Source organism: Curtobacterium sp. NPDC086286 (genome assembly GCF_044746255.1).
Classification (GTDB): Bacteria; Actinomycetota; Actinomycetes; order Actinomycetales; family Microbacteriaceae; genus Curtobacterium.
In genome coordinates this window covers 53246-107951 of the sequence record NZ_JBIVBW010000005.1, presented here as the reverse complement: position 1 = coordinate 107951, position 54706 = coordinate 53246, and the positions used below count along the sequence as shown (strand labels likewise).

The 54706-nt window shown below is 71.2% G+C and carries 58 protein-coding genes, 4 tRNA genes and 2 pseudogenes (1 of these 64 only partly in view); 19 read left to right on the top strand and 45 right to left on the bottom strand.

Annotation, left to right across the window (positions count from 1 at the left end; all coding sequences use genetic code 11):
* Together ACIPKM_RS10730 and ACIPKM_RS10725 are read left to right on the top strand one after the other, a co-directional pair.
* Positions 1-830: the 3' portion of an ABC transporter permease gene (locus ACIPKM_RS10730; protein WP_070418383.1), read on the top strand. It extends 709 nt beyond the left edge of the window; 830 of the gene's 1539 nt are visible here — the last part of the coding sequence; its start codon lies beyond the left edge, outside the window; its stop codon occupies positions 828-830.
* Between the two features lie 83 nt (positions 831-913).
* Positions 914-1645, top strand: a complete 732-nt coding sequence (locus ACIPKM_RS10725) for an ABC transporter ATP-binding protein (protein WP_254790977.1) — start codon at positions 914-916, stop codon at positions 1643-1645.
* Positions 1646-1767: 122 nt separating this feature from the next.
* Here ACIPKM_RS10725 and ACIPKM_RS10720 read toward each other — a convergent pair whose 3' ends face one another.
* The 6 genes from ACIPKM_RS10720 to ACIPKM_RS10695 form a co-directional block, all read right to left on the bottom strand.
* Entirely contained in the window at positions 1768-2700 is a 933-nt protein-coding gene (locus ACIPKM_RS10720; RefSeq protein ID WP_071296719.1) for a hypothetical protein, read from the bottom strand.
* 190 nt (positions 2701-2890) lie between these two features.
* Positions 2891-3730, bottom strand: a complete 840-nt coding sequence (locus ACIPKM_RS10715) for a carbohydrate ABC transporter permease (protein WP_070418381.1) — start codon at positions 3728-3730, stop codon at positions 2891-2893.
* On the bottom strand, positions 3723-4718 hold the full coding sequence (locus tag ACIPKM_RS10710; RefSeq protein ID WP_092386365.1) for a carbohydrate ABC transporter permease: 996 nt from the start codon (positions 4716-4718) through the stop codon (positions 3723-3725). The genes ACIPKM_RS10715 and ACIPKM_RS10710 overlap by 8 nt, the downstream gene beginning before the upstream one ends.
* 215 nt (positions 4719-4933) lie before the next feature.
* The gene (locus tag ACIPKM_RS10705; RefSeq protein WP_070418380.1) at positions 4934-6235 is read right to left on the bottom strand and encodes an ABC transporter substrate-binding protein; all 1302 of its coding nucleotides are present in this window, start codon (positions 6233-6235) and stop codon (positions 4934-4936) included.
* Between the two features lie 92 nt (positions 6236-6327).
* On the bottom strand, positions 6328-7485 hold the full coding sequence (locus ACIPKM_RS10700) for a Gfo/Idh/MocA family protein (RefSeq protein WP_070418379.1): 1158 nt from the start codon (positions 7483-7485) through the stop codon (positions 6328-6330).
* A complete protein-coding gene (locus tag ACIPKM_RS10695) occupies positions 7482-8228 on the bottom strand; it encodes a sugar phosphate isomerase/epimerase (protein WP_071296718.1) in 747 nt (248 codons plus the stop codon). The genes ACIPKM_RS10700 and ACIPKM_RS10695 overlap by 4 nt, the downstream gene beginning before the upstream one ends.
* A gap of 145 nt (positions 8229-8373) precedes the next feature.
* On the opposite strand from ACIPKM_RS10695, the gene ACIPKM_RS10690 reads away from it, so the two are divergent.
* Positions 8374-9585 carry an ROK family transcriptional regulator gene (locus tag ACIPKM_RS10690; protein WP_071296717.1) on the top strand — a complete coding sequence of 404 codons (1212 nt, stop codon included), beginning with the start codon at positions 8374-8376 and terminating at the stop codon, positions 9583-9585.
* A gap of 135 nt (positions 9586-9720) precedes the next feature.
* The gene (locus tag ACIPKM_RS10685; protein ID WP_071296716.1) at positions 9721-10440 is read left to right on the top strand and encodes a YqaJ viral recombinase family protein; all 720 of its coding nucleotides are present in this window, start codon (positions 9721-9723) and stop codon (positions 10438-10440) included.
* Here the strand turns inward: ACIPKM_RS10685 and ACIPKM_RS10680 are convergent.
* The 6 genes from ACIPKM_RS10680 to ACIPKM_RS10655 all read right to left on the bottom strand — a co-directional run bounded on the left by ACIPKM_RS10680 (position 10437) and on the right by ACIPKM_RS10655 (position 14023).
* A complete protein-coding gene (locus ACIPKM_RS10680) occupies positions 10437-11045 on the bottom strand; it encodes a Pr6Pr family membrane protein (protein WP_139199277.1) in 609 nt (202 codons plus the stop codon). The two genes, ACIPKM_RS10685 and ACIPKM_RS10680, sit on opposite strands and share 4 nt — an antisense overlap.
* Positions 11046-11130: 85 nt before the next feature.
* Positions 11131-11820, bottom strand: a complete 690-nt coding sequence (rplA, locus tag ACIPKM_RS10675) for a 50S ribosomal protein L1 (protein WP_070418374.1) — start codon at positions 11818-11820, stop codon at positions 11131-11133.
* A gap of 88 nt (positions 11821-11908) precedes the next feature.
* Complete coding sequence (gene rplK / locus ACIPKM_RS10670) at positions 11909-12340, bottom strand: 50S ribosomal protein L11 (RefSeq protein WP_022906459.1); 432 nt, start codon at positions 12338-12340, stop codon at positions 11909-11911.
* Positions 12341-12482: 142 nt separating this feature from the next.
* Complete coding sequence (gene nusG / locus ACIPKM_RS10665) at positions 12483-13532, bottom strand: transcription termination/antitermination protein NusG (RefSeq protein WP_071296714.1); 1050 nt, start codon at positions 13530-13532, stop codon at positions 12483-12485.
* Between the two features lie 119 nt (positions 13533-13651).
* Positions 13652-13915, bottom strand: a complete 264-nt coding sequence (gene secE, locus ACIPKM_RS10660) for a preprotein translocase subunit SecE (RefSeq protein ID WP_370871658.1) — start codon at positions 13913-13915, stop codon at positions 13652-13654.
* A gap of 35 nt (positions 13916-13950) precedes the next feature.
* Positions 13951-14023: transfer RNA gene (locus tag ACIPKM_RS10655), tRNA-Trp, on the bottom strand.
* Positions 14024-14204: 181 nt separating this feature from the next.
* Here ACIPKM_RS10655 and ACIPKM_RS10650 point away from each other — a divergent pair.
* Positions 14205-15386, top strand: coding sequence for a pyridoxal phosphate-dependent aminotransferase (locus ACIPKM_RS10650; protein ID WP_071296736.1), 1182 nt, complete (start codon positions 14205-14207; stop codon positions 15384-15386).
* Positions 15387-15462: 76 nt separating this feature from the next.
* Here ACIPKM_RS10650 and ACIPKM_RS10645 read toward each other — a convergent pair whose 3' ends face one another.
* The 3 genes from ACIPKM_RS10645 to ACIPKM_RS10635 are packed head-to-tail and all read right to left on the bottom strand — an operon-like array spanning position 15463 to position 17365.
* The gene (locus ACIPKM_RS10645; protein WP_083403534.1) at positions 15463-16491 is read right to left on the bottom strand and encodes a UDP-N-acetylmuramate dehydrogenase; all 1029 of its coding nucleotides are present in this window, start codon (positions 16489-16491) and stop codon (positions 15463-15465) included.
* Positions 16492-16493: 2 nt separating this feature from the next.
* Complete coding sequence (locus tag ACIPKM_RS10640; protein WP_071296734.1) at positions 16494-16919, bottom strand: MaoC/PaaZ C-terminal domain-containing protein; 426 nt, start codon at positions 16917-16919, stop codon at positions 16494-16496.
* A complete protein-coding gene (locus ACIPKM_RS10635) occupies positions 16916-17365 on the bottom strand; it encodes a MaoC family dehydratase N-terminal domain-containing protein (RefSeq protein WP_083295268.1) in 450 nt (149 codons plus the stop codon). Before ACIPKM_RS10635 ends, ACIPKM_RS10640 begins: the two co-directional genes overlap by 4 nt.
* Positions 17366-17482: 117 nt before the next feature.
* Between ACIPKM_RS10635 and ACIPKM_RS10630 the strand changes: the two genes are divergently transcribed.
* Entirely contained in the window at positions 17483-17854 is a 372-nt protein-coding gene (locus tag ACIPKM_RS10630; protein WP_071296713.1) for a hypothetical protein, read from the top strand.
* A gap of 640 nt (positions 17855-18494) precedes the next feature.
* On the opposite strand, the gene ACIPKM_RS10625 is transcribed toward ACIPKM_RS10630, so the two are convergent.
* From ACIPKM_RS10625 to ACIPKM_RS10600, 6 genes and pseudogenes are all read right to left on the bottom strand, one after another.
* Positions 18495-18568, bottom strand: a tRNA-Met gene (locus ACIPKM_RS10625).
* A gap of 32 nt (positions 18569-18600) precedes the next feature.
* Positions 18601-18672 (bottom strand) — tRNA-Thr (locus ACIPKM_RS10620).
* 91 nt (positions 18673-18763) lie between these two features.
* Positions 18764-20017 (bottom strand): M23 family metallopeptidase, encoded by a 1254-nt coding sequence (locus ACIPKM_RS10615; protein WP_071296712.1) that lies wholly within the window; start codon positions 20015-20017, stop codon positions 18764-18766.
* Positions 20018-20130: 113 nt separating this feature from the next.
* The gene (locus ACIPKM_RS10610; protein ID WP_402736778.1) at positions 20131-20556 is read right to left on the bottom strand and encodes an inositol monophosphatase family protein; all 426 of its coding nucleotides are present in this window, start codon (positions 20554-20556) and stop codon (positions 20131-20133) included.
* A 28-nt stretch (positions 20557-20584) separates the two neighbouring features.
* Positions 20585-20983, bottom strand: a pseudogene (locus tag ACIPKM_RS10605) (inositol monophosphatase family protein); the annotation flags it as partial.
* Between the two features lie 57 nt (positions 20984-21040).
* Positions 21041-21125 (bottom strand) — tRNA-Tyr (locus ACIPKM_RS10600).
* Between the two features lie 139 nt (positions 21126-21264).
* On the opposite strand from ACIPKM_RS10600, the gene ACIPKM_RS10595 reads away from it, so the two are divergent.
* Together ACIPKM_RS10595 and cls are read left to right on the top strand one after the other, a co-directional pair.
* Positions 21265-21753, top strand: coding sequence for a YajQ family cyclic di-GMP-binding protein (locus ACIPKM_RS10595; RefSeq protein WP_069712130.1), 489 nt, complete (start codon positions 21265-21267; stop codon positions 21751-21753).
* Between the two features lie 16 nt (positions 21754-21769).
* On the top strand, positions 21770-23230 hold the full coding sequence (gene cls / locus ACIPKM_RS10590; protein WP_070418368.1) for a cardiolipin synthase: 1461 nt from the start codon (positions 21770-21772) through the stop codon (positions 23228-23230).
* Positions 23231-23366: 136 nt separating this feature from the next.
* Here the strand turns inward: cls and ACIPKM_RS10585 are convergent, their stop codons facing one another.
* The 4 genes from ACIPKM_RS10585 to ACIPKM_RS10570 form a co-directional block, all read right to left on the bottom strand.
* Positions 23367-24485, bottom strand: a complete 1119-nt coding sequence (locus ACIPKM_RS10585; protein WP_402736713.1) for a heparan-alpha-glucosaminide N-acetyltransferase domain-containing protein — start codon at positions 24483-24485, stop codon at positions 23367-23369.
* A 19-nt stretch (positions 24486-24504) separates the two neighbouring features.
* Positions 24505-25887: an FAD-dependent oxidoreductase gene (locus tag ACIPKM_RS10580; RefSeq protein ID WP_071296709.1), complete on the bottom strand. Its 1383-nt coding sequence runs from the start codon at positions 25885-25887 to the stop codon at positions 24505-24507.
* 82 nt (positions 25888-25969) lie between these two features.
* Positions 25970-27049, bottom strand: coding sequence for a polyprenyl synthetase family protein (locus tag ACIPKM_RS10575; RefSeq protein WP_070418365.1), 1080 nt, complete (start codon positions 27047-27049; stop codon positions 25970-25972).
* Positions 27050-27082: 33 nt separating this feature from the next.
* Positions 27083-27874: a demethylmenaquinone methyltransferase gene (locus tag ACIPKM_RS10570; RefSeq protein WP_070419487.1), complete on the bottom strand. Its 792-nt coding sequence runs from the start codon at positions 27872-27874 to the stop codon at positions 27083-27085.
* A 59-nt stretch (positions 27875-27933) separates the two neighbouring features.
* Between ACIPKM_RS10570 and ACIPKM_RS10565 the strand changes: the two genes are divergently transcribed.
* Positions 27934-29193 carry an isochorismate synthase MenF gene (locus ACIPKM_RS10565; protein WP_071296708.1) on the top strand — a complete coding sequence of 420 codons (1260 nt, stop codon included), beginning with the start codon at positions 27934-27936 and terminating at the stop codon, positions 29191-29193.
* A gap of 56 nt (positions 29194-29249) precedes the next feature.
* On the opposite strand, the gene menD is transcribed toward ACIPKM_RS10565, so the two are convergent.
* Both menD and ACIPKM_RS10555 read right to left on the bottom strand, forming a co-directional pair.
* Entirely contained in the window at positions 29250-30998 is a 1749-nt protein-coding gene (gene menD / locus ACIPKM_RS10560; RefSeq protein WP_071296733.1) for a 2-succinyl-5-enolpyruvyl-6-hydroxy-3-cyclohexene-1-carboxylic-acid synthase, read from the bottom strand.
* Positions 30991-31389, bottom strand: coding sequence for a PLDc N-terminal domain-containing protein (locus ACIPKM_RS10555; RefSeq protein ID WP_071296707.1), 399 nt, complete (start codon positions 31387-31389; stop codon positions 30991-30993). The genes menD and ACIPKM_RS10555 overlap by 8 nt, the downstream gene beginning before the upstream one ends.
* Positions 31390-31454: 65 nt before the next feature.
* On the opposite strand from ACIPKM_RS10555, the gene ACIPKM_RS10550 reads away from it, so the two are divergent.
* The gene (locus ACIPKM_RS10550) at positions 31455-31781 is read left to right on the top strand and encodes a DUF4229 domain-containing protein (protein WP_071296706.1); all 327 of its coding nucleotides are present in this window, start codon (positions 31455-31457) and stop codon (positions 31779-31781) included.
* A gap of 9 nt (positions 31782-31790) precedes the next feature.
* Here ACIPKM_RS10550 and ACIPKM_RS10545 read toward each other — a convergent pair whose 3' ends face one another.
* From ACIPKM_RS10545 to ACIPKM_RS10530, 4 genes are all read right to left on the bottom strand, one after another.
* The gene (locus ACIPKM_RS10545; protein WP_402736712.1) at positions 31791-32786 is read right to left on the bottom strand and encodes a 1,4-dihydroxy-2-naphthoate polyprenyltransferase; all 996 of its coding nucleotides are present in this window, start codon (positions 32784-32786) and stop codon (positions 31791-31793) included.
* An 86-nt stretch (positions 32787-32872) separates the two neighbouring features.
* Complete coding sequence (locus tag ACIPKM_RS10540; protein ID WP_071296705.1) at positions 32873-34009, bottom strand: AMP-binding protein; 1137 nt, start codon at positions 34007-34009, stop codon at positions 32873-32875.
* A complete protein-coding gene (locus ACIPKM_RS10535; protein WP_071296704.1) occupies positions 34009-34938 on the bottom strand; it encodes a 1,4-dihydroxy-2-naphthoyl-CoA synthase in 930 nt (309 codons plus the stop codon). The genes ACIPKM_RS10540 and ACIPKM_RS10535 overlap by 1 nt, the downstream gene beginning before the upstream one ends.
* A gap of 22 nt (positions 34939-34960) precedes the next feature.
* Complete coding sequence (locus ACIPKM_RS10530) at positions 34961-35461, bottom strand: hypothetical protein (RefSeq protein ID WP_071296703.1); 501 nt, start codon at positions 35459-35461, stop codon at positions 34961-34963.
* A gap of 132 nt (positions 35462-35593) precedes the next feature.
* Between ACIPKM_RS10530 and ACIPKM_RS10525 the strand changes: the two genes are divergently transcribed.
* Positions 35594-36571, top strand: coding sequence for an o-succinylbenzoate synthase (locus ACIPKM_RS10525; protein ID WP_402736711.1), 978 nt, complete (start codon positions 35594-35596; stop codon positions 36569-36571).
* 249 nt (positions 36572-36820) lie between these two features.
* Here ACIPKM_RS10525 and ccsB read toward each other — a convergent pair whose 3' ends face one another.
* The 6 genes from ccsB to ACIPKM_RS10495 all read right to left on the bottom strand — a co-directional run bounded on the left by ccsB (position 36821) and on the right by ACIPKM_RS10495 (position 43061).
* Positions 36821-37807 carry a c-type cytochrome biogenesis protein CcsB gene (ccsB, locus tag ACIPKM_RS10520; protein WP_071296730.1) on the bottom strand — a complete coding sequence of 329 codons (987 nt, stop codon included), beginning with the start codon at positions 37805-37807 and terminating at the stop codon, positions 36821-36823.
* 5 nt (positions 37808-37812) lie between these two features.
* Positions 37813-39504 (bottom strand): cytochrome c biogenesis protein ResB, encoded by a 1692-nt coding sequence (locus tag ACIPKM_RS10515; protein ID WP_083403532.1) that lies wholly within the window; start codon positions 39502-39504, stop codon positions 37813-37815.
* The gene (locus tag ACIPKM_RS10510; protein WP_071296728.1) at positions 39488-40186 is read right to left on the bottom strand and encodes a cytochrome c biogenesis CcdA family protein; all 699 of its coding nucleotides are present in this window, start codon (positions 40184-40186) and stop codon (positions 39488-39490) included. Before ACIPKM_RS10510 ends, ACIPKM_RS10515 begins: the two co-directional genes overlap by 17 nt.
* Positions 40187-40231: 45 nt before the next feature.
* Complete coding sequence (locus ACIPKM_RS10505) at positions 40232-40849, bottom strand: TlpA disulfide reductase family protein (RefSeq protein WP_083403531.1); 618 nt, start codon at positions 40847-40849, stop codon at positions 40232-40234.
* Positions 40846-41502, bottom strand: coding sequence for a histidine phosphatase family protein (locus ACIPKM_RS10500; RefSeq protein ID WP_071296702.1), 657 nt, complete (start codon positions 41500-41502; stop codon positions 40846-40848). The genes ACIPKM_RS10505 and ACIPKM_RS10500 overlap by 4 nt, the downstream gene beginning before the upstream one ends.
* Before the next feature lie 68 nt (positions 41503-41570).
* Positions 41571-43061: a SulP family inorganic anion transporter gene (locus tag ACIPKM_RS10495; RefSeq protein ID WP_071296701.1), complete on the bottom strand. Its 1491-nt coding sequence runs from the start codon at positions 43059-43061 to the stop codon at positions 41571-41573.
* A gap of 53 nt (positions 43062-43114) precedes the next feature.
* Here ACIPKM_RS10495 and ACIPKM_RS10490 point away from each other — a divergent pair, with 53 nt between their 5' ends.
* Together ACIPKM_RS10490 and aspS are read left to right on the top strand one after the other, a co-directional pair.
* Positions 43115-43489 carry a MerR family transcriptional regulator gene (locus ACIPKM_RS10490; protein ID WP_071296726.1) on the top strand — a complete coding sequence of 125 codons (375 nt, stop codon included), beginning with the start codon at positions 43115-43117 and terminating at the stop codon, positions 43487-43489.
* Between the two features lie 228 nt (positions 43490-43717).
* Positions 43718-45058 carry an aspartate--tRNA(Asn) ligase gene (gene aspS / locus ACIPKM_RS10485; protein ID WP_071296700.1) on the top strand — a complete coding sequence of 447 codons (1341 nt, stop codon included), beginning with the start codon at positions 43718-43720 and terminating at the stop codon, positions 45056-45058.
* Positions 45059-45183: 125 nt separating this feature from the next.
* On the opposite strand, the gene ACIPKM_RS10480 is transcribed toward aspS, so the two are convergent.
* The 5 genes from ACIPKM_RS10480 to ACIPKM_RS10460 form a co-directional block, all read right to left on the bottom strand.
* Complete coding sequence (locus ACIPKM_RS10480; protein ID WP_071296699.1) at positions 45184-45477, bottom strand: Dabb family protein; 294 nt, start codon at positions 45475-45477, stop codon at positions 45184-45186.
* Positions 45474-45728: a glutaredoxin family protein gene (locus tag ACIPKM_RS10475; RefSeq protein WP_071296698.1), complete on the bottom strand. Its 255-nt coding sequence runs from the start codon at positions 45726-45728 to the stop codon at positions 45474-45476. The genes ACIPKM_RS10480 and ACIPKM_RS10475 overlap by 4 nt, the downstream gene beginning before the upstream one ends.
* Before the next feature lie 72 nt (positions 45729-45800).
* Positions 45801-45899, bottom strand: a complete 99-nt coding sequence (locus ACIPKM_RS10470; RefSeq protein WP_003792170.1) for a 30S ribosomal protein bS22 — start codon at positions 45897-45899, stop codon at positions 45801-45803.
* A 118-nt stretch (positions 45900-46017) separates the two neighbouring features.
* The gene (locus ACIPKM_RS10465; RefSeq protein WP_022902482.1) at positions 46018-46212 is read right to left on the bottom strand and encodes a helix-turn-helix domain-containing protein; all 195 of its coding nucleotides are present in this window, start codon (positions 46210-46212) and stop codon (positions 46018-46020) included.
* Between the two features lie 82 nt (positions 46213-46294).
* Positions 46295-46810, bottom strand: a complete 516-nt coding sequence (locus tag ACIPKM_RS10460; RefSeq protein WP_070418353.1) for a helix-turn-helix transcriptional regulator — start codon at positions 46808-46810, stop codon at positions 46295-46297.
* Between the two features lie 72 nt (positions 46811-46882).
* Here ACIPKM_RS10460 and ACIPKM_RS10455 point away from each other — a divergent pair, with 72 nt between their 5' ends.
* Complete coding sequence (locus ACIPKM_RS10455; protein WP_071302595.1) at positions 46883-48316, top strand: TrkH family potassium uptake protein; 1434 nt, start codon at positions 46883-46885, stop codon at positions 48314-48316.
* The gene (locus ACIPKM_RS10450) at positions 48309-49001 is read left to right on the top strand and encodes a TrkA family potassium uptake protein (RefSeq protein ID WP_175473676.1); all 693 of its coding nucleotides are present in this window, start codon (positions 48309-48311) and stop codon (positions 48999-49001) included. The genes ACIPKM_RS10455 and ACIPKM_RS10450 overlap by 8 nt, the downstream gene beginning before the upstream one ends.
* Positions 49002-49061: 60 nt before the next feature.
* Here ACIPKM_RS10450 and ACIPKM_RS10445 read toward each other — a convergent pair whose 3' ends face one another.
* Complete coding sequence (locus tag ACIPKM_RS10445; protein WP_261647090.1) at positions 49062-49649, bottom strand: TetR/AcrR family transcriptional regulator; 588 nt, start codon at positions 49647-49649, stop codon at positions 49062-49064.
* Between the two features lie 51 nt (positions 49650-49700).
* Here ACIPKM_RS10445 and ACIPKM_RS10440 point away from each other — a divergent pair.
* Positions 49701-50936 (top strand): annotated as a pseudogene (locus ACIPKM_RS10440) (MFS transporter); the annotation flags it as partial.
* 196 nt (positions 50937-51132) lie between these two features.
* On the opposite strand, the gene proC reads toward ACIPKM_RS10440, so the two are convergent.
* Positions 51133-51963, bottom strand: coding sequence for a pyrroline-5-carboxylate reductase (proC, locus tag ACIPKM_RS10435; RefSeq protein ID WP_261647089.1), 831 nt, complete (start codon positions 51961-51963; stop codon positions 51133-51135).
* Positions 51964-52027: 64 nt separating this feature from the next.
* On the opposite strand from proC, the gene ACIPKM_RS10430 reads away from it, so the two are divergent.
* Both ACIPKM_RS10430 and ACIPKM_RS10425 read left to right on the top strand, forming a co-directional pair.
* Positions 52028-52984, top strand: a complete 957-nt coding sequence (locus ACIPKM_RS10430; RefSeq protein WP_261647088.1) for a cation diffusion facilitator family transporter — start codon at positions 52028-52030, stop codon at positions 52982-52984.
* A 48-nt stretch (positions 52985-53032) separates the two neighbouring features.
* Positions 53033-53410 (top strand): hypothetical protein, encoded by a 378-nt coding sequence (locus tag ACIPKM_RS10425; RefSeq protein WP_071296693.1) that lies wholly within the window; start codon positions 53033-53035, stop codon positions 53408-53410.
* Between the two features lie 10 nt (positions 53411-53420).
* On the opposite strand, the gene ACIPKM_RS10420 is transcribed toward ACIPKM_RS10425, so the two are convergent.
* On the bottom strand, positions 53421-53852 hold the full coding sequence (locus tag ACIPKM_RS10420) for a nucleoside deaminase (RefSeq protein WP_261647098.1): 432 nt from the start codon (positions 53850-53852) through the stop codon (positions 53421-53423).
* A 76-nt stretch (positions 53853-53928) separates the two neighbouring features.
* Here ACIPKM_RS10420 and upp point away from each other — a divergent pair, with 76 nt between their 5' ends.
* Complete coding sequence (gene upp / locus ACIPKM_RS10415; RefSeq protein WP_070418346.1) at positions 53929-54564, top strand: uracil phosphoribosyltransferase; 636 nt, start codon at positions 53929-53931, stop codon at positions 54562-54564.
* Positions 54565-54706: the final 142 nt, after the last annotated feature.

The following is a 54706-nucleotide window of genomic DNA, read 5'->3' as shown; positions in this document are numbered from 1 at the left end:
CCATCGGCGGGAAGGACTTCTCGGTCATCGGCATCGTGTCGTCCACCGGCTCGTCGTCGACCACCGGTTCGAACACGTACATCCCGCTGGACACCGCGCAGGCACTGGCGGACCTGGACGGCAAGGTCACCTCGATCTACGTCTCGGCGTCGTCCTCGTCGGACGTCGGCACGATCAAGTCCGCCCTGCAGAAGCAGCTGACCAGCGCCACCGTCTCGACCGAGGCCGACCTCGCGTCGAGCGTCTCGGGCTCGCTGAGCACCGCCTCGAGCCTCGTCTCGAACCTCGGCACCTGGCTGTCGATCGTCGTCCTCGCGGCGGCGTTCCTCATCGCCATCCTCTTCACGATCTCCGGCGTCACCCGACGCACGCGGGAGTTCGGCACCCTCAAGGCGATCGGCTGGTCGAACGGCCGCATCACGCGCCAGGTCGCCGGCGAGTCCCTCGTGCAGGGCATCATCGGCGGCGTGATCGGTGCGGCCGCTGGTCTCATCGGCATCCTCGTCGTGAACGTCATCTCCCCGACGATCTCGGCGAGCGCCTCGTCCACGACGAACCGCGGCGGCATGGGCGGCGGCGGGATGCCCGGCGGCGCGGCGACGGCGGCGGCCGGCAGCGGCACGACCGGTGGCGCCCCCGCCGGTGGGTTCGGCGGCGGCGGTGCGAGCACGGCCTCGACGACCGACGTCGTCCTGCACGCCCCCGTCACCGTCGAGGTGATCCTGCTCGCGATCGGCCTCGCCGTGCTCGGCGGCCTCATCGCCGGCGCACTCGGCGGCTGGCGAGCGAGCCGGCTCCGTCCGGCCGAGGCACTGCGGAGCGTGGCCTGATGCCCGGGCCGACCACCGGCACGACCCCCGTCGTCGCCGGCCCCGACAGCACCGCATCGACACCGGAACCGACAGGAGCCCCCGTGACCAGCATCGACACCGCGCCCTCCGCTGCGGAGGCGAGCCGCGCCTCCAGGCCGATCTACGCCCTGAAGAACGTGAGCAAGACGTACAAGCAGAAGAACCGGACCGTCACCGCGCTGACGAACGTCGACCTGACCATCCCGCAGGGACAGCTCGTCGCGATCCAGGGGCCGACCGGCGGCGGCAAGTCGACCCTGCTGCAGATGCTCGGTGCGCTCGACCGTCCGAGTGCCGGCAGCGTGCTCCTCGGTGACCAGGACGTGGCGAAGCTCGGGGACGGGGCGCTGACGAACCTGCGGGCGACCGAGATCGGGTTCGTCTTCCAGAGCTTCAACCTCATCCCGACGTTGACGGCGCTGGAGAACGTCGAGACCGCGTTCGCCGGATCCCTCGCGAACCGGTCGCGGTCGGAGATCCGCGGCCGTGCGACCGCGGCGCTCCGGGAGGTCGGCCTCGGCGAACGGCTCGACCACCTGCCCGCGGAGCTGTCCGGCGGGCAGCAGCAGCGCGTGGCCATCGCGCGGGCGCTGGTCAAGAACCCGAGCGTGCTGCTGGCGGACGAGCCGACCGGTGCGCTCGACGAGGCGACCCGTGACGAGATCATGGGGCTCATCGAGAAGCAGTGGAAGGAGCGCGGGCTCACCGTGGTCATCGTCACGCACGACTCGTGGGTGGCGAAGCGGGCCGAGCGCCGCCTGCACATCAAGCAGGGCCAGGTGCGCGAGGTGTAGGCGGGGCCGTCGGCCGCCCGTGCCGAGGGGGCCGCTGGCTCCGCCGGTGTTTCGCGCTGAGCGACAGTTCACGGGCAACCGAGCGCGTGAACTGTCGCTCAGCGCGTGAACTCGCGGCGCCCCTACGCCGCCGGGTAGTCGCAGTACGCGAACCAGCGCGAGTCCGGCGACCACGGCGGCACGTTCACGGTCCCCTGCCCGCCCTCGAGCGTGACGAGGGTCTCCGGCTGGACGGCGATCCGGGCACCGCGCACGAGCGAGCCGGGCAGGAGCCGGAGCTCCACGCGGTGGTCAGCGGGGTGGCCCTGCACGCCGGGCTCGTACGACAGGTAGAGCAGGTGGGCGCCGTCCGGCGAGACGTGCGGGAACCAGTTCACCCGGTCGTCGTTCGTGATCCGGACCGGGTCGGTCGCCCCGGGCCAGAGGGCGACGAGCTGCGCGGTGCCCGGCGTGAACCGCTCCGAGTTCCACACGAGCATGTCGCCCGCGAACGCGACGCCGTCGTCGGGGTGCTCGTCGCGGGTCAGGAACGTCGGGTCCCCGGTGGCCGGGTCGACGAGGGCGACGTCGGTGGTCCAGACGCCCTCCTCGGTGCGCTCCCCGACGATCGCCGCGAGGGTCTCGCCGTCGGGCGCGATGCCGTGCAGGTAGAACTTCCGGACGACCGGCAGCGCGGTGGTGACGTCGGTGAGGGTCGCGGCCGCTCCCCCGGCGGGCACCGGCACCCGGTACAGGTCCCCGTCGCGGGCGCTCACCACGACGGAGTTGCCCGAGGGGTCGAGCACGTGGTCGTTGTTGATCTCGGGGACGCCGGGCATCGGGACGCGCACGAGGGCGGTCTCGTCGAGCACGGCGTCGCCGTCGGCAGGGGGGCGCAGCAGCCAGAGGTCGCCGTTCCCGTTCAGCACGAGGGTGCCGTCGGCCAGCACGTTCGGCGCCTCGACGAGCACCGAGCTCGACTCGAACACGAGCCGGCTCGTCCGGCTCTCGACGTCGTACACGTGCACCCGGCTGGTCTGTCCCGGCAGCAGTTGCCGCCCGCGTGGCTCGCTCATGGTCCCATCCTGTCCGGATTCCGTCCGCCGAGTCTCGCCCCGGCGGGCACCTTCGTGGCCTCGCGGACGCGAAAGCGTCCGCCCGGCCGAGTCTCGGTGCCGGCGCGCACACCCGCGCACCAGCGCACGCACGGACGGGAGGCGCGGTGCGGGTCGGACCCGCACCGCGCCTCCCGTCAGGCGGTCCCGCCTACTTCACCGCACCGGCCGTCAGGCCGGCCACGAACTGCCGCTGCACGATGAGGAACGCGATCACGACCGGGATCGAGACGACGAGGGACGCCGCCATGATCTGGTTCCAGTACACGTTCGTCTGCGTGGAGTACTGCTGCAGACCGACGGCCAGCGTCTGCCCGTCGCCGTTCGTCATGACCGAGGCGAAGAGCACCTCGCCCCACGCCGTCATGAACGAGTAGATGCCGACCGCGACCAGACCCGGACGCGCCGAGGGCAGGATGACCCGGAACAGGGCACCCATCGGGCCGGAGCCGTCAACCATCGCGGCCTCGTCGAGTTCACGCGGGATGGTCTCGAAGTAGCCCGCGAGCATCCAGATCGAGAACGGGAGCGTGAACGTCAGGTAGGTGATGATCAGGCCGGTCCAGCTGCCGACGAGCTGGATGCCGAGCGCGTTCCCGAGGTTCGTGAAGATGAGGAACAGCGGGAGCAGGAACAGCACACCGGGGAACATCTGGGTGGAGAGCACCGCGGTGGTGAAGGTGCTCTTGCCCTTGAAGTTCCAGCGCGAGACACCGTAGGCGGCGAAGGTCGCGATGATCAGCGAGAACACCGTCGCGACCGTGCAGACCACGAGCGAGTTGATGAAGTACTTGCCGAGCGGGACCGTCGACCACATGTCGATGAACGGCTGGATGGTGATGTTCGTCGGGATCCACGTGAAGTCGTTCTGCACGTCACCGAGCGGCTTGATGGCCGTGGTGATCATCACGTAGAGCGGGACGACCGTGAACAGGGTCAGGACGACCAGGGTCACGACCTTGAAGGACTTAGCGCCGAATGTCTCACGCACGGACGGACCTCCGGTTGGTCACGGCGAGGTAGATGCCGGTGACGATGAGCAGGAAGATGAGGAGCAGGACGCTCATCGCGGCACCGGAGCCGAAGTTCCAGGTGATGAAGGACGCGTTGTAGATGTGGAAGCTCAGCAGGTCCGCCGCCGGGGGCTGGGCGGTCGAGCCGAACAGCACGAACGGTGTGTTGAAGTCGTTGAACGTCCAGAGGAACATCACGAGCACGAGCGTCACGTTGACCGGGCGCACCATCGGCAGCGTGATCGAGCGCCACTGCCGGAAGGGCTTCGCGCCGTCGACCGACGCGGCCTCGTACACGTCGTTCGGCACGGACTGCAGGCCGGCCATGAGCATGAGGAACGCGAACGGCCAGGTCTTCCAGATCGCCACGACGACGACCGAGACGAAGGCGTTCGAGCCGATCAACCAGAACGGCCCGGTGCCGTTGAACAGGTGCAGCTGGTCCACGAGGATGTGGTTGATCGCACCCGAGTCACGCTGGAACATGAACTTCCAGGTGATGATGCCGGCGTACATCGGCAGCGCGTACGGCACGAGGAAGAGCGTGCGGAACAGACCGCGCCCCTTGAACGGCTTCTGCAGCGCGACCGCGGCGGCCATGCCGAAGGTCCACGAGAGCCCGACCACGAGGACGGTGAAGCCGCACGTGATGAGGAACGAGTTCAGGACGCCCTTGCCGATCGCCTGGTCGAAGTCGATGACGACCGAGTAGTTGCGCAGCCCCGCGAACGGTGCGGCACCCCAGTTGGCGATGAAGTACTTGGTGAGCTGGATGAACGAGATCCAGATGCCGGTGAGCATCGGCACGATGTGGATCAGCAGCTCGAAGAGGATGGCGGGCGCGACGAGCGCGTAGGGCAGCCAGTGTCCCTTGCGCTTCCGACCGGGCGGACGGCCCGACGTGGTCGGGCCCTTCGTGTGGGTCAGGTCGATGCGCTCGGAGTCGGGCAGGACCGAGGTGGACATGAGCGGGGGCCTTTCGGCAGGAGGGGGATCGGGTGCTTCGCGCGGACCGTGGCAGCGGTCGGGAGGCGCGGCATGCGTGAGCCGATCGGCTCACCCCCGGCGTGTGGCCGGGTGCGGAACCGCAGGTCGTGGGCTCGACGTGGGTGGGGCCGTGGACCTGAGGGGTGGAGGCCCGGACGCGTCCTTGCGGACGCGACCCGGGCCTCCTGGGCGGATCAACCAGCGGCCTGGGACACCTGGTCCTGGGCGGTCTGGAGCGCCGACTTGATGTCGCTGTCCGAGACGGTGGAACCGGTCGCGATCTTGGCGAACATGTCGTTCATCGCCTTGCCGACCGTGGACTCGAACTGGTCCTCGGCGGGCACCAGCGGGAGCGGCTTCGCCTTGTTGTTGTAGATGTCGAGGAACGTCTTCGTCTGCTCGTCGGTGACCGAGTCAGCAGCCGCGGCGAGCACCGGCAGCGCCGAGTACGGCTTGTCGAGCGTCGTCTGCGTGTCCGCGCTCGTCATGTACTTGACGAACTTGAGCGCGCCGTCCTTGTTCTTCGTGTTCTTGAAGATCGACAGGTTGATGCCGGCCGGGAAGGACGCGATGTCCTGACCGTCAGCGGTGGTCGGGAACGGCACGACGCCGAACTCGTCCGTCTTCATGCCCTGCGACGTGATGGTCGCGTTCGCGTTGTTCTGCGTGAGCATCATCGCGGCCTTGCCGTTCGCGAAGTCCGAGACGGCCTGGGTGCCGTTGTCGTACTGCGCGTTCGACGGGTTGACGACCTTGTCGGACTGCATCAGGTCGAGGTAGCGCTTGATGCCGTCGACGTTCGCCTTCTGGGTGAAGGTCGGCTTGCCGTCCTTGTCGAACCACTCGCCGCCGTTCTGGGCGGAGGTGATGAACGCGAAGTGCGAGTTCTCGGTGTACGAGCCACCGGCGATGGTGAAGCCGTACTTGTCACCCGAGGTGAGCTTCTTCGCGTCGGCGGTGAGGTCCTCCCACGTGGTCGGCGCTTCGATGCCGGCGTCCGAGAACATCTTCTTGTTGTAGTACAGGCCGTAGGCGAGGCCGTAGAGCGGGACGCTCGTGACGGTCTTGCCGGGCGCGCCACCGGTCGAGAGCGCGACCTTGCCGAACTTGTCGGACCCGCCGATCGCCTTCATCTCCGAGTCACCGAACTCCTGGAAGGCGCCGGTGGCCTGGAGCGAGGTCGCCCAGGTGTTGCCGATGTTGACGACGTCCGGGCCCTGGCCCGAGGTGACGGCGGTCTGGATCTTGTTCTGCAGGTCGTTCCAGCCGATGACCTGGAGGTCGACCTTGATCCCGGTCTCCTTGGTGAACTTCTTGAGGACGGGGGTCAGCACCTCCTTGTCGTTCTGGAGCGACGTGCCCTGGTTGGACGCCCAGTAGGTGAGCGTCTTGGAGTCGCCGGACGAACCGGAGCCTCCGGAGGAACAGGCTGCGAGGCCGGTCACGGTGAGTGCCGCGGCCGCGGTGATGGCCAGTGCGCGGATGGCAGTGCGCATGACTCTCTACTTTCTCGTCGTTGAGATGGTGCAGGGGGTGGTACTGGTCGTGCTGTCGGGTGCTGCTGTGTGTGCGGTGCCGCTCCGGCCGGTCAGGCCAGGGTCGACGCCGCGGGGTCCCAGCCCTCGGGGAGGGTCGGGGAGGGTGCGACGGTGCTCTCCACGAGCACCGCCTCACCACGTTCGGCTGCCTCGGCGATGGAGACCATCACGTCGAGGACGTGGAAGGCGAGGGCACCGGGGACCCGGTTCTCCTCTCCTGCACGGAGCGAGCGGGCCAGGTCGACCACGCCGGTGCCGCGCGAGTAGGTGGACCCCACGGCGGGGATCGTCTCGGGTTCCTCGGAACCGAGTGCGTACAGCTCGGTGTCGCCGTCGAAGTTGTTCGGGTCGGGGAACACGACCGTGCCGGTCTCGCCCGCGATCTCGACGAAGCCGGTGCGGCCGCGGTCGGACTCGAACGAGAAGACGCTCTGCGCGCTGCCGCCGTTCTCGAACTCGATGAGGGCCGAGTGGTTCGTCGGGACCTCGACCGGGAACTCGGTGCCCGCCTTCGGGCCGGAGCCGATGGTGCGGGTCGCGCGGGACTTCGACGCGGTCGCGGTGACCTTCTTCACGGGGCCGAACGCCTGCACGAGGGTCGTGATGTAGTACGGGCCGATGTCGAACAGCGGGCCGGCGCCGTACGCGAAGAGGAACTCGGGGCTCGGGTGCCACGACTCCGGGCCGGGGCTCTGGAAGAGCGTCAGGCCGTTGAGCGGGGTGCCGATGCGACCGTCGCGGATGGTGCGCAGCGCAGTCTGGAGCCCGGCGCCGAGGAACGTGTCCGGGGCGACGCTGACGGTCTTGCCGGCGGCACGGGCGGCGTCGCGCAGCTCGGCGGCGCTCGCACGGTCGAGGGCGTAGGGCTTCTCGCCCCAGACGTGCTTGCCGGCGGCGAGGGCCTGCAGGGCGACCTCGACGTGGGCGGCCGGGATCGTCAGGTTGACGACGATCTCGATGTCGTCGTTCGCGAGGAGCTCCTCCACCGTGCCGGATCCGGCGACGCCCCACTTCTCCGCCTGGGCCGCTGCGCGGGGCAGGTCGATGTCGGCGATGAAGTGCACCGTCACGTCGGGGAAGACCGTGAGGTTCGAGAGGTACTGGTCCGAGATGACCCCGGCGCCGATGACGCCGACGCCGACCGGGCCGGTGCGGGTGGTCTCGGTGGCGTCGACCTGCGTGTCGGTCGCGGTGGTGGTGTCGGTCATGCGCGGGCCCCCTCGAGGAACGTGTAGGAGTCGGTGACGGCCTGGAAGACGTCGCCCTCGTGGTCGTCGAGCTCGACGACGTGCAGCGCGTCCGGCGCCGCGGCGATGATCTCGCGGATCGGCATGACACCGTTGCCCACCGCGACCTGCTTCTTGTCGTCGTGCGAACCGTCGCCGTCCTTGACGTGCAGGAACTGGACCTTGTCGCCGTACTTGCCGATGATCGCCACCGGGTCGTCGCCGCCGACCTTCACCCAGTAGGTGTCGAGTTCGAGCACGACGTCGTCGGACAGCGCGTCGGCGAAGACCTCGTAGGCGGAGACGCCGTCGATGCGGTTAGAGAACTCGAACGCGTGGTTGTGGTAGCCGAGAGTGAGACCGTGGTCCGCTGCGCGCGGCGCGAGGGCGCTCAGCTCGCGGGCGATGGCCTCGACGTCCTCGCGGGTGGTCCAGCGGGCCTCGTCGATGTGCGGGTCGATCAGGGTCGTGAGGCCGACGGTGACGCTCGCGTGGAAGATCTGCTCGAGGTCCTGCTCGCCGGCGTCGAGGAGCCGGGCGTGGCCGCTCGGGCTCTGCAGTCCGGCCGCGGCGAGGGCATCGCGCAGCGCCTCGGCGCGGTCGACGAATCCGAAGGCCTCGACGTTCGTGTAGCCGATTTCGGCGATGCGCTGCAGCGTGCCGGGCAGATCGGCAGCGAGGGCGTCGCGGACTGTGTAGAGCTGGACCGAGAGCGGTTGGGTCACCAGGGGTTCTCCTCGTCGAGATGGTGTGGTCGTCGTCGACCGAGCGTCACACTATGACCACTTTTGTCGGCGGTCAAGCAGAAGTTCGTGGTTCTTCGACGAACTTCGTTGCGTGGCGCGTTCGATGTGTGCTTCACTCCCCCACATGGTCGACTTGAACCGGACGGCAGCGTCGCCTCCGGTCGGGACGAGCGAGCTCTTCCAGATCCTCCGCGACGGCGTGCCGCGGACCCGGGCCGAGCTCGCCAGCCTGACGGGACTCGCGCGCTCCACGATCGGCGTGCGCCTCGATGCCCTCATCGAGGTCGGGCTCGTCGGACCCGTGGACACCGCGGCGTCCACGGGCGGACGCCCGCCTGCGCAGGTGGCGCTCATGCCCCGCGCACGCCTGGTCATCGCCGCCGACCTCGGGGCCTCCCACGGCCGCGTCGCCGTCACCGACCTCATCGCCGAGCCGCTCGCCACCCGCGAGGCACGCATCGACATCGCGGCCGGCCCGGTCCCCACCCTGACGTGGCTCGTCGAGACGATCGACGCGCTCCTCGACGAGGTCGGCCGCGCCCGGGACGACGTCATCGCGATCGGCATCGGCGTCCCGGGGCCGGTCGAGTTCTCCACCGGACGCCCCGCGAACCCGCCGATCATGCCGGGCTGGGACGGCTTCGACGTGCCCGGATGGCTGCGCGCGCACATCGCCGCCCACGTCCTGCTCGACAACGACGTGAACATCGCGGCACTCGGGGAGCGCGAGCACGGCTGGCCGGGCGTCGACCACCTGCTCTTCGTCAAGGTCGCCACCGGCATCGGCTCCGGGATCGTCTCGGACGGCGAGCTCCAGCGCGGCGCGCAGGGCACCGCGGGTGACATCGGTCACGTCCGGGTCTCGAGCGCCGGTGACGTGCCGTGCCACTGCGGGAACACCGGGTGCCTCGAGGCCGTCGCCTCCGGTCCGGCCATCGCCCGACGACTCCGCGCGAAGGGGCACGACGTGCACTCCAGCGCGGACGTCCTCGAACTCGTCAACCGCTCGGACCTCGACGCCATCCAGGCGGTGCGCCAGGCCGGACGTGACATCGGCGAGGTCCTCGCCACGTGTGTCTCGCTCATGAACCCGTCGGTCATCGCGCTCGGCGGATCGATCACGCAGGCCGGGGAGCACCTCCTCGCCGGGGTCCGAGAGGTCGTCTACTCCCGCTCCATGCCCCTCGCCACGGAACACCTGGTGATCGCGCAGTCGCGGGCCGGGTCGCTCGCGGCGCTCCAGGGAGCGGCGGCGCTCGCCATCGGGTACGCGCTCTCCCCCGCGGGGGTCGACGAGCTGGTGACGTTCGCCGAGGGGCGCCAGCTGGTCTCCTGACCGGTGCGTCGCGTCCGTGCGTCCGCCGGTGCGTCTGCCGGTGCGTCGCGTCCGTGCGTCTGCCGGTGCGTCGCGTCCGTGGGTCCGCCGGTGCGTCGGTTTCGTCTCGTCGGTGCGTGGGGAGAGAATCGACGGGTGACGATCGTGCAGCCCACCCTGTGGGGCGACCTGGACCCCGGCCTGGAGGCGCAACCCGCCCCCGGCACGCCGGCGTCGGTCGCACCCGTGGCCGGCTCCACGGCATCGGGCCCCGTCGTCCACGACGCGTTCACCGCGCTCCGCGGGCACACCGAGCGCATCGTCGCGCACTCGTCCGACCGCGTCGCGTGGCTCCGCGCCCGCGCCATGGGCATCACCGCCACCGACGTCGCCCGGCTCGCCTCCCTGCGCGCCGTCGACGCGGTCGTCACCGACAAGCGGTACGGCTCGCGGTTCTCCGGCAACTCGTACACGGAGCACGGCAAGGAACGCGAACCGGTCATCGCCGCCTGGGTCGCCGCGACGCACGGCATCCAGCCGTCCGCACACCTGTTCCACGCCGCCACCAACCGCGCCCACCTCGCGACCCCGGACGGCGTCGGCGTCGACGGTTCGTCGCGGGTCGTCCTCGCCGAGATCAAGACCACCGGCAAGGGCTGGCGGAGCATCCCCCGCCACTACCTCCGCCAGATCTGGTGGCAGCAGTACGTGCTCGGTGCCGACCGCACCCTGTTCGTCTGGGAACGCCACGACGGCTTCGTGCCGGTCGCCGACGAGCCCGAGTGCCGGTGGGTCGACCGCGACGACGACCAGATCCGCGGGCTGATCCAGCTCGCCGACCTCGTGCTCGACCGGCTGCGCGACTTCCGGAGCTAGACCTTCACGATCCGCAGGCGACTCATCCCGATGACGAGCACGCCGAGCAGGACGATCGACACCGCCACCCCGAGGCAGTACAGCGCCACGACGCCGTAGCCCAGGTCAGGGTTCAGGAACGGGTACGGCACCCATCCGTCCGTCGCACCGCGGACCAGCACCACGACCGTCCAGACGGCCGGGTAGACGAGGAACCACCACACGTGCCGGAGCAGGAGCTTCGACCGGTCGGAGAACAGCAGCCAGTCCAGCACCGCGTACGCGGGGAGGACCTTGTGCAGGATGTCGTTCGACCACTGCACGTTCGCCGACACGTCGACCCCGGTGAGCAGGGTGTTGTAGACGATCCCGGTCGTCGCGATGTACACCGTCGCCGCGCCGCGGAACAGACTCACGCGCAGGTCCCCGCGCTTCCGGCGGGCCGCCGCGACGAGGGTCACGGCGAATGCCAACGCGATGATGATGTTCGACTGGATCGTGAAGTAGCCGAAGAAGTTCCACGGGTTGTAGCTCGGGAGCTTCGAGCTGACCAGCCACTGCCCGACGATGGCGGCCACGACGGCGATGACCGCGAGCAGCCGGAGCGAGTTCACGAGGGTGCGCACCAGGCCACGCTACCGGCACACCGCGCCGGGTACGCGAAAGGACCCGCACCGGGAGCGGTGCGGGTCCTTCACTGGGTCAGATGACTCAGATGCTGTTGACGTCGAGCGGGATGCCCGGGCCGAAGGTCGTCGAGACGGCGCCCTTCATGATGTAGCGGCCCTTCGAGGCGCTCGGCTTGAGGCGGTTGATCTCCTCGAGCGCGGTCGAGATGTTCTCGTCGAGCTGCTCCGGCGTGAACGAGGCCTTGCCGACGACGAAGTGCACGTTGGCGTGCTTGTCGACGCGGAACTCGATCTTGCCGCCCTTGATGTCGTTGACGGCCTGCGCCACGTTCGGGGTCACGGTGCCGGTCTTCGGGTTCGGCATGAGGCCACGCGGGCCGAGCACCTTACCGAGACGACCGACCTTGCCCATGAGCTCCGGCGTCGCGACGGCGGAGTCGAAGGCGGTGTAGCCCTCGGCGACCTTCGCGATGAGCTCGTCGCCACCGACCTCGTCGGCGCCGGCGGCGATGGCGGCCTCAGCCGCTGCGCCGACCGCGAAGACGATGACGCGGGCGGTCTTGCCCGTGCCGTGCGGCAGGATGACCGTGCCACGGACCATCTGGTCCGCCTTGCGCGGGTCGACGCCGAGCTTCAGGGCGACCTCGACGGTGGAGTCGGTCTTGGTGGAACCGGTCTCCTTCGCGAGGGCGACTGCCTCGGTGGGGGTGTAGAACTTGTCGGCCTCGATCTTCGCGGCCGCGGCCTGGTAGGCCTTGGACTTCTTCGCCATGGTGTTCTCCTTGGGAGCTACGTGGTTGACGAGCCGGCGCGGCTCTCCCACGGAAGGGTGTTCGGTTGTGTGCCTGAGCAGGTGGGGCTTACGCCTCGACCGTGATGCCCATCGAGCGAGCGGTGCCGGCGATGATCTTCGCGGCCTGCTCGATGTCGTTGGCGTTCAGGTCGGCCTGCTTGGTCTCGGCGATCTGACGGACCTGGTCCATCGAGATCTTCGCGACCTTGACCGTGTGCGGGGTCGCGGAACCCTTCTGCACACCCGCGGCCTTCTTGATCAGCTCTGCCGCCGGCGGGGTCTTGAGGACGAACGTGAACGAACGGTCCTCGTAGACGGTGATCTCGACCGGCACGACGTTGCCACGCTGCGACTCGGTCGCCGCGTTGTACGCCTTGCAGAACTCCATGATGTTGACGCCGTGCTGACCGAGCGCCGGACCGATCGGCGGGGCCGGGTTGGCGGCGCCCGCGTTGATCTGCAGCTTGATCAGGCCCGTGACCTTCTTCTTCGGTGCCATGACTTGTCTTCCTCCTGGAATCGAACGCACGGGGATCCGTGCACTCTCCCGCTGGCCCGGCCGTTCCGGACCGCGGTGAAGCCCCGCACGCACGAAGCGTGCGGGGCCAAACTCGTTGAGTCTACCCGATGATCGGGTTGGACTACAGCTTGGTGACCTGGTCGAAGCTGAGCTCGACCGGGGTCTCGCGCTCGAACAGCGAGACGAGGACCGTGAGCTTGCCGCTCTCCGGCTTGATCTCGGAGATCGACCCCGGGAGACCCGCGAACGAGCCTTCCTTGATGGTGATCGTCTCGCCGATCTCGAAGTCGACCTCGGCCGCCGGCTGGGACTGTGCGCCGCCGGAGCCCTTCGCGCCGCCCTTGGTCGGAGCGGCCTCGGCCACCTGGACCAGGGACTTCAGCATGCCGAACGCCTCGTCGAAGCGGAGCGGCGTCGGGTTGTGGGCGTTGCCGACGAAGCCGGTGACACCCGGGGTGTGCCGGACGACGGACCACGAGTCCTCGTTGAGGTCCATGCGGACGAGCACGTACGAGGGGATCCGGACGCGGGTGACCAGCTTGCGCTGCCCGTTCTTGATCTCGACGACGTCCTCCATCGGGACCTCGACCTGGTAGATGTAGTCCTCCATCGACATCGAGACCATGCGGTTCTCGATGTTCGACTTCACGCGGCGCTCGAAGCCCGCGTAGGAGTGGATGACGTACCACTTGCCCGGCTTCATCCGCAGCTCGGCCTTGAAGGCCTCGTACGGGTCGACCTCGGCCTCTTCTTCGGCTTCTTCAGCGTCGAGGGCCTCGTCGGCGGCGAGGGTCGCGTTGGCCTCGGCCGCGGTCTCTGCTTCCAGCTCGACCTCTTCTTCGTCCTCGACTGCCTCGACGGCGGCCTCGGCCTCGTCGGCGGTGTCGATCTCGAGCGCGTCGTCCACGACGGCGTCGGCCTCGGGGTCGCGCGACTCGGCCAGCGCGGTGAGCGCCTCGTCGATGCCGGCGTCGACGGTGCCGTCGTCGGGCTCGTCGCTCAGGCCGAGGGACTCGTCGTTCTCGTCCTCGATCTCGATGGCTCGCTCTTCGGCGGACTCGGCCGAACGCTCCTCGCCGGTCTCGACGTCGCCTTCCTGGTTCTCCTCGACTTCGGAGGACTGCTCGGCAGCCGTGGCGAGGTCGATGTCGTCGCGGGAGTTGTCAGACACTGTCGAATCTTTCCGTTCGGTGATGCGGATCGGGTTGGCGGGCGGATCGGTTCACGACCGGCGCCGTCTCGGGCGACCGTACTCCTGTCCGCGAGCGGTCAGGACAGCCGGCGTCCGGCTCAGGCCGTCGGCCCGTTGCCGAACACGTACCCGACGCCGAGTCCGAACACGAAGTCGAGGACCGACACCAGGATCATCATCACGACGACGAAGACCAGGACGACGCCCGTGTAGCTGAAGAGCTCCTTGCGGGTCGGCGTGACCACCTTGCGGAGCTCGCCGAGGACCTGACGGATGAAGAGCACGATGGCAGCGAACGGACCACGGCGCTCGGCCCGGTCCTGCTTCGCCTTGGCGACGACGTCATCCGCCGTCGTCTCCATGTCTTTGCTCGCCAACTTCTACCCTTCCAGATGTGCAGGGCGGACAGGACTCGAACCTGCAACCTGCGGTTTTGGAGACCGCTGCTCTACCAATTGAGCCACCGCCCTTCGGACACGGTTCGTCACCGATCCGTGTTCCGGTGGTCGAGTGTACGGGAGTCCGTCACACGGTGTCCACTTGACGGATGCTCCGGCGTGCCGCGCCGGTAGGCTGGGCCCCGTGAGCACCGAAGCCCCAGGCCCCGAGTCCACCGCCCACCCCGCTGCCGCGACCACCGATCGGCCGCGCATCGCGTCCCGCATCGCCGCGATCGCCGAGTCCGCGACGCTCAAGGTCGATGCGAAGGCCAAGGCGCTCAAGGCCGCCGGTCGCCCGGTCATCTCGTTCGCCGCCGGCGAGCCGGACTTCGCCACGCCGCAGCACGTCGTCGACGCCGCCGTGCAGGCAGCGCAGGACCCGAAGAACCACCGGTACACGCCCGCGACCGGCCTGCCCGAGCTCAAGCAGGCGATCGCCGAGAAGACCGCCCGCGAGTCCGGCATCACCGTCGACCCCGCCCGGGTGATCGTCACGAACGGCGGCAAGCAGGCCGTCTACCAGGCGTTCCAGACGATCGTGGACGACGGCGACGAGGTCCTCCTGCCGGCGCCGTACTGGACCACCTACCCCGAGGCCATCCGGCTCGCCGGGGGCGTCCCCGTCGAGGTCTTCGCCGGCAGCGACCAGGACTACCTCGTCACGGTCGACCAGCTCGAGGCAGCCCGCACCCCGAAGACCAAGGCGCTGCTGTTCTGCTCGCCGTCGAACCCGACCGGCTCGGTGTACACCGCCGAGCAGACGAAGGCCATCGGCGAGTGGGCGCTCGAGCACGGCATCTGGGTCATCAGCGACGAGATCTACCAGGACCTCGTGTACGACGGTGTGCGGTTCACCGGCATCCTCGAAGCGGTCCCGGCCCTCGCCGACACGACGATCCTCGTCAACGGCGTCGCGAAGACGTACGCGATGACCGGGTGGCGTGTCGGGTGGTTCATCGGCCCGTCCGACGCGGTCAAGGCGGCGTCGAACCTGCAGTCGCACCTGTCGAGCAACGTGTCGAACGTGTCGCAGCGCGCCGCGATCGCCGCGCTGACCGGCCCGCAAGAGCCCGTCACGGCCATGCGCGAGGCCTTCGACCGCCGTCGTCAGGCGATCGTCGCGGGTCTGAACGCGATCCCGGGCTTCGTCACGCCGACCCCGCACGGCGCCTTCTACGTCTACCCCGACGTCACGGCGCTCCTCGGCCGCGAGTGGGCCGGCTCGACTCCGACCACGACGCTCGAACTCGCCGACCTCATCCTCGAGCACGCCGAGGTCGCGGTCGTCCCCGGTGAGGCGTTCGGCCCCTCCGGCTACCTCCGCCTGTCGTACGCGCTCGGTGACGACGACATCGCCGAGGGCGTCGCGCGGCTCGCGAAGTTCTTCGCGTAGTCACCCGTCGATGCAGAACGGCCCACCTCGTCGAGGTGGGCCGTTCCGCGTCGCGGGCCAGGAGGCGCGGCTCGGCTCAGGCGAGCAGGTCGCCCACCACGACGGGTTCCGGCACGAGCGAGACACCGAAGCGGTTCAGGACGGTCACCTGGACGTAGCGGGCGAGTTCGGCCACCTGGGCGGCGGTCGCTCCCCCGCGGTTCGTCAGCGCGAGCGTGTGCTTCGACGAGATCGCGGCGCGGGACCCGGGGACGGCGTACCCGCGGTGGACGCCGGCGTGCTCGATGAGCCATGCGGCGCTGAGCTTGACGTCGTCGCCCGCCGGCCAGCGCGGTGCCTCGGCCGGCAGGGTCTCGGCGAAGGCGGCGGACACGATCGGGTTCGTGAAGAACGACCCCGCGCTCCACGTGTCGTGGTCGTCCGCGTCGAGGACCATGCCCTTGGACCCCCGGAGCCGCAGGACCTCGGACCGCACCGTCGCCGGCTCGACGAACGCCCCGAGCTCGACACCGAGCGACCCGGCGAGCTGGGCGTAGCGGACCGGGACCCCGGCGGCACTGACGGTACCGAGCCGAAACTCGACCGTCAGCACGGCACCGCGCCGTCCGTGCTTGAGGGTCGAGGTGCGGTAGCCGAGCGCCAGCTCGGCCGCTGGGACCCACGCGCGCTCCCCCGTCGACGCGTCGAGGAACTCGATCCGGGTGAGCACGTCGGACAGCTCGACCCCGTAGGCGCCGATGTTCTGCACGGGGGCGGCGCCGACGGTGCCCGGGATGCCGCTCAGCGCCTCCAGGCCCGTCCACCCGTTCTCGACCGTCGTGGCGACGAACGCGTCCCACGGCTCACCGGCCGCGACGCGGACGGTGACGCCGTCGTCGTCCGCGTCGTGCTCGATGCCCGTCGTGCGCACGAGCACGACGGTGCCGTCGAAGCCGTCGTCGGCGACGAGCAGGTTGCTGCCGCCGCCGAGGACCAGCCACTCGTCGTCGTCCCACGCCGCCGTGACGTGCGCGACGAGCTCGTCGGTGGTCGACGCCGTGAGCAGCCGCGCCGCGGGACCACCGACGCGCAGCGTCGTGAGGTCGGCGAGCACCGACTCCGTCACGGTCAGCGGAACGCCACCGTGACCTGCGCCTTGCCGAGCACGGTTTGCCCGGCGGCGGTCACGGTGAGGTCGATGCGCTGCGGACGGCCGTCGTCGTCGACGGTGCCGACCTTGGCGACGACGCCGACGGTGGCGCCCTGCTCCGGGTCGACGACCACGGGGCGGGTGAACCGGACGCCGTAGCGGACCACCCAGCCGCGGTCGCCGAGCCACTCGGAGACCGGCTGCACGGCCAGTCCCATCGTGAGCATGCCGTGCGCCAGGACACCGGGCAGCCCGACGGAGGCGGCGACGTCGTCGCGGTAGTGGATCGGGTTGAAGTCGCCGGACGCGCCGGCGTAGCGGACGAGCGAGTCGCGGGTGATGTGGACCTCGCGCTCGGCGACGACGGTGCCGACCTCGAGCGCGGTCACGGGTGCGGTGGTCATGCGTCGTCTCCTCGGACCACGAGGGTGGAGGTCGCCGTGACGACGTGCTCCCCCGCGGCGTCGTTCATCGTGCTCTCGGCGGTGACCATGGCGTTGCCGCCGAGGGTCTTCACGCTCGTCACGGTCAGGGTCGCGGTGAGTTCGTCCCCGGCGACGATCGGTCGCTCGTAGGCGAAGGCCTGCTCGCCGTGGACCACGCGGGAGAAGTCGATGCCGGCGTCGGGCTCGGCGAGGAGCTGGGCGAGCGTGGCCTCTTGCACGACGACCGCGAAGGTCGGCGGGGCGACGACGTCGTCGTAGCCGGCGGCGCGGGCGGCCTCGGGCTCGTGGTGGATCGGGTTCGTCGCGAACACGGCGCGGGAGAACTCGCGCACCTTCTCGCGACCGACCAGGTAGGGCTGGGCCGGCGGGAACGTCCTGCCGACGAGCTCGGGGTTCACAGACACGTCCGGCAGTCTAGCGACGCCCGCTCGGGGGGCCTGTGTTCATGAGTATGCATCGGCTATGCTGACCCGACGCGGTTCGGGGGAACCGACACCGATCTCCGGGGATGGGGAGGAACGATGGACCACACGACCGAGTTCGCCGTGCACACGGGCGACCGCTGCACCGCGATGGAGGCCGCCGGCGCCGCACTGCAGCAGGCGGGGCACCACGTCGAGTCGACGGGCGGGACGCTCACCGCGACGACGGGCAACCGGGTGCTCACGATCCTGCTCGGGGCGCTCGTGCACCCGTCGCGGGAGTTCCGGCGGTACGAGCTCTCGACGACCGTCACGGGGACGTCGACCACGATCACGCTGCGGCACTCCGGGCACGGCACCGCGGTGTCGGGCGGGGAGATCGGTGCGAAGCGGCGGCACGATGCCTGGCGCAGCACGGCCGCGGTGATCGAGCGGGCGCTGCGGCAGGCGGGCGTGCTCAGCGCGCGGTAGCGCCGCGCGGGCGTGGCGCGGGCCGCGCGGGCCGCGCCGCCCGCGCCGCGCGGGCGTGGGCCGCGCAGGCGCGTCGCCGGCCGCCGCACAACGCAAATCGCTGCGAACCGCGTCTTCGCACGGTTCGGCGCGACTTGCGTTGTGCGCAGGCGCCCGGCGCGGCCGGCGCCCGGCCGCGCCGGCGCCGCGGACGGGAACGAACCACGGGAACGACACGGAACCAGGCCGTGGGGCCGGTTCGACGTCGGGAACGTCGTTCGACGCCGCGCGCGGACCGCGACGGCGAGCGGTCGCCCGCGCCGGCACGCGTGCCGCACAACGCAAGGCACGGCGAACCGCGCACTCCCGCGGTTCGGGGCGACTTGCGTTGTGCGCAGGCACCCGACGCCACGCGCGGGGCACGGCAGCGCCGCGGCGCTGCCCCGCCAAGAGCGGGCGCCGGGACGAACCACGGGAACGACACGGAACCAGGTCGCGGGCCCGGTTCGACGTCGGGAACGTGGTTCGACGCCGCAGCCCACGCTGCGACGCGCACCGACGCCAACGCCGACCCGCACGCGAGACGCGCACGCGCACGCGCACGCGCGCGGCACCGCCCGCGAACGACGAAAGCCCGGCGAACGGATCGCCGGGCTTGCGGTAGCGAGGGCGGGACTTGAACCCGCGACCCCACGATTATGAGTCGTGTGCTCTAACCAACTGAGCTACCCCGCCAAGGATCCGGCACGACTACCGCACCGGGTCGGAGCCCCGAGTCAGGATTGAACTGACGACCCCTTCCTTACCATGGAAGTGCTCTACCACTGAGCTATCGGGGCATGTGCCGCTCGGCGGCACCACACGAGGATAGCAGACCCGCGACGGTGGTCAGGAACCGGCCGTGACGCCCGGGCGTGCCGCGTGGAACCGCTAGTTCGCGTTGGCCTCGAGCCACGCCAGCGGGTCCACGGGGACACCGTCGACGTGCACCTCGAGGTGCAGGTGCGGACCGGTCGAGTTACCGGTGCTGCCGACCAGACCGAGCTCGTCGCCGACCTCGACCTGCTGGCCCTTGACGACCTTGAAGGAGTTGTCCTCCATGTGGCCGTAGACGCTGACGAACTGCTTCCCGTCGACGTCGTGCTCGACCCAGACGTCGTTGCCGAAGCCGCCGTCGTTCGCCTGCACCTTGAGCACGGTGCCGGCGGCGATGACCCGGATCGGCGTGCCCTCACCCGGAGCGAAGTCGACGCCCATGTGGTTCGTCGAGCAGAAGGAGCACCCCTCGACCTGGCGTCCGCCGAACCCGGAGGTGATCGGCACACCGGTCAGGAACGGCCACTGGATCGTGCCGTTCGGGTCGTTCGTGAAGCTCGAGGAGTCGACGTTCTTGTACTGCGTCGCCGAGGACACCGAGTACTGGTCGCGGTTCGTCTCGGCGTCGGTCGCACCGGCACCGACACTGAGGGACTGCGTGTCACCCGAGGCCGTCGCCCGCGCCGACGTCGAGCCGGGCTCGGGGGTGTACAGCGCCTGTGCGGGCAGCGAGGTCGACACGACGAGCCCCGCGACGAACAGCAGCGCGCCGACGGCCGTCACCCGCGAGGCCGCCCGACGGAACGACGCACCCTGCGACCCCCGCGCGGCACGCGGCGCGACCCCGGCGACCGGAGTCGCTGCAGCGGGAGCAGTGCGAGCGATGTGGCGCGTGGCCCGGTCGGCCTGCACCGGGGCGGTGGTGGCACGCCCGGTCCGACGGGACGCCGGCACCTGTCCGAGGACACGGCGCGCGGCCGGCGCGGACGGTATGGGTGCCGCGACCGCCGGGGCAGCAGCCACGACCGGCGACGAGGGCGCCGGCGGCGTCACGGGCGATGCGGTCGCCGCGGGCATCGCGGGCGAGGCCGGCGCGAGGTCGATGGGCGACACGGGTGCGGCCGGGGTCGCGGGTGCCCCCGGGCTCACCAGGTCGTCGAAGGTCGCGTCACCGAGGGCGGCCCGGGAGGCGCGGCTCGTCCCCGCCACGGCCGTCGGGTGCTCGACGCGCTCCGGTGCTCCCCCGGAGGACGCCGTCGCCGCCGCGCGTTCCGCCTCGATGCGGGCCCGTCGGGTCAGGTGGACGACCGGTGCGGGAGCGTCCGCGGAGCCGTCGGTGTGCACGGGCGTGAGGGGAGCGTGGGGCATGTGTTCGGCGTGGATCCTGATCGGGGCGAGACGCGCTCGTTGGTAACGAGCAGATAACGGGACCCGAGCACGCTAGCAGGAGCATCCGGGAGACGCCAGTCCTCGGGATGTCCTCACCCGGCGAGCGCGGACTCCTCAAGGCGCCGCAGCAGGTCCGCGAGCTCGTCCGCGACCGCGGGTGCGGCGAAGAGGAACGACCGCGTGCCGCCGGCCTCCCAGATCCGGGTCTCGGCGCCGGCCTCACGGGCGACGATCGACCCGGCTGCCATGTCCCACGGGTTGATCCCGCGCTCGTAGTAGGCGTCCACGGTGCCGACGCCCACCGCGCAGCAGTCCAGCGAGGCCGCTCCCCCACGGCGGATGTCGCGGACCTCGCCGATGAGTCCGGCGAGCACCGCGACCTGCTGCCGTCGGCGCTCGGCGGTGTACCCGAAGCCGGTGGCGACGAGCGTCTCGGCGAGCGAGGCCGGTGGCGACGAGCGTCTCGGCGAGCGAGGCCGGCGTCCCGACGTGCAGCGGGACCCCGTCGCGCGTGGCACCCTCGCCGGCGGCCGCGCGGAACACGACGCCGGTCGCGGGCTGGACGACCACGCCGGCGATCGGCTCCCACGAGGTCGGGTCGGCCGGGCCGCGCACCACGCCGATGCTCACGCCGTACTCGGCGCTGCCGTAGAGGTAGTTGACCGTGCCGTCGATCGGGTCGACCACCCACGTGATGCCCGAGGTCCCCGCGCCGGTGCCGGACTCCTCACCGAAGAACGCGTCGTCCGGCCGGGCCTCGGCGATCCGTGCCCGGACGAGTGCCTCGACCTCACGGTCGGCAGCCGTGACCACGTCGACGATGCTCGACTTCCGGTCGGCGACCTCGACCCCCTCGACCCGTCGGCGCGCGGCGAGCGCTGCTGCCTCACGGGCGATGGACTCGGCGAGGTCGGCGAACTGGACGGGGGTGAGGTCGGAGGGCATGCGTCCATCCTCGCGGAAACGGAACGGCCCCGTCCGATGAGGACGGGGCCGTTCCGATGGTGGCAAGTGAGGGATTCGAACCCCCGAAGGCTACGCCGGCTGATTTACAGTCAGATCCCTTTGGCCGCTTGGGTAACTTGCCATGTGCGCACCCGGCCCGTGTAGTCACCAACCGAAGGCGCGCATGAAAGCATAGCCGATCCGAGACGGTGCTCGTGACCACCGCGGGCCGATCCACGGGTGCCGAACCGCGCCTCCCGTCCGCCGTTAGGCTGTCCCGCATGGCAGACAGTTCCTTCGACGTGGTCAGCAAGGTCGACAAGATGGAGGCGGAGAACGCCCTCAACCAGGCCGCCAAGGAGATCGAGCAGCGGTACGACTTCAAGGGCGCCGACGCATCGATCGCGTTCAGCGGTGAGGACGTCCTCATCAAGGCGAACTCCGAAGAGCGCGCGAAGGCCGTCCTCGACGTCCTGCAGAGCAAGGCGATCAAGCGGAACATCAGCCTCAAGAGCCTCGACGCGGGCGACCCGTACCCGTCGGGCAAGGAGTACCGCATCGAGGTGAAGTTCAAGAACGGCATCGAGCAGGACGTGGCGAAGAAGATCGGCGCGTTCCTCCGGGCCAACGCCCCGAAGACCGTGAAGAACCAGATCCAGGGCGACGAACTGCGCGTCTCCTCGAAGAGCCGCGACGACCTGCAGAACACGATCCAGCTCCTCAAGGGTGAAGAGTTCGACGTGCCGCTGCAGTTCATCAACTTCCGCTGACGCGCCGCCCGCCGCTGTGGAGCACTGGCTCACCGTCGCCATCACGGTCTTCCTGGTCCTGCTGGACCTGGCGATCCGCGTCTTCTCGATCATCTACGTCCCGATCAACCGGAAGCCGCAGACCGCGACGGCCTGGCTGCTGGCGATCTTCCTCATCCCCTACATCGGGTTCATCGTCTTCCTCGTCATCGGGTCGACGAAGCTCCCGCACGCCCGGCGTGAGAAGCAGACCGAGATCAACGCGTACATCCTCGAGCAGACCGAGGGGATCGAGCGCGTCCGGCGCGACCACCCGTGGCCGGCGTGGCTGGACAGCATCACCCGCCTGAACCGCGAACTCGGCGCCATGCCCCTGGTGGGCGGCAACTCCGCGGAGCTCTACCCCGACTACGACGAGTCGATCGCCGAGATGACCCGCGCGATCGACGGCTCGCGGCGGTTCGTGCACGTCGAGTTCTACATCGCGACCCTCGACGACACCACGCGCCCGTTCTTCGAGGCGCTCGCCCGCGCCCAGGCCCGCGGCGTCACCGTCCGGGTCCTGCTCGACCACTGGGCGAGCCGCGGCTACCCGGGCTACAAGGACACCCTCGCGTTCATGGACCGCGCGGGCATCGAGTGGCACCTCATGCTCCCGCTGCTGCCGTTGCAGGGGAAGTTCCAGCGCCCGGACCTCCGCAACCACCGGAAGATCGTGGTCATCGACGGGTCGATCGCGTTCACCGGGTCGCAGAACCTCATCGACAAGTCCTACGACCTGAAGTCCCACATCGACAAGGGCATGCAGTACAAGGACCTCTTCGCGCGGTTCGAGGGTCCCGTCGTCGCCGGGCTCAACGCCCTGTTCGTGACCGACTGGTACAGCGAGACCGACGAGCTGCTGCTCCGCGAGAGCGACCCCGTCCAGCGGGCCGACCGCGGTGACGCACTCGACTGCCAGGTCGTCCCGTCCGGCCCCGGGTTCGACGGCGAGAACAACCTGCGCCTCTTCAACGCCCTGCTCTACTCGGCCCAGCAGAAGGTGTCGATCACCTCGCCGTACTTCGTCCCCGACGACTCCATGCTCTACGCCATCACCACGACGGCGCAGCGCGGGGTCGAGGTCGAGCTGTTCGTCGGCGAGATGGGCGACCACGCGATGACGTGGCACGCGCAGCGCTCCTACTACGAGGGGCTGCTCCGGGCCGGCGTGAAGATCTGGCTGTACCGGGCGCCGACGATCCTGCACGCGAAGCACTTCACGATCGACGACGACGTGGCGGTGATCGGGTCGAGCAACATGGACATGCGGTCGTTCAGCCTCAACCTCGAGGTCTCCGTGATGGTCCGCGGCAGCCGTTTCGTCGATGCGCTGCGCGAGGTCCAGGACGCCTACAAGGAGCACAGCTTCGAGTTGACGCTCGACGCGTGGGTGGAGCGGCCGCGTCGGTCGCAGGTGCTCGACAACGTCGCGCGGCTCACGGCGGCGCTGCAGTAGCGGCCGGCCCAGGAGGCGCGGGTCGCGACCGGCGGGCAGGTGCGGGCCGCGGGTGGTCGCCCGGGCGCGGGTGCGCGGTGGCGGTGCCGCGCGCGGGTGCGCGGGAGCGGGTGCGGGTGCGCGGCGGCGGGGGCGGTCAGCGCGGGTCCGGCACCAGGCGGGTGAGTCGGGCGGTCACGCGCTCGAGCGGCCCCCTCCCGAGGAACCGCCTCCAGAGCATCGCGAACACGATCGACCCCAGCGCGAACCAGCCCCACGCCGCCGCCGAGTCCGGGTACGTCGGCAGCGCCGCGAGCACGACGAGGTGCCCCGCGTAGACCGTGAGCGGCATCGACCCCACGGCAGCCAACGGGTACCCGATGCGTCGGACGACCTCGCCCCGCCCGTCGAACACCAGCGTGCAGAGCGCGATGACGGCGACGGCCACTCCCGCGGTCCCCACGACGTCGACGATCGACGAGGAGTGGTCCCGCGGCGACAGGAACAGCTGCGCCGTGGCCTCGGCGGCGGTGCTCCCCTCGCCCGCGTACGGCACACCGGGGAACGCGAACCCGGCGTCGGCGGGCACCGGCGCGACCGCGTTGCCGACGAGGTAGGCGAGGGCGGCGACCACCGCGCCGGACGCGAGGAGGACCACCTGGGTGCGCCGTCCCTCCAGTCCGACACGGGCGACCGCGAGACCGACCAGCACGTACGCCAGGAAGGTGACCACGGGGTAGACGAGGCCGAGCTGGACCTCCCACATGCCGGCGTCCGCGTAGAGCGGGACGATGCCGAGGGCGACGACGGGCGACAGCACGGCGCACGCCGCGGCGAGGACCAGCAGCCAGCGCGCACGGACCCGGAGCACCGGGATCGCCAGCAGGAACAGCACGCCGTACGTCGGGAGGATGACGTAGATCGGGGTCTGCAGCGCCATGAGCAGCAGGCCGACCGCGACGACGACGAGCGCGCGGATCGCGAGCCGGCCACGGACCCGACCGATCCGCGGCGGGCCGGGCGGCGACGTCCGACCGCTCGTCAGACCGATCGAGACGCCGGCGAGCACCGCGAAGAGCGACGACGACCGGCCGTGGGCGACGGCGGCCCAGGTGCCGGGGTCCGACCAGTCGACCTGGTCGGCGATGCCCCCGACGTGGGTCGCCATCATGCCGAGCAGCGCCAGCGCACGGGCGACGTCGACGCCCTCGAGCCGGACCCCGGAGACGGACACGCCCCGCAGCGCGGTGGGCGGTGCGGGGCGTGCGGTCGTCATGGCGTTCGCGGTCCGCCGGTCAGCTCGTCGCCGAGCCCGTGCGGGCGTCGACGCGGCCGAGGGACACGTCGACCATGTCCTCGCGCGGGACGACCTTGATGCGCTCGCGGCCCTCGGCCTCGCCGAGGGCGAGCTCGTGGGTGTCGAGGTTGTGCCAACCGTCGAGGTCGGTGTACTCGACACCACGCTCGGCGAGCAGGGCCGGGATCGCGCCCTCGGACGGGTCGGCCGGGGTCCACCAGCTCGCCTGGTCGTTCACGATGTGCTGGACGGTCTCCATCGCGTCGGACTTGGTGTGGCCGATGAGCCCGACGGGGCCGCGCTTGATCCAGCCGGTCGCGTAGACGCCCGGGACCTGCTGGTTGTCGTCGTCGAGGACCTGGCCCTCGTGGTTCGGGATGACACCGTGGCGCTCGTCGAACGGGACGCCCGGCAACGGCGAGCCGAAGTACCCGACCGCGCGGTAGGCGGCCTGGATCGGGATCTCGCGGATCTCGCCCGTGCCCTCGACGCCGCCCTGGCCGTTCGGCCGCGTGCGCTCGTACCGGATGGCGGTGAGCTTGCCGTCCTCGCCGACGAACTCGAGGGGCTTCGCGTAGAAGTGCAGGTGCAGTCGGCGGCTCGCCTGGCCGGTCTCACGGGTGCGCCACTGCTCGAGGACGCGGTTCATCACCATGACCTGCTTGTTCGTGGCGATGGCGGTCTTCGAGGCCTCGTCGTGGTCGAAGTCCTCGTCGTAGACGATCATGTCGACGTCGCGGAGCTCGCCGAGCTCGCGGAGCTCGAGCGGGGTGAACTTCACCTGCGCCGGGCCGCGGCGGCCGAACACGTGCACGTCGGTGACCGGGGACGCCTTGAGCCCCTCGTACACGTTCGCGGGGATCTCGGTCGGCAGCAGGTCGTCGGCGTGCTTCGCGAGGATGCGCGAGACGTCGAGGGCGACGTTGCCGTTGCCGATCACCGCGACGCTCTCGGCCTCGAGCGGCCACGTGCGCGGGACGTCGGGGTGGCCGTCGAACCAGCTGACGAACTCGGCGGCGCCGTACGACCCCTCGAGCTCGACACCGGGGACGTCGAGGTCGGCGTCCTTGATCGCACCCGTCGAGAACACGACCGCGTGGTAGTGCTGCCGGAGGTCGTCGAGGGTGATGTCCTCGCCGAAGCGGACGTTGCCGAACAGCCGGACGACACCGCGGTCGAGCACGTCGCGCAGCGCGTTGACGATGCCCTTGATGCGCGGGTGGTCCGGGGCGACGCCGTAGCGGACCAGGCCGTAGGGGGCGGGCAGCTGCTCGAACAGGTCGATCGACACGTCGTGGCCGTGGGCCTCGCGCAGCAGGATGTCGGCGGCGTAGATGCCGGCGGGGCCTGCGCCGACGATGGCGACTCGGAGGGTGGGCACTGATCGTCTCCAGTTCGTTCGGGTGGGGTGCTCCCGAGGGGGTTCGAGGGGCGGGACCGTCGGTCTCCGCGGCGGTCCGGCGCTAGCGGCTGCGTTCGACGACGGACTCGGCGAAGCGGACGAGTGCCCGCTTGACGGTGCCGTCCGGCAGGGGTGCGAGGGCGTCGACGGCGTCCGTCGCCCAGCGGACCGCGACGGCACGGGTCGCGGCGGTCGCCTCGTGCTCGCGCAGGGCGGCCACGGCGGACTGGTACGGCGCCGAGTCGACGACGTCGTCCGGTGCGGCGTTCACGTCACGCTCGATGCGCCCGAGCAGGTCCACCGCGTCGGGGGCACCGGTCGCGGCGAGGCGCTTGAGCTGCAGCAGCGGCAGGGTGTCGACGCCGGCACGCAGGTCGTTGCCGGCGATCTTGCCGGTCTTGGCCTTCGCGGGGGCGAGGTCGATCACGTCGTCCACGAGCTGGAAGGCCACGCCGACCTTCTCACCGAACGTGCCGACGGCGTCGAGGTACGTGCGGTCGGCGCCCGAGAACATCACACCGGCACGGGCTGCCGTCGCGATGAGCGAGCCGGTCTTGTCGCTGAGCACCTGGATGTAGTGCTCGACCGGGTCGTCCTCGGGCTGGGGGCCCGTCGTCTCGTGGAGCTGCCCCATGCAGAGCCGCTGGAAGGTCTCCGCCTGCATCCGGATGCCCTCGGTGCCGAGGTCGGCCGTGATGAGGCTGGCACGAGCGAACAACAGGTCGCCGGTGAGGATCGCCACGTTGTTGCCGTAGGTCACGTGGGCCGCGGGGACACCGCGTCGGACGGGCGCTTCGTCCATGACGTCGTCGTGGTAGAGCGACGCCAGGTGGGTCGTCTCGATGCTCACGGCGGCCTTCACGACCGCGTCGGTCACCCCGTCACCGAGCTGCGCGATGAGGAGCGTGAGCGTCGGCCGGATCCGCTTGCCCCCGGCCGACAGCAGGTACCGGCTCGTGGTGTCGGCGAGGGTGTCGGTGGAGCGCATGGCTTCCTCGAGCCCCTGCTCGACGAGCTCGAGGCCGTCGTCGACCGCGGCGATGAACCGGCGTTCCGCGGGCGTGGCGAACAGTCGCTCGCCGATGCCCAGCGATGCGCGGAGACTCGGTGCGCGACGTGCGACCGGGACGCTCGGATTCAAGTGCTGCTCCGTGTTCGGGGGTGGAGGGACCGGTCAGGCGTCGGTGGGGTCGACGCTCGGCTGCTCACCGGTGTGCTGGTGCTCGCGACGGGCCTTGGCACGCCGGGCGACGGACTCGCGGACCTCGCCCGCGACGGGCTTGCGACCGCGGTGCAGTGCGACGATACCCGCCGTGAGGTTCCGGTAGGCGACGACCGAGAACCCGACGCCGCGCAGCCACTGGCTGAGGACCTGCTGGTCGGGCCACGCCTCGATCGACTCGGCGAGGTAGCGGTAGGCCGCCGGGTTGCTGCTGGACAACCGTGCCACGCCCGGGAGCACGCGCTTGAGGTACGTGCCGTACCCGAAGCGGAGCAGGGCGAGCGGCGGCGTGGAGAACTCGCAGATGACGACACGACCGCCGGGCTTGAGGACCCGGAGCATCTCGCCGAGGGCCTGCATCGGGTCGTTCACGTTGCGCAGCCCGAACGAGATCGAGACGGCGTCGAAGGTGTCGTCGTCGAAGGGCAGCTGCTCGGCGTCGCCCTCGACGAAGGTGATCTCGGGGTGGCGTTCACGGCCGACGGCGATCATGCCCGCGGAGAGGTCGAGCGCCGTGACCTCGGCACCCTTCTTCGCGAAGGCCGCCGCGCTCGTGCCCGTCCCCGCGGCGATGTCCAACACCTTCTCGCCGGGCTGGGGGTCGACCGCGCGGACCGTCGCGACACGCCACAGCGGAGCGTTGCCCGCCGAGAGGATGTCGTTCGTGAGGTCGTACTTCGCGGCGACGTCGTCGAACATGGCCGCCACCTCGTCCGGCCGCTTGTTCAGGTCCGCTCTGCTCACCCACAACATCCTAGAGGTCGTGCCCGGACGTTCCCCGCGCGGCGCGTACGATCTGTGGGGTGACCCGAACCACCACGGCGGCCCCACCGCTGACGGTCTCGACCCGGATCCTCGACGACCCGGGCGCCGTCCTCCGCCACACCCTCCGGGACAGCCCGCTCGCGTTCGTCCGGAACGGCGACGGGATCGTCGGCATCGGCGAGGCCGTGCGGTGGACGTTCACCGGCCCGGACCGGATGCGCGAGGCCTCGGCAGCCTGGCGGTCCCTGGTCCGCGACGCCGTGGTCGACGACCCCGTGCAGCTGCGCGGCACCGGGCTCGTCGCGTTCGGCTCGTTCGCGTTCGCCGACGACTCGACCGAGACGAGCGTGCTGATCGTCCCGCGCGTCGTGATCGGCCGCCGCCGCGGGAAGGCCTGGCTCACCGCCGTCGACACCACGCTCGACCCCGAACCCCTCACCTTCACGCGCACGTCGGTGCCGGTGCCGCACGTCGGTCCGCACGTGTCCGTCGCGCTCCGTCCCGGTGCCATCGACGAGGACGCCTACGCCACGACGGTCGCCGACGCCGTCCGGCGGATCACCGCCGGCGACGCCGAGAAGGTGGTGCTGGCGCGGGACCTCGTCGGGACCCTCCCCGACGGCGCCGACCAGCGAGCGATCCTGCTCGACCTCGCCGAGGCGTACCCGCAGTGCGTCACGTTCGCCGTCGACGGGATCGTCGGCGCGACGCCCGAGACCCTCGCCCGGACCGACGGCACCCGACTCTCGGCGCGCGTGCTCGCGGGCAGTGCGGCGCGCGGGACCGACCCGGTGTCCGACCGCGCCGCCGCCGAGGCCCTCGCCGCGAGCGCGAAGGACGTCGAGGAGCACGGCTTCGCCATCCAGAGCCTGCTGGCCGCGCTCGCCCCGATCGCGTCCGACCTCCGCGCCGACCCGGAGCCGTTCCGGTTGCAGCTGCCGAACCTGTGGCACCTCGCGACCGACGTCCAGGCGACGCTGCCCGTCGGCACGACCTCGCTCGACGTCGCCGACGCCCTGCACCCGACCGCCGCGGTCGCGGGGACCCCGACCGACGTCGCCGTCCGGCTCGTCTCCGAGCTCGAGGGCGTCGACCGCGGTCGCTACGCCGGGCCGGTCGGGTGGCTCGGGGCGAACGGGGACGGCGAGTGGATGCTCGCGTTGCGGAGCGCCCGGATCACCGACGACGGCACCGTGCGGGCGTGGGCCGGCGCGGGCATCGTGGCCGGGTCCGACCCGGCGCGCGAGGTCGCCGAGACTGCCCTGAAGTTCCGACCGGTCACCGACGCGCTCGCCTAGCCGACTGCCAGGAGGCACGGTGCCGGCCCGGCGCGCAGGCCGCGGCCCGGTGCCGCTCAGTCGGCCAGCGGCACCTCGATGACGACGCGCTCGGCCGGGTCCGTCAGGACCCGCTCGAGGTCGCCCCAGGTCGCCGCGCGCCGGTACTCCCAACCGAGCCCGGTCACCACCGGCTCGACGTCGACGTGCTGCGGCGTCGTCATCATGCGGCGCATGTCGGCCTCCGGTGTCGTCGCCGCGACCTCGAGCCCCCGGAAGATCGCTCCCCCGCCGTCGTTCCCGACGATGACCTGCACGCGGTGCGGGTGCTCCTCGGTGCCGGTCACGAGCGCCCCGATGTCGTGCAGCAGCGTGAGGTCGCCGAGCAGGACGCGTGTCGTGCCGACCGAGGCAGTGGAACGCTCGAGCGCGGCGGCGATGCCGAGCGCGGTCGAGATCGTCCCGTCGATGCCCGCGAGCCCGCGGTTCGCGTGCACGCGGATCGCCTTGCCCGCGACGTGCCCGTCGGCCACGCGGATGATCTGCGAGGCGCCGAGCACGAGGCGGTCGTGCGGCCAGGTCGCACCCCAGACGGCGTCCGCGAGCATCGTGCGGTCGACGGCGCGGCGGCGGAGCGCCACCTCGTCGCGGAGGAACTTGTTGCGCTCGGCACGGTCGCCGGAGCGCTTCGCATCGAGGTCGGGGCCGGCGTCGCCACCACCGAGCAGCGCGCGGCTCGTGGCGACCCACCGGCCGACCCAGGCGCGGTGCTCCGGCCGGGTGCGGCCCGTCACGCGGACGTCCGACACGAAGGTGGTCGCGGCGTCGGGCCGGGAGGCGCGGGCCGGGTCGTAGGGATCGGCCCCCGGTCCGCGGACCACGATCGTCTCGACGTCGGCGCGCTGCAGGAGCGCGGGGACCTCGCGGCTGAGGGTGGGGTGGCCGAGCACGACGGCACGGCGGACCGCACCGCCGAAGTCCGGGTCGCGCAGGAGCTCACGGTAGGTGACGACCAGGTTGCGCCCGAACCGCGCACCGCTCGACACCTCGGCGAGCAACGGCGCACCGAGCTCCCAGGCGATCCGCTCGGCGTCCGCCCCCGCGTCGTGTCCCGCGATGACGACCGTCGCGGGTTCGTCGTCCGGCGCGAGGTCGACGACCGGCAGACCGGAGTGCACCCGCCTGGTGGCGAACGCGAGGTCGACCTCGTCGTCGGGCACCGGCTGGACCGTCCCCTCGCCCAGTCCGGCCGACAGCGGTTCGCGGAAGGCGACGTTGAGCTGGACCGGCCCGGGCTGCCCCGTGTGGCCGGCGGCCGCGGCGACGACTTCGCGCACGAGTTCCCGGACGGTGGCGGCGGTGTCGGCGTCGACCCCGTGCGCGGTGGGTGCCTCGACGTCGCGGACGACGGCGACGGCCGGCCCGAAGAGCCCGGGCTGCACCGTGGTCTGGTTGCTGCCGATGCCCCGGAGCTCGTCGGGGCGGTCCGCGCTGACGACGATCATCGGCACACCGGAGTGGTGCGCTTCGAGCACGGCGGGGTGCAGGTTGGCGACCGCGGTGCCCGAGGTGGTCACGACCGCGGCGGGCCGACCGGACTCGACGGCGAGCCCGAGCGCGAAGAAGCCGGCGGTGCGCTCGTCGAGCCGGACGTGGACGCTGATGCCGCCCGCCCGCTCGACGGCGACGGCAGCGAGGGCGAGCGCCTGCGACCGGGAGCCGGGGCTCACCACGACGTCGGTCACACCGGCCCGGGCGAGCTCGGTCAGGAGCGCGACGGCGAAGTCGGTCGCCGGGCTGCCGGAACCGGCCGGGCCGTCAGCGATCGGTGCGGCCGTCGTCGTCGCGGTGCTGGTCGCGGCGGTCTCGGTCGGCGCGTCGTTCTCGTTCGCGGAACTGCTGTTCGAGGTCTCGGAGGGTCTCGTCGTCCTGGTCCTTGTCCGTGCGGTGCTGCTCGGGGCCGCTGGGGCCGCCGAGGAAGTCCGGGTCGTCTTCGGGACCACGGTACCCGGAGCCGCCGCCGGGACGGGTCGCGGGTGCCCGGCCGAGGACGAACCAGAGGACGCCGCCGAGCACGGGGAGCACGATCACGAGGAGGACCCACACGCCACGGCTGAGGGAACGGACACGCTCGCGGGGCATCGTGGCGCAGTCGATCGCCGCGTAGACCGTGAACGCCACGGCGGCCACGACGACGATCAGCCACAGTCGGATCATGGCCGGGAGTCTAGGTCGGCAGCCTGTGGGGTCCCTGCCGGTTGCGCATCCGTAGACTTGCGCAGGTGAAAGCGTGGCTCGTGTACACCCTGGCCCGCCTCGGCATCTTCGCCGCGGCGCTGGCACTGCTCCTGCTCCTGACGCCGATGCCCGGCTACTGGGCGACGATCGTCGCCGCGCTCGTGGCGCTGCTCATCTCGTACATCGCCCTGCCGAAGCTGCGCGGTCGCGTCACCGAGAGCCTGGCGAACCGTCGACCGGCGCCGGAGCACGACGTCGACACCGACTTCGAGGACGACTTCGTCGACGCGGCTGACAGCGACTCCCCGGTCGAGCAGCCGGTCTCCGACGCCGACCGCCACGCAGCGCGCCGCGAGCACCGCGACGACTGACCCGCCGGGCTACGGCTGGACGGCGAGCGTGATGCCGAGCACGACGCCGAACACGAGCGACGCGAACGACGACAGCTGGAGCGCCGTGATGAGTTCCCGCGGCTTCCGCGACGAGACGCCGATCGCGAGTGCCGGCAGCGCCAGCAGCAGCGAGAAGTACGTGAACCCGGTGCGGAAGTAGAGCAGCACGAACCAGAGCAGCACCACGTACGGCAGCATCAGGAACAGGCCGTAGAGCACCCGGGCGACCGGTCGTCCGACCACGACCGCGAGGGTGCGCTTGCCCGCGAGACGGTCCTCGTCGATGTCGCGGATGTTGTTCACCATGAGCACCGCACAGGCGAAGAACCCGGCGGCGATCGCAGCGGCCCACCCGCTCGGGGTGACCCGGTCGATGAGGACGAACTGCGTGCCGAGGACGGCGACGAGTCCGAAGAACACGAACACGAAGACCTCGCCGAGGGCGTTGTACCCGTACGGCTTCTTGCCGCCGGTGTAGAACCACGCCGCGACGATGGCGGCAGCGCCCACGAGCAGGAGCCACCACAGCTGCGTGAGCACCACGATGACGATGCCGGCGACGGCTGCGAGCCCGAAGAACGTCAGCGCGACGGTCAGCACGGTGCGGGGCTTCGCGAGCCCGGCTCCGGTGAGACGGGCCGGCCCGACGCGGAACTCGTCCGTGCCGCGCACCCCGTCGGAGTAGTCGTTGCTGTAGTTCACGCCGATCTGCAGGAACAGCGCGACGAGCAGCGCCAGGATCGCGATGGGCAGGTGGTGGCCCTCCGCGAGCCAGTCGCCGAAGTCACCGGCCTCACCGCTGTCCACGAACCCGACCGTCGTGCCCATCACGACGGGGACGACGCCGAGCGTCAGGGTGCGCAGGCGCGCCCCGCCGATCCAGTCGCCCGCGGTCGCGCGGCGCTTCGTGCGCTGCGGTGCCGCGGCCTTGGCCGGGTTGCCGGAGCGGTTCCTGGAACGGTTCGTGTTCTTCGTGCGTGCCACGACCGTCCATCGTATCCGCGTCCGCCGTGCGTCCGGGACGCCGGCCCAGGAGGAACGGATCACCGTCGGCGGTCGACCCGCGTCCGTCAGGCGGTCGGGTCCGCGATCGCGCGGATCGCCCGGCGGTCCGGCTTGCCGGACGCGAGCATCGGGAGCCGCTCGACGACGACCACGTCGGCCGGCCGTGCGGCCCGCCCGAGGGCGTCGCCGACCGCGGCGCGGACCACGTCGAGGTCGAGCGGACGGTCGGTCACGACGACGGGGACCTCGCCCCACTCCCCCGACGCCCGGCGCGTGACCACCGCGCCCTCCTGCCCGTCGAGCCCGCGGACGATCCGTTCGACGGCGCCGAGCGGAACCTTCTCGCCGCCCGAGATCACGACGTCGTCGAGCCGGCCGAGCACCCGCACGACACCGTCGACGACCTCGGCGGCGTCGCCCGTGCGGTACCAGCGGTGTCCGTCGCGCTCGGTGAAGGTCGCCGCCGTGCGGTCGGGGTCGTCCAGGTAGCCCTCGGCGAGCATCGGCCCGGACAGGAACAGCTCGCCGTCGACGAGCTCGGTGCGGACGGTGCCGAACGGGACACCGTCGTAGACGCACCCGCCGCTCGTCTCGCTCGCGCCGTAGGTCGTCACGATCCGGACGCCGGCGGCGCGGGCCCGGTCACGGAGCGGCGCCGGGGTCGCCTGCCCGCCGACGAGCACGGCGTCGAACCCGGCGAGGGCACGGGTGGCCCGCTCGTCGTCGAGCACCCGGGCGAGCTGCACCGGGACGAGCGAGGTGTATCGCCGCGGTGCCCCGGGACCGGTGACGAGCCGGTCGGCCGCGTCGGCGAACGCACCCGCGTCGAAGTGCCCGGGAGCGACGACGACGGGCGCCGTCCCCGCGGTGATCGACCGGGTCAGGACGTTGAGCCCCGCGATGTAGTGCGTCGGCAACGCGAGCACCCAGCCGCCGGGGCCCCCGAGTGCCGCGTCCGCCGCAGCGGCACCGGCGAGGAGCGCCTCCGACGAGAGCGCCACGCGCTTGCCGGTGCCGGTGGACCCGCTCGTCTCGACGACCAGGGCGACCCGCTGCGGGACGGTGGCCGGAGCAGGTGTCGGCAGCGCCGGAGCGCCGTCCGCGACCGGGAGCAGGGCGGGGCCGCCGGCGAGTGCCGCCTCCAGGCCCCGCAGCACGACCGACGCGTCCGACGTGCTGGTCGCGACCAGCGGACGGGCCATCAGTAGTGCCAGGGGAAGGACGTCCACTCGGGCGCGCGCTTCTCGAGGAAGGAGTCACGACCCTCGACCGCCTCGTCGGTGCCGTAGGCGAGCCGCGTGGCCTCACCGGCGAACACCTGCTGGCCGACCATGCCGTCGTCGACCGCGTTGAAGGCGTACTTGAGCATCCGGATCGCCGTCGGGGACTTGCCGAGCACGATCTCGCCCCAGCGGACCGCCTCGCGCTCGAGGTCCTCGTGCGGGACGACGGCGTTCACGGCGCCCATCTCGTACGCGCGCTGCGCCGAGTACTCCTGCGCGAGGAAGAAGACCTCACGCGCGAACTTCTGGCCGATCTGCTTGGCGTAGTAGGCGCTGCCGTACCCGCCGTCGAACGAGCCCACGTCGGCGTCGGTCTGCTTGAACCTGCCGTGCTCGGCGCTCGCGATGGTGAGGTCGCAGATCGCGTGCAGCGAGTGGCCCCCACCCGCCGCCCACCCCGGGACGACGGCGATGACGACCTTCGGCATCATCCGGATGAGCCGCTGGACCTCGAGGATGTGCAGCCGCCCCATCGACGCCTGCGCCGCTGCCGGGTCGACACCCTCGGGCGGGGCGCCCTCGTCACCGACGTACTGGTAGCCGCTCCGGCCGCGGATGCGCTGGTCGCCGCCGGAGCAGAACGCCCAACCGCCGTCCTTCGGGCTCGGGCCGTTGCCGGTGAGGAGCACGACGCCGACACGCGGGTCCTGCCGGGCGTCGTCGAGTGCGCGGTACAGCTCGTCGACGGTGCGCGGACGGAAGGCGTTCCGCACCTCGGGCCGGTCGAACGCGACCCGGACGATCCCGTGGGAGACGTGCTTGTGGTACGTGATGTCGGTGAACTGCTCCGCGATCGGAGCCGCGGTCCAGACGTCGGGGTCGAACAGGTCGGAGACGGGAGCAGCCATGCTCCAACGCTACCGCCGCGTGCTACAGCCCCGCGCCGTCCGTCGCGGCCGAACCGCCCATGTCGGTCAGCAGCTCGGGGGCGACGATCACGAGCAGCACGATGAGGATCACCGGGTTCGCGAAGAACGCCACGACGACCCCGACGGCGCCGTACCAGCGGCCGAACGACCCCACCGCGGCGACGAACCCGAGCACCGCGGCGATGAGCGTGAGGAAGACCACCACGAAGCAGATGCCGAACGCGAAGTCGGTGTCGCCGCCCATGAAGACGGCGAAGGCGCTCGCGTCGACCGCGGCGGAGACGACCGCGAGCCCCAGGGCGATCTTGCCGACCACCGGGTTGCGCTTCTTGCGCGCCTTCTGGGCTTCCTGCCGGACGTCGACGGTGTTCCGCTGCATGAGCCGGGCGAACTCGCCCGTGTCGCGACCGGGGGCCTGCGCACGCGCGCCCGGGGCCTGCGCACGCGCCGAGGACGGTGCTGCGGAACGCTGCGACGCGCGCTGCTGCGGTTCCGGCGCCACAGGTCCTCCCTCGTCCTCGGTGCTGGTGCTGGGCTGCCGACCGTGGCCGACCGATGCAGACTAGTGCGCTGCCCTGGCGGTCCGCTCCGAGGAACCGTGGGGTGCCCTGGGTGCTCCTGGGATGATGGCCAGGTGCTCCCCGACCTCGACGACCTCCTCTCCGACGCGCACGTGGTGGCGCTGCCCATGCGGGTGCGGTTCCGCGGCATCACGGTGCGCGAGGCCCTCGTCCTGCGCGGCCCGGCCGGGTGGACCGAGTTCTCCCCGTTCGTCGAGTACGACGACGCCGAGGCCGCCGCGTGGCTCCGGGCCGCGGTCGACTTCGGCTGGACGACGCACGAGCCCGCCGCGGACAGCGTCCCCGTGAACGCCACCGTGCCGGCGATCGCTCCGGACGGCGTCGCGGACCTCCTCTCGCGATACCCGGGCTGCACGACCGCCAAGGTCAAGGTCGCCGAACCCGGCACCACGATCGACGACGACGTGGCCCGCGTCGCCGAGGTCCGACGGGTGATGGGCCCCTCCGCGGCGGTCCGCGTGGACGCGAACGGGCTCTGGGGCGTCGACTCCGCCGCAGAGGCCCTCGAGCGCCTCGCCCCGTTCGACCTGCAGTACGCCGAGCAGCCGTGCAGCACGGTGCCGGAACTCGCCGAGCTCCGGCAGCGGATCGCCGGGCTCGGCGTGCCGATCGCCGCGGACGAGAGCGTCCGCAAGGCCTCGGACCCGCTCGCCGTCGCCCGGGCCGGTGCCGCCGACGTCCTCGTCGTGAAGGCGCAGCCCCTCGGCGGCATCACCGCCGCGCGTGCGGTCGTCGCCGACGCCGGGCTCCCCTGCGTGGTGTCGAGTGCGCTCGACACGTCGGTCGGGCTGGGGATGGGAGCGTTCCTCGCGGCCGAGGCGATGTCGCCCGGGTACGCCGCGGGGCTCGGCACCGCGGCGATGTTCACGTCGGACGTGTCGGCGGCGCCGCTGCTGCCGGTGGACGGGCGGGTGCCGGTGCGGCGGGTCGAGGTCGACCGGGACCTGCTCGAGCGGAACGCGGCGTCGCCGGAGCGTGCCGCGTGGTGGCTCGCGCGGCTCAAGCGGGTGCACGCGCTCCTCGCCGGCTGACCGGCCGCCCGGGCGCACGGTCGGCCCGGTCGCACGACCTGCCGCTCGCGTTCGCCGAGGTCGCACGTTCGGTCGCTCCGACGCGCGCCGGGCGACGGATTGCGCGACCTCGCGCTCGCGCCTGGGATCGCACCGGGGCTCGGGCCTCGGACTCGCGCCGACGACGGACGGGAGGCGCGGTGCCAGCTGGCACCGCGCCTCCCGTCCGGTGGTGGTCGCGACCAGGGCCGCATCAGCGACCCGTCCGGATCAGAGCCCGGAGTAGCTGTGCAGGCCCTTGAAGAACACGTTCACGACCGAGAAGTTGAACATCACCGCGGCGAAGCCGATGAGGGCCAGCCAGGACGACCGCGCGCCACGCCACCCGCGGGTCGCACGCGCGTGGATGTACCCGGCGTAGACCACCCAGATGATGAAGGTCCAGACCTCCTTCGTGTCCCACCCCCAGTAGCGACCCCAGGCGCGCTCGGCCCAGATCGCACCGGCGATGAGCGTGAAGGTCCAGAGGACGAACCCGACGAGCAGGACGCGGTAGGTGAGGACCTCGAGCCGGTCGGCGTCCGGCAGCGTCTCCATGAAGCGGAGCTTGCCCGAGGCGGTCCGACCCTGGCGGTAGGTCTGCACGAGCTGCGCCACGGCGAGTCCGGCACCCAGGGCGAAGAAGCCCGTGCCGGCGATGGCGACGAAGACGTGGATGACGAGCCAGTACGACTGCAGCGCGGGCTGCAGCGGCACGACGGGCACCCAGTAGTTCACGGTCGCGATGCCGAGCAGGATGATCGTGAGGCCGGTGATGAAGACGCCGAGGAACTTCAGGTTCTGCCAGAACTGCACGAGCAGGAAGATCAGGGTGATCAGCGCAGTGCCGGTCAGCGAGAACTCGAACATGTTGCCCCACGGCACGCGGTCGGCCGCGATCCCGCGCAGGACGACGGACGCGACGTGCAGCACGAGCGCGAGGATCGTCATCGCCATGCCGACCCGCTCGAACTTCGTCCCGCGGCGCCCGGCTCGTTCGTCGGTGACGGCGACCTGCTCGAGGACGACGGTGCCGCCCTGGACGGTCGCGACGGTCCGCTCCGCGCCGGCGGCGGGTGCCGCAGCGGCGTCGGACGCAGCCGTCACGTTGCCGGCCCGCTTCGCCATGTCGAGGGCGAACGCGATGAACGCGATGACGTAGACCGCCATGGCGGAGTACGTCAGCACGACCGAGTAGGTCGCGAGGTTCGTGGTCATGTCGTTCACTGGGGCATCCTAACTCCGAGGTCCGACGTGTGGCGCTTGGCGATGTCCGCCACGGCCCGTTCGAGGTTCGGGTCCTCGCCGCGTGCGAGACCCGCGTACTCGAGGTCGTAGCCAGGCTCGGCGTCGGGGCTGCCGTCGCGACGCGGCACGACCTTCACCCACACGCGACGGCGCGGGACGAAGAGCGACGTGAGGAGCCCGAGGACGGACAGCACGGCGAAGCCGCCGACCCACAGCTGCGACGGGTCGTGGTGGACGTCGAGCGAGACGTAGCGCTTCACTCCGTCGAACGTGATCGACCCCGCGCCGTCCGGCAGCGTCTTGGTCTGCCCGGGCTTCAGCTCGACACTGGCGGTCTTGGACTGGCGGCCCGCGATCTGCTGCAGCCCGCTCGTGTCGAGCGTGTAGACGCTCTGCGGGACGCCGTCGTCGAGCCCGAGGTCACCCGTGTAGACCTGCAGGGTCAGCAGCGGGTTCTGGTCGTCCGGGTAGGCGCTGGCGTACGCGCCGGTCGAGAGCTTCGACGCCGTCGGGTAGAAGAACCCGACCATGCCGAGCTGGTCCGGTAGCGCGTCCGGCACCTTGATGACGCCGGTCGACGTGTAGTTCGCGTCCTCGGGGAGGAACGGCACGGTGTCCTTGAACGCCACGTTGCCGTCGCCGTCGCGCACGGTGACGTCCATCGCGTAGCCGTTGCCGAGGAGGTAGACGTTGGTGCCGCCGACGCTCACCGGGTCGTTGACGCCGAGTCGGCTCGTCTGCTCGGAGCCGCCCTTCTCCTGCGTCGTGACCGTCGCCGAGTAGTCGAGCGCCTGGCCGAGGGCGTCGAGGTTCCGCTCCTCGTACTTGGTGACGAACTTGTCGAGCGTGAAGTTGTAGCCCTTGAGGTCTGACTGCTGGAACCAGCGGCCGGGGTTGAACGAGTCGTACGAGCCGAGCACGTTCGAGAACGTCTGACCCTCGACGAGGAGCCGCTGACCGGTGTACCCGAACCCGCCGCCGACACCGACCGCGAGCAGCACACCCACGAGCGCCGCGTGGAACACCAGGTTGCCGGTCTCGCGCAGGTAGCCGCGCTCGGCACTCACCGAGTCGCCGAAGCGTTCGACGCGGTAGCCGGAGCGCTTGAGGATCGCCATCGCGCGGGTGACGGCGTGCTCCGGCGTGACGCCCTCGCCATCGACGGCGACCGAGCGGTAGCCGGCCAGACGGCTCAGGCGGACCGGGGTCTTCGGGGGTCGGGTGCGCAGCGCCTGCCAGTGGTGCTTCGTGCGCGGGACGATGCAGCCGATCAGGGAGACGAAGAGCAGCAGGTAGATCGCCGAGAACCACACCGAGGTGTAGGTGTCGAAGACCTGCAGCTTGTCGAGGACCGGGAAGAGCTGCGGGTGGTCCGCCTTGTACTGGACGACGCCGTTCGGGTCGGCCGTGCGCTGCGGGACCAGGGACCCCGGGATCGCCGCGAGTGCCAGCAGCATGAGGAGGAACAACGCCGTGCGCATGCTCGTGAGCTGCCGCCAGAAGAAGCGGAGGTACCCGACGGCCCCGAGCTTCGGCTGGTTGACGCCGGAGTCGCCCGACCCGCCTGCAGCCGTCTCCGGGCCGGATCCGTCGACGTGGTCCGACGGTCGCTGCGGGTCCGCCGAGGTGTCGGTGGAGTCGATGTCGGGGTCAGACTGCGGGGACAAAGGTCTGGATCACCGCCCCGACGCTCGACATGACGGCCGACCAGATGCCGGTGACCATGAGCAGACCGATGACGATCAGGATCGCTCCTCCGATGATGTTGACGATGCGCATGTGGCGCTTCACGGCGCGGATCGCACCCGTGGCCCAGCCGGCGCCGAGCGCGACGAGGACGAACGGGACGCCGAGGCCGAGGCAGTACGCGACACCGAGCCACATGCCCTGCCAGGCGCTGCCGGACTGGACGCTGAGCAGGTTGATCGCCGCGAGGGTCGGGCCGAGGCAGGGCGTCCAGCCGAGCCCGAACACGATGCCCAGCAGGGGCGCACCGACCAGGCCGGTCGCGGGCGTCCACCCGGGCTTGATCGTGCGCTGCAGGAAGGTGAAGCGGCCGACGAAGACGAGACCCATCGCGATGACGACGACGCCGAGGATCTGCGTGATGAGGTCGCGCCACCGGACGAGCCAGAACCCGAGCGCGCCGAAGACCGTCGTGTACGCCACGAACACCGCGGTGAAGCCGAGGATGAACAGCAGCACCCCGAGCACCACGCGACCGCGGCGCTGTCCGCCCTCGGCGACGCCGCCGACGTAGCCGAGGTAGCCCGGCACGAGGGGCAGCACGCACGGGGACAGGAACGACACGAGCCCGGCGAGTGCCGCGACGGGGAGCGCCACGGCCATCTGCCCGCTGAGGATCGCGTCGGCGAAGGGGTTGCTGGACACGGGTCAGGAAGCCTTGCCCGACAACTCGTCGGAGACGAGCGTGTTCAGGATGCCCGGGCCGTCGACCGCACCGAGGACGCGGGCGGCGACGCGGCCCTGCTTGTCGAGCACGATCGTGGCGGGCACGGCGTTCGGGGCGATCTGTCCGGAGAGCGCGAGCTGCATCGCGCCGGTCTTCTGGTCGAGCACCGTCGGGTAGTCGACCTTGAAGGTGCGCTCGAACGCCTCGGCGGTGGCCTGCTCGTCACGGACGTTGACGCCGATGAACTGGACGTCGTCGTCGGCGAACTGGTCGTGGACCGTGTTGAGGTACTTCGCCTCGGCGCGGCACGGCGGGCAGCCGGCGTACCAGAAGTTGAGGACGACGACCTTGCCCTTGAGCTCCTTCGACGACAGGGTCTCGCCGTCGATGTCCTTCGCCTCGAAGTCGACCGCGTCGGTGCGCTTGTCGGCGGCGACCTCGGTCACGGCGCCGTCACCGGAGATGTAGTTCTGGGTCGTGCCGCTGCCGTACTGCTTCGACAGCGAGTCGTTGTCGGACGAGCACCCCGTCAGGACGAGGGCGGCGGTCACCGCCGTCGCCGCGAGCACCGCGAACCGCTTGCTCCTGCTGGTGATCACACTGCTCCTTCGTCGATGGCGGTCGCGCGCAGGGCCTGCGCCGGGTCCGCGTACCCGACTTCGGTGAACCGACCGGACGAGGTGGCGGGTACACGCTCGACGGTGGTGATGCTGGAGAGGTCGCAGCGTCGCTTGCGCGGGTCGTGCCAGAGCTGCTCGCCGGCGAGACGGCGGTGCACCATCCAGATCGGCAGCTGGTGGCTGACGAGGACGACGTCACCGTCGTCGACGCTCTCCCACGCGGTGGCGATCGCCGCGAGCATCCGGTTCGCGATGGACTCGTACGCCTCGCCCCAGCTCGGCCGGAACGGGTTCGCGATCCAGGGCCACTCGGCCGGGCGTCCGAGCGAACGCTTGGTGAAGCCCGGGGGCTGTCCCTCGTACCGGTTAGTCGGCTCGATGAGCCGCTCGTCGAGGGCGACGTCGAGCCCGAAGGCCTCGGACCAGGGCGCCGCGGACTCCTGCGTGCGCTGCAACGGCGAGGCCACGATCCGCCGGACGTCGACGCCGGCGTCCTTCCACGCGGTCGCGGAGGCGAGGGCCATCTGCTTGCCGAGGTCGCTCAACCCGAAGCCGGGGAGCCGCCCGTAGAGGACACGGTCCGGGTTGTGCACCTCGCCGTGACGGACGAGGTGGATTCGGGACGCGGGCATGGGTTCCAGTGTAGGTCGCTCAGGGGTTCCCACCGCCCGCACAGGGGATTCACCGGATGCGGAACCACTCAGCCCAGTTCGCCGGAGAGCCGCCCGTGGAGCGCCGTGGACCCGGTGTTGAGGTGCACCACCTCGACCGTCGACCCGTGCTTGGCGAAGCGCTGCTCGACCCCGTCGAGGGCCGCGACCGTGCTGGCGTCGAACACGTGCGCGTCGGACATGTCGATGACGACGTGCTCGGGGTCCTCGGCGTAGGAGAAGCGGGTGACGAGGTCGTTCGACGAGGCGAAGAACAGCGCCCCGCGGACCCGGTAGCGGACCGTGTGCTCGTCGACGACCTCACGCGCGACGGTCACCACGTGGGCGGCTCGGCGGGCGAAGACGAGCGCGGCGACGACCACCCCGACGAGCACGCCGGTCGCGAGGTTGTCCGTGGCGACGACGACCACGACCGTGATCACCATCACCGCGGTCTCGCCGAGGGGCATCCGCCGGAGCGTGCGGGGTCGGATGCTGTGCCAGTCGAAGGTGGCGACGCAGACCATGATCATCACGGCGGTGAGCGCGGCCATCGGGATCTCGGCCACGAGGTCGTGCAGGACGATCGTCAGCACGAGCACCGACGCTCCGGCGGCGAACGTGGAGATGCGCGTCCGGGCCCCGGCCGTCTTCACGTTGATGACGGTCTGGCCGATCATCGCGCAGCCGCCGGTACCGCCGAAGAAGGCCGACGCGACGTTCGCGATGCCCTGGCCCCACGACTCACGCCACTTGCTCGAACCGGTCTCGGTGATCGAGTCGACGAGCTGCGCGGTGAGGAGCGTCTCGATGAGCCCGACGATCGCGACCCCGAACGCGTACGGCGCGATGGTCTGCAGCGTGTCCAGCGAGAACGGCGTGGTGATGCCGCTGAACCCGGGCAGCGCGCTCGGCAGCGCACCCTCGTCGCCGACCGTGGGCACGGCGACGCCGAACAGGATCGTGATCGCGGTGATCACGACGACGGCGACGAGCGGTGCCGGGACCGCCTTCGTGACGAACGGGAACCCGATGATGACGGCGACGCCGAGTGCCGTCAGCGCCCAGACCACCGCCGGCACGTCCGGACCGAACAGGTTCGGCAGCTGCGCGGTGAAGATCAGGATGGCGAGGGCGTTCACGAACGCGACGTTCACGCTGCGCGGGATGAACCGCATCAGCCGGGCGACCCCCAGGAAGCCGAGCACGATCTGGATGAGGCCGCCGAGGACGATCGTCGGGACGAGGTACGCGATCCCGTGGTCGCGCACGAGCGGGGCGATCACGAGCGCCACGGACCCGGCGGCGGCGGAGATCATGGCCGGACGGCCGCCCACGATCGAGATCACGACGGCGATGACGACGCTCGAGAAGAGCCCCACAGCCGGGTCCACGCCGGCGACGACCGAGAAGGAGATCGCCTCGGGGATGAGGGCGAGCGCGGTGACGATCCCGGCGAGGACCTCGCGCGTGAGGAGGCGGGGCGAACGCAGGGCGCTGAGGACGCTCGGAGCGGTGGGAGCGTGGGTGGTCACGGACATCGCCCTGAACTCTACCCTCACGTGAGGGTAGAGTCGTCCCCGTGAGCACCACGATGCACATCGGCGAACTGGCCGACCGCGCCGGGATGTCCCTCCGCACGATCCGGCACTACGACGAGGTCGGGCTGCTCGTGCCGAGCGGACGGACGACCGGCGGGTTCCGGGTCTACACGGAACAGGACCTCGAACGGCTGCTCGTGATCCGGCGGATGAAGCCGCTCGGGTTCACGCTGGACGAGATGGCCGAGCTGCTCCGGGTCGTCGACGGTCTGGCCGCGAAGGACCCCGGGGACGCGCCCGCGCTGGCCGCACGGCTCGACGAGTTCCTCGTGGACGCGCGGGCGCGGCACGCGAGGCTCGTCGAGCGAGCGGGCATGGCCGAGGAGTTCATCGGGACGCTCGGCAGCCTGCGCGGGTCACTCCCGTGAGGGCTCCCCCGCCGCAGGCGGCCGGGCCACGAGCCCCTCGACCCCTGCCGTCGTGCGGGGCCTCCCTCCAACTCGCGACCCGGCCACGTCAGGAACGCTACGGAGACATCGGACCCGTCCCGCGCCTCCGGGCCCACCCTGTGGACGACACCGGACGCGAGCCGACCTGTGGAGGGACGAACGCACCCGACGACGGCGCCGGAGGCGCAACCGGTAGACTCGACCACCGTGATCGAACGCACCCGCATCGCCGACCTCGCCGCACGCCCCGACGGCCCCGTCTCCGTCGCCGGATGGGTGGAGACCGTCCGAGACCAGAAGAAGGTGCAGTTCGTCGTCCTCCGTGACGAGTCCGGCGCCGCACAGCTCGTCAACCCCGCCACGCGCGAAGCGGTCGAGGGCGACGACGCCTCCGCTGCCGCACTCGCGACGACCGAGGCGATCTCCGGCCTCGCGCACGGCACCTTCGTGCACGTGCAGGGCACCCTGAAGCACGACGAGCGCGTCAAGCTCGGCGGGCTCGAGGTCAAGGTCGGCGACCTGACCGTCATCAGCGCCGCCGTTCCGGAGACCCCGATCGCGGACGACTCCTCGCTCGACAAGCGCCTCGACTGGCGCTTCCTCGACCTGCGCAACCGCAAGCAGAACCTCATCTTCCGCATCCAGACGACGATGGAGCACGCGTTCCGCACGTACTGGGTCGAGCGTGACTACATCGAGATCCACACCCCGAAGCTGATGGCCTCGGCGTCCGAGTCGCGTGCCGAGCTCTTCCAGCTCGAGTACTTCGAGACGACGGCGTACCTCGCGCAGTCGCCGCAGAACTTCAAGCAGATGGCGCAGCCGGCCGGCTTCGGCGCGGTCTTCGAGATCGCCGACGCCTTCCGTGCGGACCCGTCGTTCACGAGCCGCCACGCGACCGAGTTCACGAGCGTCGACGCCGAGATCTCGTGGGTCGAGTCGCACGAGGACGTCATGGCCATGCACGAGGAGCTCCTCGTCGCCGGCTTCACCGCCGTCAAGGAGAAGTACGGCACCGAGATCGAAGCGGTCTTCGGCTTCGAGTTCGTCGTCCCGACCGCACCCTTCCCGCGCGTGACCCTGGCCGAGGCCCGGAAGATCGTCGCCGACAGCGGCTACGAGGTCGTCCGCGCCGACGGTGACCTCGACCCCGAGGGCGAGCGCCGCGTGAGCGCCTGGGCGAAGGAGACGCACGGTTCGGAGTTCGTCTTCGTCACCGACTACGACGCGTCGATCCGCCCGTACTACCACATGCGTCACGCCGACGACCCGACGCTCACGAACAGCTACGACCTGCTGTTCAACGGTGCCGAGATCTCCACGGGTGCACAGCGTGAGCACCGTGTCGACACCCTGACGGCACAGGCCGTCGAGAAGGGCCTCGACCCCGAGGAGCTCGGCTGGTACCTCGACTTCTTCCGCTACGGCGTGCCGCCGCACGGTGGGTTCGGCATGGGCCTGGCGCGCGTGCTCATGCTCGCGCTGCACGAGCCGTCCATCCGCGAGGTCACGTACCTGTTCCGCGGCCCGACGCGCCTCACCCCGTAGTCCGCGGCACGGCCGCCGGCCTTCGTGTGCAGAAATGGTCGCTTCCCGAGTCGGGAGGCGACCATTTCTGCTCACGAAGCGAGCGAGGCGCGCGGCGCGGCGCGGCGCGGGCCAGGAGGCGCGGCTCAGCTCTCCCAGTCGATGGCCGCCCGCCCCGTGACCAGGCCACGGATCTCGGCTGCCGCGGCCTGGTGCTGCGGGTGCACCTGGTACTCGTCGAGGCCGGCGAGGTCGTCGAAGGTCGCCACGACGGCGACGTCCTGGTTCTTCCCCGGGTAGGCGACGTTCTCGACGACCTGCAGGGAACGGATCGAGTCGACGGTGCCGATCAGCCCGACGAGGAGCTCGCGGATCCGCTCGACGGACTGTGCGCGGTCGAGGTCCTCGCGCAGGGTCCAGGAGACGACGTGGTGGATCATGCGCGGGCCTCGGCCTTCTCGAGGGCACGGTGGAGCCGATCGGCGTCGACGTGCCAGTTGCTGTGGACACGCCCGTCGACCAGGACGACCGGGATGTCCTCCGCGTACTCCAGGCGGAGGGCGTCGTCGTCGAGGATGGACAGCTCCTGCAGGGTCGTCCCCGGGTGTTCGGCAACGACGCGTTCGACGACCGGTCGGGCGTCGTCGCAGAGGTGGCAGCCGGGCTTGGTCAGCAGGGTCACGGCGGGCATGGGACCACCATATCCGCCCCCGGAAACGCGAAAGCCCCGGCGAACCGGGGCATGACGCTGCAGGCTCGGGGCCTACTTCTTGTTGCGACGCTGGTGGCGCGTCTTGCGAAGCAGCTTGCGGTGCTTCTTCTTCGCCATGCGCTTGCGACGCTTCTTGATGACAGAACCCATACGGACCTCACTCGGACTGATGTTGTGTGGACACCGGGCCAACGAGACCGCGGAAAAACAACCCCGCCGAGTCTAGCGGAGGCCTGACGCGATGTCGAACGGGCCGGTTCGGACCCGCCTATCCGACGTCGGCGATGCCACCGCGCAGGACGTCCGCGACGGCGGACTCCGGGACGCGGAAGGACCGGCCGAAGCGGATGGCGGGGAGTTCCCCCGCGTGGACCATGCGGTAGACGGTCATCTTGGAGACGCGCATCATCTCGGCGACCTCAGCGACGGTGAGGAAGCGCACGTCGTCGAAACTGCCGGTCATGGTCCGCCTTCGGGAAATCGGTGTGACCTGTGTGGTCACTGGCAACTGTAGGGGCCGGTGCGACCCGGTGTCCAGGTCCCGTTCAGTCCTCGTCGCCGCGACGCGTGAAGCGCTTCCGGCTGCGGTCGACGACCCGTTCCCAGCCCTGCTGCGCGCCGGACAGCGCCGCGGTCGCGCGGTAGGACGCCTCGGCCATCACGCGGCCGAGCTCGGTGCCGACCTCGACCGTGGCCTTGCCCGCCGTGCCGGAGCGTCGGACCGAGACCGGTTGCCCGTCGAGCGTCCAGGCCGTCGTGGCCGGGGTGCCGTCGGCGTCCACCGCGCCGGTGAACGGGAGGACCCACTCCTCGATGCCGACGAGCGGCTCCGGGTCGAGGCGGTAGTAGCGGTGCTGCCCCTCTTCGCGGCTCGTCACGAGGCCGATGTCGCGGAGCACGCGCAGGTGCTTCGACACGGTCGGCTGGCTGACGCCGAGGCGTTCCACGAGCTGGCCGACGCTGAGCTCGCCGCCGGTGACGTCCGAGCCGTACGCGGACAGGAGCGTCCCGAGCAGCTCACGCCTGGTGGGGTCCGCCACGACGCTGAAGATGTCGGCCATGGGGCAAGGCTAGCCGGGGCGTCACGGATGTACCATGACGAACCGTCCCGCCCATGTCCACGGAGGCATACGATGCTCGACCGACACGAGCCGCCGTCCCGCTCGGCGGGAGCGACCCGTCGACGGCCGTCCCGTCTCGGCACCGCCCTCCGCTCGTCGCCGTCCCGCTTGGCGATCGTCGTCTTCGTGGCCCTGATCTTCGTCTTCACGAGCCTGTTCATGACGCCGTGGGCCGCGGCGGACGGACGCTCGACGCACTTCGCGGACGCCCTCTTCACCGCGGCGTCGGTGGTCTGCGTCACCGGGCTCGCCACCGTGGACATGGCGACGCACTGGTCGGTGTTCGGCAAGACCCTCGTGGTGATCGGCACGCAGATCGGGGCCGTGGGCGTCCTGACGTTCGCCTCGATCCTCGGCCTCTTCGTCACCCGGAAGCTCGGACTCCGCGCGAAGCTCATGGCGGCCGGCGACTCGAACCCCCTGCGGACCCACCACGGCGCCGTGCCCGAGGGCCAGGCCGTCCGTCTCGGTGAGGTCGGCACCCTGCTCGCGACGGTCGCGGTGAGCACCCTGTCGATCGAGATCGTCCTCGGGCTCCTCCTGCTGCCGTCCGTCCTCATCGCCGGGATGCCCTTCTGGACGGCGGTCGGGGACTCCTTCTACTACGCGGCGATGGCGTTCACGAACACCGGCTTCGCGCCGAACGCCAGCGGACTCACCCCGTTCGCGCACGACTACTGGTTCCTCTCGCTGCTCATGGTCGGCGTGGTCGCGGGCTCGATCGGCTTCCCGGTGATCCGTGCCCTGACGAAGCAGCTCCGCACGCCCCGCCGCTGGCCGATCCACGTGAAGCTCACGCTCGCGACGAGCGCGGTCCTGCTCGTCGGCGGCGCCGCCGTGTACATCGCGCTCGAGGCATCGAACCCGACCACCTTCGGTGAGGAGGGCGCTGGTCGCACCGCGTTCCAGGCCCTCTTCCTCTCCACGATGACCCGGTCCGGCGGGTTCTCCCTCGTCGACTTCGACCAGCTGAACGGGTCGAGCCTGCTCGTCACGGACATGCTCATGTTCATCGGCGGCGGCTCGGCCTCGACCGCCGGCGGCATCAAGGTCACGACGCTCGCGGTCCTGTTCCTCGCCGCCGTCGCCGAGGCCCGCGGGCGCCAGAGTATGGAGGCGTTCGGCCGGCGCATCCCGAGCGACGTCCTGCGCGTGGCCGTGGCGGTCGTGCTCTGGGGCGCCACCATCGTGGCCGTCGCGACCGTCGTGCTCCTGCAGATCACCCACGAGTCCCTCGACCGCGTGCTGTTCGAGGTCATCTCGGCGTTCGCGACGTGCGGGCTGTCCTCCGGGGTGTCCGCGAACCTGCCCGAGTCCGGCAAGTACGTGCTCGCGGCGACGATGTTCCTGGGCCGTGTCGGTACAGTGACCATCGCCGCTGCACTGGCCGCCAGCCAGAGCCGGCAACTGTTCCGCCGTCCCGAGGAGAGGCCGATCGTTGGCTGACCGCAACCGTCCGCACCCGCTCGGCGCCGTCAGCCACGATGCTCCGGTGCTCGTCATCGGCCTCGGACGGTTCGGTGCCGCCACCGCCGGGCAGCTCGAGCGGCAGGACCGCGAGGTCCTCGTCGTCGACACCGACGCCGGCCTCGTGCAGAAGTGGTCGGACCGCGTCACGCACGCGGTGCAGGCGGACGCGACCGACATCGACGCCCTGCGGCAGATCGGTGCGCAGGACTTCCCGATCGCCGTCGTCGGGACCGGCAGCGACCTCGAGTCGAGCGTGCTCATCACCGCGAACCTCGTCGACCTCGGCATCCCGCAGATCTGGGCGAAGGCGATCAGCAGGTCGCACGGCACGATCCTGTCCCGGATCGGCGCGAACCACGTCGTCTACCCCGAGCGCGAGGCCGGCGAGCGCACCGCACACCTGGTGTCCGGCCGGATGCTCGACTTCATCGAGTTCGACGACGACTTCGCCGTGGTCAAGATGTTCCCGCCGGCGTCGGTCCGTGGCAAGGACCTGGCGACCACGGTGATCCGCACCCGCTTCGGCCTGACCGTGCTCGGCATCAAGACCCCCGGCGAGGCCTTCGTCCCGGCGACGCCGGAGAGCGTGATCGGCCAGAACGATGTCATCATCGTCTCGGGGACCGAGAGCGCGTTGGAACGGTTCGCCGCCCTGGAGTGAGGACGGGACGGACAGGAGGCGCGGGGCGGGCCCGCACCGTCCCTCCAGTCCGTCAGCCGGTCACGTCGCGGACGCGACGCCGTCCCGGAGTGCGCGGAAGAGCCGTTCCAGCCCGGCGCGGTGCGCCGTGACGACGGTGTCCTCGTCCTCCCCCGCGAGGACGGCACGTGCCGTCCCGACGAAGACCGTGGCGTAGCCGGCGACGAAGAGCGCCGCCAGGAGTCGGTCGCCGACGGCGTCTCCGAGCGCGCGCTGCGCCCCCGCCACGAGCTCGAGCGCGCGCGACTGCAGGGCGGACGAGTCGGCGATCGTCCGGAAGAACGCGTGCGCGCCGGGCGCCAGCCCGGAGACCGGCGCGCGCTCGTCGACCAGGCGCAGTGCGAGCGCCTCGAGCGCGTCGAGCGCCTCGTCACGCGGCACGTCCTCGACGGCTGCGACGAACAGCGCGACCGTCTCGGCGGAGCGGTCGAGGAACAGGTCCTCCTTGCGCGGGAAGTGCTTGAAGACCGTGACGCTCGAGACCCCGGCGGCCTTCGCGACCTGCGCGACGGTGACGCCGTCGAAGCCGTGCTCGGCGAACATCCCGGACGCGGTCTCGGCGATCCGCGCACGGGTCTCCGGCCCGCCGCGGGGCGCACTCCTGGGCATACGGACTCCTTGTTGGTTGACTCACTCAGTTTACTTGCTTAACATAGACGCATGAACGCCGTCCGGTCCCCCCACTCTCCCCGATCCCTGCGCGGATCGCGTGTCGCCCTCGCCGGGCTCGCCGCGGTCTTCCTGTTCGAGATGCTCGACAACTCCGTCCTGAACGTCGCGCTCCCCACGATCGGTCGTGAGCTGCAGGTCGGCGCGACCGGGCTGCAGTGGGTCACGACGGCGTACTCGGTGGTGTTCGGCGGGCTCATGCTCGCCGCGGGTGCCGTCGCGGACCGGTACGGTCGACGCCGGGTGATGCTCGTGGGGCTCGTGCTCCTCGGGCTGGCGAGCCTCGCGACCGCGTTCGTCACCACCGCCGACCAGCTGATCGCCGTCCGGGTCGCCACCGGGATCGCGGCGGCGATGACCACCCCCGGGTCGATGGCCCTCGCGTTCCGGCTCTTCGACGACGACGAGCGGCGGGTCCGGGCGATCACGGTGATCTCCACCGTCGGGCTCGTCGGGCTCGCGGTGGGACCGACGGTGGGGGGACTCGTCCTCGCCGTCGCGCCCTGGCAGGTGCTCCTGCTCGTCAACGTCCCGATCGCCGCACTCGCGTTCGTGGGGATCCGCGTCGGCGTCGCCGCGGACGACCCGGCGGGGCTGCACCGGGCTCCCGTGGACTGGACCGGAGCGGGACTGGGGACCGTGACGATCGTCCTCGCCCTCGTCGCGCCGACTCGGTTCGCCGACGGTGGGCTCGACGACTGGACGGCCTGGGCGGCCACGGCCGGCGCGATCGGCGGCGGCGTCTGGTTCGCCGTGCGACAGCGCCGCGTCGAGCACCCGCTGCTCGACCTCGCGCTCGTCGCCCGGCCGCTGGTCTCGAGCGGCCTCGCGTACAAGGCGGCCACGGGCCTCGCGGTCGCGGGCCTCGGCTACCTGGTGACGCTGCACCTGCAGCTCGCCTGGGGGTGGCCGCCCGCCCTCGCCGCAATCGGCATGCTCCCGCAGGTCGCCGTGCTCGTGGCCGGGAGCGCGTTCGTCGGACCCTTCGTCCGGCGCGTCGGACTCGGGCACGCCGCCTGGTCGAGCGCGGCCGCCGTGGTCGTCGGGCTCGCGGTGTACACGGTGCTCGGGCCGCTCGGCTACGGGTGGATCGCCCTGGCGCTCGTGCTCGTCGCCGCCGGCATGCGGGTCGTGGGGGTGGTCGCCGGCACGAACGTCCTGCGCGGGCTGCCGGAGGACCGCACGACGATCGGCGCCGCCCTCGTCGACACCTCCTCCGAGGTGGCCTCGGCCGTCGGGGTGGCGATCGCCGGCACGGTGCTCGGTGCCGTGTTCACCGGGTCGCTCACCGCGACGCCGTGGACCCACGCCCAGGGTGTGGCGTTCGACCACGCGGTGACGATCGGCGGGTCGGTGCTCACCGTGCTCGCCGGGGTGCTCGTCGTCTGGGCGATGGTCCGGGCCGGACGTGCCGGGACGACCGCTAGCCCTTCGCCAGTTCCTCGGCGCGGGCGATCGCCGCGCGGGACGCCCGCTCGAACGTCCCCGCGAGATCGGCGTCCTGCAGCACCGCGACGGCACGCTCGGTGGTCCCCTTCGGACTCGTGACGGCCCTCCGCAGGTCGGCGGGCTCCTTGCCGGAGGCGGCGAGCAGTTCGACGGCACCGCGGAGCGTCCCCTGCACCATCGCCTCGGCCTGGTCGTGGGAGAACCCGAGCGACTCGGCGGCCTGCTGCCACTGCTCCACGAGGAGGAAGACGTAGGCGGGCCCGGAGCCCGAGACTGCGGAGAGCGCGTCGAGCTGGGACTCCGGCACCTCGATCACGACACCGGACGCGTCGAACACGGAGGACGCGAGCGCGACGGCGTCGGCGTCCGCGGAGGCTCCGGCGCTGATCCCGGTCACCCCGTGCCCGACGCCGATCGGCGTGTTCGGGAGCGCTCGGACGACCCGGACACCGGCCGGCACCTTCGCCTCCATGCTCGCGGTCGTCGTCCCCACGGCGACGCTCACGACGACGGTCCCCGGCTCGAGGTCCGCCGAGACCTCGTCGAGCAGGTCACCGATCGCGTAGGGCTTCACCCCGAGCACGACGAGCGACGCGCCGCGCACCGCTGCCCGGTTCGCGTCGGGGTCGGTGTCGCTGGCGGTGGCGTCCAGGCCGCGCTCCCGGTGTGCCGCGGCGGACTGCTCCGACTTCGTCGTCAGGGTCACGGTGGCCCGGTCGAGACCGGCGGCGAGCAGGCCGTCGAGGACCGCGCCGGACATGGAGCCGACGCCGAGCAGGGCGGTGCGGGGCAGTTCGATCGTCATGCCCCAGACCCTACCGAGCGCCCTCGCCTAGGATCGTCCAACAGATCGGGAGAAGGGGACAGCTGTGAGCGCTTCTGGAGGCACGAGGGCGATCCTCGCCGCACTCGGTGCGAACGTCGGGATCGCGATCGTGAAGTTCATCGCCGCGGCGATCAGCGGTTCCGCGTCGATGCTGGCCGAGGGCGTCCACTCGCTCGCCGACTCCGCCAACCAGCTCCTCCTGCTCCTCGGCGGCCGTCGGGCCCGGCGTGCCGCCGACGAGGAGCACCCGTTCGGCTACGGGCGTGAGCGCTACGTGTACGCGTTCGTCGTGTCGATCATCCTGTTCTCGGTCGGCGGGGTGTTCTCCCTCTACGAGGGCATCGAGAAGCTCACCCACCCGCACCCGCTCGAGAACTGGTGGCTGCCGCTCGTGGTGCTCGTCATCGCGATCGGGCTCGAGGGCTTCTCTCTCCGCACCGCACTGAAGGAAGCACGTCCGCAGAAGGGCCGGCAGAGCTGGGTGCAGTTCGTCCGCCGCGCCAAGGCCCCGGAGCTCCCCGTCGTGATGCTCGAGGACACCGCGGCGCTGCTCGGCCTCGTCTTCGCCCTGTTCGGCGTCGGCCTCACCGCGATCACGGGCAACGGCGTGTTCGACGCGATCGGCACGATCTTCATCGCCGCGCTGCTCATCGCCGTGGCGGTCGTGCTCGGCATCGAGACGAAGAGCCTCCTCGTCGGCGAGGGTGCCACCGCGGCCGACGTCGAGCGCATCAAGCAGGCGGTGCTCGACGGTCCCGAGGTCGACTCGATCATCCACATCAAGACCCTGTACCTCGGCCCCGACGAGCTCATGGTCGGCGTGAAGGTCGCGGTGGACGGCGACCGACGGCTCGGCGACGTCGCCGCGGGCATCGACACGGTCGAGCACCGGGTGCGCCAGGCGGTGCCGATCGCACGCGTGATCTACGTCGAACCCGACGTGCTCCGGACGGGCCCCCGCCCGCCGACCGAGGCGATCGTGATCCGCGCCGCAGACTAAGGGGAACCTTGCTGGCGAGCGCCGTGGCCGGTCATCCACGATGGTCACATGTCGGCGCTCTTCAGCATCCTGCTCGTCCTCCACTTCCTCGGTCTCGCTGCCGTCATCGGTGCCTTCCTGGTGCAGGTCCGCCGCAAGGGCGGCTTCCAGACCTCCTGGCCGATCACCGGTCTCGTCGTGCAGCTCGTCACGGGCCTCGGGATGATGGGGATCATCGACGCGACGCAGGACGGCGGCGCGAACCACGTCAAGCTCGGCGTGAAGCTCGTCATCGCGGCGGTCGCGCTCGTGCTGGCGCTCGTCGCGCGGGCGCGTCAGAAGCGGGCGGACGCCGGCACCGCGACGGCGAAGGCCGCCCTGCCGTTCTTCCACTCGGCCGGGGCGCTCGCGATCGTCAACGTGTTCGTCGCGGTCCTCTGGAAGTGACGCCCACAGGTCAGCGACGCTCGGCGAAGAACGCGTCGAGCAGCGCGGCGCACTCCCCCTCGAGCACCCCGCCGATCACCTCGGACCGGTGCGGCAGCCGGCGGTCCCGCGCGACGTCGTAGACGCTCCCGCTCGCGCCGGCCTTCGGGTCCCACGCGCCGAACACGATCCGCGGCACCCGGGCCGCCATGACCGCACCGGCGCACATCGGGCACGGCTCGAGCGTCACCACCAGGGTGTGCTCCTCGAGGTGCCAGTCGCCGATCGCCGCCGCGGCCGCCCGGAGCGCGAGGACCTCGGCGTGCGCCGTGGGGTCCTGTCGCACCTCGCGCTCGTTCCGGCCCACGGCGATGACCGCGCCGTCCCGGTCGAGGACGACCGCCCCCACCGGGACGTCCCCGGTCGCGAGGCACGCGCGGGCCTCGTCGAGCGCGCGTTCCATCGCGGGGACGAACGGGCGGGCGGCGGGTGCTTCCACGGAACCTCCTGGCGGTCGGCAGCACGGTAGGCTCGACCCTATGCGAGTCCACGTCGCCGACCACCCGCTCATCACTCACAAGCTCTCGGTGCTCCGCGACCGTACGACGCCGTCCCCCACGTTCCGCGCCCTCACCGAGGAGCTCGTCACGCTCCTCGCGTACGAGGCGACGCGCAACGTCCGGGTCACCGCGACGCCGATCGACACCCCGGTGGCACACACCATGGGCGTCTCGATCGCGAAGCCGCGCCCGCTCGTCGTGCCGATCCTGCGTGCCGGGCTCGGCATGCTCGAGGGCATGGTCAAGCTCGTCCCGACGGCCGAGGTCGGCTTCCTCGGCATGGCGCGCAACGAGGAGACCCTCGAGCCGCAGACCTACGCCGAGCGCCTGCCCGACGACCTCTCCGGCCGGCAGTGCTTCGTCCTCGACCCGATGCTCGCGACGGGCGGCACCCTCGCGGCCGCGATCGACTTCCTGTTCGACCGCGGTGCGGAAGAGGTCACCTGCGTCTGCATCCTCGGCGCGCCCGAGGGGCTCGCCGCGGTCGAGGCCGCCGTGGGCGACCGCAACGTCTCGATCGTGCTCGGCGCGCTCGACGAGAAGCTCGACGAGAACGGCTACATCGTTCCAGGCCTCGGCGACGCGGGCGACCGTCTCTACGGTCTCGCCGAGTAGACGCGACCACCATCGGACAGGAGGCGGGGGGGCCCCGGGGCCCCCGCCCCCCCGCCCGGGGGGGGGGGGGGGGGGCCCCCCCGCCCGGGGGGGGGGGGCCCCGCCCGGGGGGGGTGGGCGAGCCCCCCCCGGGGGGCCCCCC

Bases quoted from the DNA above. Each gene is read 5' to 3' on its own strand.
- ACIPKM_RS10510 (WP_071296728.1), bottom strand. From the start codon at position 40,186: ATGGCCGTGGCGCTCCCCGTCGCGGCACTCGCCGGGCTCGTGTCGTTC.
- secE (WP_370871658.1), bottom strand. From the start codon at position 13,915: ATGGAGACGACGGCGGATGACGTCGTCGCCAAGGCGAAGCAGGACCGG.
- ACIPKM_RS10445 (WP_261647090.1), bottom strand. From the start codon at position 49,649: ATGCCCAGGAGTGCGCCCCGCGGCGGGCCGGAGACCCGTGCGCGGATC.
- ACIPKM_RS10585 (WP_402736713.1), bottom strand. From the start codon at position 24,485: ATGACGACCGCACGCCCCGCACCGCCCACCGCGCTGCGGGGCGTGTCC.
- ACIPKM_RS10705 (WP_070418380.1), bottom strand. From the start codon at position 6,235: ATGCGCACTGCCATCCGCGCACTGGCCATCACCGCGGCCGCGGCACTC.
- ACIPKM_RS10490 (WP_071296726.1), top strand. From the start codon at position 43,115: ATGCACATCGGCGAACTGGCCGACCGCGCCGGGATGTCCCTCCGCACG.
- ACIPKM_RS10475 (WP_071296698.1), bottom strand. From the start codon at position 45,728: ATGCCCGCCGTGACCCTGCTGACCAAGCCCGGCTGCCACCTCTGCGAC.
- ACIPKM_RS10700 (WP_070418379.1), bottom strand. From the start codon at position 7,485: ATGACCGACACCACCACCGCGACCGACACGCAGGTCGACGCCACCGAG.
- rplA (WP_070418374.1), bottom strand. From the start codon at position 11,820: ATGGCGAAGAAGTCCAAGGCCTACCAGGCCGCGGCCGCGAAGATCGAG.
- ACIPKM_RS10595 (WP_069712130.1), top strand. From the start codon at position 21,265: ATGGCAGACAGTTCCTTCGACGTGGTCAGCAAGGTCGACAAGATGGAG.
- rplK (WP_022906459.1), bottom strand. From the start codon at position 12,340: ATGGCACCGAAGAAGAAGGTCACGGGCCTGATCAAGCTGCAGATCAAC.
- ACIPKM_RS10425 (WP_071296693.1), top strand. From the start codon at position 53,033: ATGTCGGCGCTCTTCAGCATCCTGCTCGTCCTCCACTTCCTCGGTCTC.
- ACIPKM_RS10500 (WP_071296702.1), bottom strand. From the start codon at position 41,502: ATGCCCGCGTCCCGAATCCACCTCGTCCGTCACGGCGAGGTGCACAAC.
- ccsB (WP_071296730.1), bottom strand. From the start codon at position 37,807: ATGACCACGAACCTCGCGACCTACTCGGTCGTGCTGACGTACTCCGCC.
- ACIPKM_RS10615 (WP_071296712.1), bottom strand. From the start codon at position 20,017: ATGCCCCACGCTCCCCTCACGCCCGTGCACACCGACGGCTCCGCGGAC.
- proC (WP_261647089.1), bottom strand. From the start codon at position 51,963: ATGACGATCGAACTGCCCCGCACCGCCCTGCTCGGCGTCGGCTCCATG.
- ACIPKM_RS10460 (WP_070418353.1), bottom strand. From the start codon at position 46,810: ATGGCCGACATCTTCAGCGTCGTGGCGGACCCCACCAGGCGTGAGCTG.
- ACIPKM_RS10690 (WP_071296717.1), top strand. From the start codon at position 8,374: ATGGTCGACTTGAACCGGACGGCAGCGTCGCCTCCGGTCGGGACGAGC.
- ACIPKM_RS10720 (WP_071296719.1), bottom strand. From the start codon at position 2,700: ATGAGCGAGCCACGCGGGCGGCAACTGCTGCCGGGACAGACCAGCCGG.
- ACIPKM_RS10540 (WP_071296705.1), bottom strand. From the start codon at position 34,009: ATGGCCCGTCCGCTGGTCGCGACCAGCACGTCGGACGCGTCGGTCGTG.
- ACIPKM_RS10535 (WP_071296704.1), bottom strand. From the start codon at position 34,938: ATGGCTGCTCCCGTCTCCGACCTGTTCGACCCCGACGTCTGGACCGCG.
- ACIPKM_RS10480 (WP_071296699.1), bottom strand. From the start codon at position 45,477: ATGATCCACCACGTCGTCTCCTGGACCCTGCGCGAGGACCTCGACCGC.
- ACIPKM_RS10710 (WP_092386365.1), bottom strand. From the start codon at position 4,718: ATGTCCACCTCGGTCCTGCCCGACTCCGAGCGCATCGACCTGACCCAC.
- ACIPKM_RS10420 (WP_261647098.1), bottom strand. From the start codon at position 53,852: ATGGAACGCGCGCTCGACGAGGCCCGCGCGTGCCTCGCGACCGGGGAC.
- ACIPKM_RS10470 (WP_003792170.1), bottom strand. From the start codon at position 45,899: ATGGGTTCTGTCATCAAGAAGCGTCGCAAGCGCATGGCGAAGAAGAAG.
- upp (WP_070418346.1), top strand. From the start codon at position 53,929: ATGCGAGTCCACGTCGCCGACCACCCGCTCATCACTCACAAGCTCTCG.
- ACIPKM_RS10555 (WP_071296707.1), bottom strand. From the start codon at position 31,389: ATGATCCGACTGTGGCTGATCGTCGTCGTGGCCGCCGTGGCGTTCACG.
- ACIPKM_RS10495 (WP_071296701.1), bottom strand. From the start codon at position 43,061: ATGTCCGTGACCACCCACGCTCCCACCGCTCCGAGCGTCCTCAGCGCC.
- ACIPKM_RS10640 (WP_071296734.1), bottom strand. From the start codon at position 16,919: ATGACCACCGCACCCGTGACCGCGCTCGAGGTCGGCACCGTCGTCGCC.
- ACIPKM_RS10465 (WP_022902482.1), bottom strand. From the start codon at position 46,212: ATGACCGGCAGTTTCGACGACGTGCGCTTCCTCACCGTCGCTGAGGTC.
- ACIPKM_RS10630 (WP_071296713.1), top strand. From the start codon at position 17,483: ATGGACCACACGACCGAGTTCGCCGTGCACACGGGCGACCGCTGCACC.
- ACIPKM_RS10455 (WP_071302595.1), top strand. From the start codon at position 46,883: ATGCTCGACCGACACGAGCCGCCGTCCCGCTCGGCGGGAGCGACCCGT.